The organism is Plasticicumulans acidivorans, assembly GCF_003182095.1.
Classification (GTDB): Bacteria; Pseudomonadota; Gammaproteobacteria; order Competibacterales; family Competibacteraceae; genus Plasticicumulans; species Plasticicumulans acidivorans.
The window spans coordinates 458380-516050 of sequence record NZ_QGTJ01000001.1; the positions used below are offsets into that span (position 1 = coordinate 458380).

The following is a 57671-nucleotide window of genomic DNA, read 5'->3' on the forward strand; positions in this document are numbered from 1 at the left end:
TCGCCGACCGCCTCGGCGCCGACCTGCCCGCCAACCCCGTCACCCAGGTCGGCGCCGGCAGCGGCACGCCGGGCACGGCGGTGGCCGCCGGCACCGATAGCAGCAGCGGCAGCAGTGTCGTCGGCAGCTTCGGCACGCTCACCCTCGGCGCCGACGGCAGCTACCGCTACGTCCTCGACACCAGCAATGCCAGTGTCAATGCCCTGCCCAATGGCCAGACGCTGGCCGACATCTTCAGCTACACGATCACCGATGCCGACGGCGACAGCAGCACGACGACGCTGACCATCACCGTCACCAGCGTCAACGACGCGCCGGTTGCGGTCGACGATCACGGCGTCACCGATGAAGACACGCCGCTGCAGGGCAACGTCATCGCCAACGACGGCGACATCGACTCGCCGCGCAGCGAGCTGTCGGTGCAGTCGTTCAGCGTCGACGGCGATGCCCGCGTCTACGGGCCGGGCGAGACGGCGACGATCCCCGGCATCGGCACGCTGCGCATCGACGCCGACGGCCAGTATCTGTTCACGCCGGCACACGACTATTCCGGCCCGGTACCGACCGTCACCTACACCCTCAGCGATGGCGGGCTGAGCGATACCGCGACGCTGAGCATCGACGTGCGCCCGGTCGCCGACACCCCGCGCCTCGACGTCACGGCCCCGCCGACCACGTCAGCGGCCGGCACGATACCGCTGACGATCGACACCGGCGTCACCGACACCGTCCCCAACGATCTCGGCAGCGAGCATGTGGACAGCGTCACCCTCAGCGGCCTGCCGAGCGGTTCCGTGCTCCGCAACGCCGCCGGTGAAACCTTCGTCGTCAACGGCGACACGCTGACGCTGACGCCAGCACAGCTGCCGGGGCTGAGCCTGACGCCGCCGCCGCTGTTCAGCGGCAGCGTGCAGCTGGAGGTCACTGCCACGGCCGTGGATGGCAGCAGCCGTGCCAGCAGCACACGCAGCATCGTGTTCATGGTGCCGGGTCGCGGGGTGGCGCTGAACGATACGCCGACCACGCCACCGGCCGCTGGCGATCACGACAGCCTGAGCCGCTGGCTGCAGCCGCAGAACGATCCGTTCCGCCTCACCGGCTCCACTGATTACGGCAGCGCCTCGCCGTATGCCTATCAGGGGATGACGCTGCCACAGCACACCCGTGACGCTGACGGCAACAACTACGAGCTGTATCTGAGCGGCGACGTGCGCGATCAGGTGATGATCGAACGCAGGCCCAGTTCCTTCGCGCTGTCGCGGGCGGCATTCCGCCATACCGATCCGGCCGAGCACCTGAGCTTCGAGGCCATTCGGCCCGATGGTCGTCCGCTGCCGGCCTGGCTGAATTTCGACCGCGAGAGCCTGCGCTTCTGGGGTGTGCCGCCGCGCGACTTCGATGGTCTGGACATCGTGGTCATCGCCCGCGACAGCTACGGCCATCACGTCACCGTGCAGTTCCACGTATACCCGGAGACGCAGAGCGTTCTGCAGTACTCCCCGCTGCGCCACCCGGCTGCTGCGGAGAAAACTCACGGCCCGAGAACCGCCGAACCTGCTGCGACCCCGGCGCCGCAAGCGCCGGCGGCCAGCGTGGTGGAACCGACAGCCCCCTGGCTGGCCGCACTGCTGAGCGAAGACCGCGACGCCGCCGTACCGCCCGCGGAGCCCGCCGCTGCAGCGGGCCACCACGGCGGCCTCAGCGAGCAACTGCAGCGCAGCGCGCCGAAACCGCTCGGCGAACACAGCCGCGAACTCGCCGCCCTGCTCAACACGTCCCTTTGATACCCACGCCCTGCGTCTGCCTCACATTTCCCGGTAAGGATCACCGATACCCATGAGCGTTCCACACCAGAGCCTGTTCCACCGCGTCTCCGTGCTTGGCCTCGTCTGCAGCCTGAGTGCCTGCGCGATCTCGCCGCAACCGCTGACCGAGGCCGAACATCGCACCCGCGTCGAAGTCGACCGCGCCGCCATCGTCAACGATCAGGTGGCCGTCACCGCCCCGCTGACCCTGCCGGAAGCGATCGCCCGGGCGCTGAAGTACAACTACGACCACCGCCTGGCGGTGATGGAGTCGGTGCTGCAGGACCGCCAGCTGACCGTGGCGAACTTCGCGATGCTGCCGCGGCTCGCGCTCAACGCCGGCTACACCGCGCGCGACAACGACCTGGCCTCGGTGAGCAAGGACGTCTACCCGATCGAGCGCGACCGCGAAACCAACTACCAGACCTCCAACGATCGCGCCCACCGCTTCATCGACCTGACCTTCACCTGGAACCTGCTCGATTTCGGCGTCGGCTACTACCAGGCCAAGCAGCAGGCCGACCGCGTGCTGGTCGCCCGCGAACGCCGGCGCAAAGTGGTCAACAACATCGTCAAGGAAGTCAGCACCGCTTACTGGCGCGCGGCGACCGCCGAACGCCTGCTGCCGCGCATCGAGCCAGCCCTGGCGCAGGCTGAAAAAGCCCTCGCCGCCAGCGGCAGCATCGAGCGCGACCGCCTGCAGCCGATGATTCCGGTGCTCGAATACCGTCGCAACCTGCTGCAGATGGTCGGCCAGCTGCGCCGGCTGCACGCCGACATGCAGGTCGCCAAAGCCCAGCTCGCCGGCCTGATCAACGCGCCGACCGATGCGCCACTGCCGATCGCACTGGCCGAACGCGGCGAGCTGCCGGCACCGACCGCGCTGCAGGAATCGCTGCCGACGCTGGAGACGGTCGGCCTGTTCTACCGCCCCGACCTGCGCGAGGAGGCTTATCAGGCGCGCATCGACCGCAACGGCGTGCGCAAGGAGATGATCCGCCTGCTGCCGGGCCTGTCGATCATCGGCTCGACCAACTACGACTCCAACTCCTACCTGCTCAACCGCGCCTGGGCCGAGGCCGGCATCCGCGCCACCTACAACCTGATCAACCTCGCCGCCGGTCCGAGCATCATCGATGCCGCCGAATCGCAGGCCGAGATCGGCGAATGGCGCCGCCGTGCGCTGACCATCGCCGCACTGGTGCAGATCAACGTCGCCTATCAGCAGTACGTCCACGCGCAGCAGGAATTCGCCGACGCCCGCGAACTCAACCTGGTCGAGGAACGCCTGCTGCGCGCCGTGCGCAACGCCACCGAAGCGCAGGCGCAGTCCGGCTTCGAGCACATCCGTCACCAGGTGGCAGCGCTGACCACCCAGCTCGAACGTGACCGTGCGCTGACCGATCTGCAGACGGCGCTGGCCAACGTCTTCGTCTCGATCGGCGTCGATCCCTACGACGGCCCGATCGAAGGCGTCGAGCTGAACGACATGAGCACTGCCATCGCCACCCGCCTGGCACTGTGGCAGAAGGGGCGGCTGCCGGAAGCGATGGTGCAGGCCGCCACCGCGCCGGCACCGACCACCGACGCACAGGTCAGCACCGGCACCCCGCACGACGGTGCGCAGGACAGCGTCGTAGCCGCACGATGAAATACGCATTGCCAATACTGTTGGCGCTGGCCGCACTGCGGCCGGCGCTGGCCGAGCCGCTGCCCGCCGTGCGTGCCCAGCTGGTGCCGGTGCACGCCACGCTGATCTCCAGCGAGATGGCCGGCCGCATCGCTGAACTGCCGCTGCGCGAAGGTGAGCGCTTCGAGGCTGGCGCGACGCTGTTGCGCTTCGCCTGCAGCGAGCAGGAAAGCCGGCTCGCGCGCGCCGAAGCAACGCTCACCAAAAAGCAGCGCACGCTGGAGGTCAACGCACGCCTGAACAAGATGCAGTCGATCAGCAAGCTCGAACTCGACATTTCCAAAGCCGAGGTCGATGAGGCCGCCGCCGATGTGCAGCTGGCGCAGACGCTGAACAAACGCTGCCTGATCAAGGCACCCTTCCCCGGCCGCGTCGTCGAACGGCACGCACAACGCTACCAGTCGGTCAGCGAGGGCGCCCCGCTGCTCGACATCCTCGACGACAGCCAGTTCGAAATCGAAGCGATCGTGCCTTCGCAGTGGCTGCAGTGGTTGCAGCCCGGCCACGTCTTCACCCTCGATGTCGACGAGACCGGCAAGCACTACGAAGCGCGGATTGCGCGCATCGGTGCCCGTGTCGACCCGGTCAGCCAGTCGGTGAAGATCTACGGTCAGCTGCAGACGCCGGCACCGGAGCTGCTCGCCGGCATGAGCGGCCAGCTGCAGATCACCCCCTGATGCCCCAGAGTGCCCGTCCGGCGGCCGAAGCCGCAGCCGCCGGCACGCCGCCGGCCGCGCTGCTGCGTCTGGCAGCCCTGGTGCGACTGGAGCAGCGCGCGCGGCAGACGCCGGCCGCCGAACTGGCGTTCATGATCGTCAACGAAACGCATGCGCTGCTGCCCTATCACCAGGCGCTGCTGTTCGACCGCGAGCGGCACATCGTCGCGGCTTCCGGTGTCGCCCGCCCCGACCCGCAGAGCCCCTACCTGCTCTGGCTCACGCAGGTGCTGCGCGCACTGCCGGCCAGCCCGGATGCCACACAGCCGCTCGATGCCAGCCAGCTGCCCGGCACACTCGCCGCCGACTGGTCACGCTGGCTGCCGGCACACGTGCTGTGGCTACCGCTGCGCCGCGCACCGGACGAAGACTACGGCGGCCTGCTGCTGAGCCGTGCCGAGCCCTGGGGCGAGGCCGACCGCCAGCTGCTGGCGCTGCTCGCCGAAAGCTACGCCGCCGCCCTGGCGCTGGCGGCGCGGGCCCCGCGCCGGCAACGGCGACTGCCGCGCCGACGGCTGCTGTACTGGCTTGGCGGTCTGCTCGCACTGGGCCTGATCGGTGCCTGGCCGACGCGTCAGTCGGTGCTGGCGCCGGCCGAGGTCGTGCCACGCACCCCGGCGCTGGTGCGTGCGCCGGTCGAGGGCGTGGTCGCCAGCTTCCAGATCGAGCCGAACCAGACCGTCAGCGCCGATCAGCCGCTGCTGCGCTTCGACGACACGCAGGTGCGCAGCAAGCTCGACGTCGCCAGCCGCGCCCGCGACGTCGCCCAGGCCGAATACCTGACCGCTGCGCAGCAGGCCTTCACCGACGCCAAGGCCAAGGCACGCCTGGCCGAGCTGCAGAGCCGCGTCGAGCAGCAGGCTGCCGAGCGCGATTATTACGCCGGCCTGCTGGAACGCTTGCAGGTGCGTGCGCCGCAGGCCGGTGTGGCGATCTTCGACGATGCCAACGACTGGCTCGGCCGTCCGCTCAGCATCGGCCAGAAGATCATGGTGATCGCCCGTCCGGACGACGTCGAACTCGACGTGCACCTGCCGGCCAATGATCCGCTCGCGCTCGGCAGCGGCGCCGAGGCGCTGTTCTTCCCGAACATCGCACCGGAGCGGCCGCTCGCCGCGCGGGTGCGGCTGGTCGGCTACAGCGCCAGTACCGGCCCCGATGGCATCGCCGCCTATCGCATCAAGGCCAGTTTCGACGCCGGCGCCACGCTGCGTCCGGGACTGCGCGGCACCGCCCGGCTCTACGGCGAGCCGACACCGCTGGCGCTGTGGCTGCTGCGCCGGCCGCTGGCCAACCTGGCACGCTGGCTGTCGCTATGACCCCCGCCGATACCGACGCGCTGCCGCTCCTGCGTGAGGATCTGGCCGTGTATCCGGGGCCGAGTGGCGCCGGTGGCGTGCCGAGCTGGACGCTGCATGATCCGCTCGGCAACCGCTTTCTGCGCATCGGCTGGCTGGAATTCGAATTCCTGCAGCGCTGGCGGCTTGGCAGCGCCGCCGCCGTGCTCGCCGCGATCAATGCCGAAACCACACTGCGGGCCAGCGCCGAGCAGCTCACCGGCTTCGTCCGTTTTCTCGGCGCACAGCAGTTGCTGCAGCTCGCCTCGCCGGCCGCCAGCCACGCGTTCCACGAGCGCCGCGAACGCGAGCGGCACACGCTGTGGCAGTGGCTGCTGCACCACTATCTGTTCATCCGCATCCCGCTGCTGCAGCCGCAGCGGCTGCTCGATGCCGCGCTGCCGTGGGTCGGCGGGCTGTACCGGCGCGGCTGGCTGTGGCTGCTGCTCGCGCTCGCCGGCGGCGGTGCGCTGCTGATCCTGCGTCACTGGGAGCGCTTCACCCACGAGTTCCCGTTCGACTTCACGCTGCAGGGCGCACTGGCCGCTGGTGCCTGCATCGGCCTGAGCAAACTGCTGCACGAGTTCGGTCATGCCTTCACCGCTGCGCGCTATGGCTGCCGGGTGCCGGCGATGGGGGTGGCGCTGATCGTGTTCTGGCCGGTGTTCTGGACCGATGTCACCGAGGCCTGGAAGCTGCGCGAGCGCCGCCCGCGGCTGGCGATCGGCAGCGCCGGCGTCGTCGTCGAGCTGGCGCTGGCGACGCTGGCGACCTGGGCCTGGGTGCTGCTGCCGGACGGTGCACTGCGCAACGGCGCGCACCTGCTGGCCGGCTCGGCCTGGCTGTTGACACTGGCGATCAACCTCAACCCGTTCATGCGCTTCGACGGCTATTACCTGCTTTCCGACCTGCTCGACGAACCCAATCTGCAGGCGCGCGCCTTCGCCCTCGGCCGCTGGCGCCTGCGCGAGTGGCTGTTCCAGCTCGGCGAACCGCGCCCGGAGCAGCTGCCGCCGGCGCGCGAGCGGCTGCTGACCACCTGGGCCTGGGGCACCTGGATCTACCGCCTGCTGCTGTTCACCGGCATCGCACTGGCGGTGTATCACCTGTTCTTCAAGCTGCTCGGACTGCTGCTGTTCGCCGTCGAGATCGGCTGGTTCATCGTGCGCCCGATCGTCAGCGAGCTGCGCGCCTGGCGCGAACACCCGCGGCTGCAGCACTGGCGCGCCTGGCGCGTGCCGCTGGCACTGCTGGCACTGCTGGGCGCCGTGCTGCTGCTGCCCTGGCAGACGCACATCAGCGCCCCGGCCGTGTGGCTGGCGCCGGCCGACAGCGTGCTCTACGTCGAACAGCCGGCGCGCCTGCAGCAGCGGCATGTGCAGGCGAACATGCAGGTCGACGCCGGCGACGTGCTGTTCAGCCTCGCCTCGCCCGACCTCGAACACACCATCGCCACGCTGAGCGCGCAGCGCGCCGTGCTGCTGCAGGCGCTCGGCCGCCGCGGCTTCGACGCCGAGCTCAACGAGCGGCGCAGCATCGACTGGCAGGAACTGCTGCGCATCAGCACTGAACTCGACGGCGCGCTGGCCAGCCGCGAGCGACTGACGATCCGCGCACCGTTTGCCGGACGCATCGTCGACCTCGACGAGAGCCTGCGCCCCGGCGACTGGCTCGGCCGTGGCGAGGCGCTGGCGACGCTGGTTGCCGCCGGCAGCGGTCGCATCATCACCTACGTCGAGGAAACCGACCTCGGCCGCATTCACCTCGACGCACCGGCCCGCTTCTACGTGGCGGGGCATGCCGGGGCCATCGCCGCGCAGGTGGTACGCATCGAGGCCGGCGCGGCAGCGCGCATCCCGGAGCTCGCCCTGGCTTCGATCCGTGGCGGTGACATCGCCAGCCGCGACGACGGCAACGGCGCAGCGCAGCCGGTCGAGGCACGCTACCGCGTCGAGCTGCAGCCCGACGCCGCCGCAACGCGGCCGACTCCGCCACCTGGTGGCGAAATCGCCATCGCCGCCGGCCGCGAAGCCCCCTGGCAGCGGCTGTGGCGACAGCTCGGCGGCGCCCTGATCCGCGAGTCCGGCTGGTAGCGACCGCCAGCCGTTTTGCACGGCCTTACCCTTACGGATGGCAAGGTCTTGTTCCGCTTGAATTTGAACCTCGGCGCAGGGATGCGGCACACTCCTGACCCTTCTCATCCCTTACATGTGACGAGGAGACAATGCGCCCGCCTCATGCCGCACCGCGATGCCGCCGCCCCCGCGGCAGCTCGCAGGCCCGCAACACGGGCTTCACGCGTGCTACCCACCTGCTCGCACTGCTGATTGCCACCACCACCGCGCTGCTGGTTTTCGCGCTGCCAGCGCTGCACGAACCACCGCCGGCGCAGAAGGAAATCGCACCTGCCTACGAAGCCATTTCCGGTGCCGCACCGCCGGCCACCGACGCAGCGGCAGCGGCCATCGACGCAGCCCTGAAATCCTCCGACCTCGACAACGGCGATGATCCGGCCGCCGCTATCGCGGCGATCGAAGCCGCCGCCCGCTGGCGCACCACCGAGGTGCGCCCGGCCGATACGCTGAGTGCGATCTTCGAGCGTCTGCAGATCGATCCGGGCACGCTGCAGGCGGTGCTCGACGCCGACCCGCAGCAGACCGACGCCCTGCAGCGCATCTTCCCCGGTCAGCGTCTGCGCCTGCGCCTCGATGCCGACGGCGCCCTGCAGGAACTGGTGTTCGAGGCGGACCCGAGCAGCGGCCTGCACTGGCAGCGAGCCGAGGATGACGACGGCTTCGAGGTCAGCCGCTATGAGCACCGCGTCGAGCCACGCATCGTCCACGCCTCCGGCGTCATCAGCGATTCGCTGTACCAGAGCGCGACCGCCGCCGGCCTGTCGGATGCACTGATCGTCGAACTGGCACGCATCTTCGGCTACGACATCGATTTCGCCCTCGACATCCGTCCCGGCGACACCTTCACCGTGCTCTACGAAGAGGAATACGTGCGCGGCGAAAAAATCGGCGACGGCGCGATCCTCGCCGCCGAATTCAGCAATCACGGCCGCACCTTCAGCGCGGTGCGCTACACCGGTCTCGACGGCCGGGCCGACTGGTATGACCGTGACGGCCGGCCGCTGCGCAAGGCCTTCCTGCGCTCGCCGGTGGATTTCCGCCGCATCAGCTCACACTTCCAGCGCGAGCGCTTTCACCCGGTGCTCGGCGTGCGCCGCCCGCATCGTGGTGTCGACTATGCAGCGGCGACCGGCACGCCGATCTGGGCCTCCGGCGACGGCCGCGTCGAGTTCGCCGGCTGGCGCAGCGGCTATGGCAACGTCGTCATCCTGCGCCACGGCCGCCACTACGAAACGCTTTACGGCCATATGTCGCGCATCGCCAAGCTGACGGCCGGCGCTCGCGTCAAGCAGGGGCAGATCATCGGTTACGTCGGCCAGACCGGCCTGGCGAGCGGGCCACACCTGCATTACGAGTTCCGCATCGATGGCCGCCACGTCGACCCGGTCAACGCCGAAATCCCGCGTGCCGAGCCGATCCCGCCGGAGCTGCGCCGCGATTTCGCCCGCGAAACCGGACCGCTGCTGGCACGCCTGGATGTCGTCAACAGCCGCTTCCTCGCCGAAGTACGTTCGAGCAGTGTCGAGGAGCGCACCGCGGCGACGCCGTAAGGCAGGCGGTTCAGCCCGGCAGCTCGTGGACGACGCAGGCTCGTTCGCCGAGCGTCGTCGCCAGCGGTTCGCAGTACTCGATGCAGCAGCTCGGATCGGCCTGCAGTTCCAGCCACGGCGGCAGCAACAGCAGCCAGCGCCCGGTCGGCGCCTCGCACAGTGCGCGCGCCGCGCGCAGCAATGCGCCCAGCCAGTCGCTGTCGCTGGTCTCGATGGTGGTCGGCCGCAGCCGCTCGAACGGTGCGGTGCCGCCGACCGGCTGCGGCGCGGTGATGATGCCGTCGAGCAGCTGGTAGAGCCAGATCAGCTGCTGGTTTTCGTCGTGGGGCACGAAGGCGAACACGTACTGCTCGATGCCATCGGCGGAGATGCCGCCGGCGATCTCGAAGTCAGCCTCGACCGGCCGCAGCGAAATGACACCGAGCTTGTTGGCCGCCAGCGTCAGCGACTCGGCCGACTGCAGCGACAGGCCGAGCATGCCGTTGACCCACACCAGCATCTGCGCCGTCAGCGGATGGATGAACCCCGGACTCATGCGGTTGAGCATGTAGTCGGCGACTTCCAGCGGCCTGAAACCCTTGATCAGCAAAAAATGATGACTCATCGCACAACCTCGAAACGTCCCCCCGATCAGACCGCCGTCGCGATATGGGCTGCACACGCGACGTACAGTTGACCGCAGCCCCGAAGCGGCTGCGGTCGCTATAAGCATGGTTCAGCCGCGGCTCACCTGCCGCGTTGCAGAGCGAAATAGCTGACCGGGATCACCACCAGCGTCAGCAGCGTCGAGACGAACACGCCAAAGATCAGCGAGATCGCCAGACCGCCGAAGATCGGGTCATCGAGGATGAACAGCGCACCGAGCATCGCCGCCAGCCCGGTGAGCGCGATCGGCCGCGCCCGTACCGCGGCGGCGGCGATCACCGCCTCGGCCAGCGGCCGTCCGGCGGCGGTCTCCAGCCGCACGAAATCGACCAGCAGGATCGAGTTGCGCACGATGATGCCGGCGAGCGCGATCATGCCGATCATCGAGGTGGCGGTGAACGGCTGGCCGAGCAGCGCATGCCCCGGCAGGATGCCGACCAGCGTCAGCGGGATCGGCGCCATGATCACCAGCGGCAACGTGTAGGAGCCGAACTGGGCCACGATCAGCAGCCAGATCAGCAGCAAGCCGACGGCGTAGGCCAGGCCCATGTCGCGGAAGGTCTCCCAGGTGATCTGCCACTCGCCGTCCCACTTCAGGCTCCAGTCGACCGCCAAATCGGGCTGGGCGAAGCCGTGCTGCACCAGCGTGCGCCCGGCCAGCGGCGGCTGCAGGCGCGCGGCGATGGCCGCCATGCCGTAGAGCGGGCTGTCGAGGTGCCCGGCCATGTCGCCGAGCACGTAGATCACCGGCAGACCGTCCTTGCGGTAGCGCGGCTGCTCCTGCAGGCCGTGCTCGATGCTCACCAGCTCACCGAGCGGCACCAGCGTGCCGTCGCGCGCGCGCAGGCGCAGATCGAGCAGTGCCGTGCTGTCGGCCTTGGCGGCGGGCGGCAGCTCCAGGCGGATCGGCAGCGGCGAGCGCAGCGCCTCGCCGTGCAGATAGCCGGCATCCTCGCCGCTGAGCAGCGTCGCCACCGCCTGCGCCACCTGCGCCTGGCTGACGCCGAGCTGCGCAGCGCGGTTGCGGTCGACATGCAGGATCAACCGCTGCGAGGGCCGGTCGAGGGTGACGTCGACATCGACGATGTCCGCCGTGCTGGCGAACAGGTCGCGCAGCGCCCAGGCGATCGCCTCCTGGCCGGCGCGGTCGAGGCCGTAGATCTCGGCGACGATCGGCGCCTGCACCGGCGGCCCCGGTGGCACCTCGACCAGCTTGAGCACCGCGCCGCTGGCCTGCGCGATCGCCGCCAGCCGCGGCCGCAGCGCGCGGGCGATGTCGTGGCTCTTGCGCTCGCGCTGGTGGCGATCGAGCAGATTGACCTGGACCTCACCGAGCGTCGGTCCGCTGCGCAGGTAGTACTGGCGCACCAGACCGTTGAAACCGATCGGTGCGCTGGTGCCGGCGTAGATCTGGTAGTCGGTGACTTCCGGCGTGCGCGCCACCTCGCGGCCGAGTGCCTCAAGCACCGCCAGCGTGCGCTCCAGCGGCGTGCCGGCCGGCATGTCGACGACCAGCTCGAACTCCGACTTGTTGTCGAAGGGCAGCATCTTCAGCACCACGCGCTCGAAATAGACCAGGCTGGCGGCAGCACCGATCGCCAGCAGCACGCCGGCGAGCAGCCACCAGCGCCGGCGGCGGCCGCGCGCGGCATCGGTGAACGGGCCGATCAGCCGCGCGAACAGCGCGTGCAGGCGCTCGTCACCATGACTTTCGGCATGCGTGCTGCGCAGCAGGTGGCGTGACAGCCACGGCGTCAGGATGAAGGCCACGGCCAGCGAGATCAGCATGCCGAGGCTGGCGTTGATCGGGATCGGCGCCATGTACGGCCCCATCAGGCCGGTGACGAAAGCCATCGGCAGCAGCGCGGCGATCACCGTCAGCGTGGCAAGGATGGTCGGCCCGCCGACCTCGTCGACCGCCGCCGGGATCGCCCCGCCGTGCGCCAGGTGACGGTGCACGTTTTCGACGACGACGATGGCGTCGTCGACGAGGATGCCGATCGAAAAAATCAGTGCGAACAGCGACACCCGGTTCAGCGTGAAGCCCCAGGCCCAGGAGGCGAACAGCGTGATCGCCAGCGTCACGATCACCGCACTGCCGACCACCGTCGCCGCGCGCGCGCCGAGCGCGATCCACACCAGCGCGATCACCAGCGAGGTGGCAAAGATCAGCTTGTGGATCAGCGTCTGCGCCTTGTCATCGGCGGTGGTGCCGTAATCGCGGCTGACCGTCAGCTCGACCCCCTCGGGGATCAGCACGCCGCGCAGCGCGGCGACGCGATCGAGCAGTGCCGCGGCGATGCTCACGGCGTTGCTGCCGGGCTTTTTGGTGATCGCCAGCGTCACCGCCGGATGCGTCGGCTGGCCGGCCGCACCGCTGGCCTGCCCCTGACCGAAGCGCACGTAATCGGCCGGCTCGGCCTGTGTGCGCTCGATGTCGGCAACGTCGCTCAGATACACCGGTGCGCCGGCGTGCAGACCGACCACCAGCCCGCCGAGCTCCTCGGCGCGACCGAGAAAACTGCCGGCCTGCACAGCGACGACACCGCCGTCACCGACCAGGCGGCCGGCGTCGGTCGAGGCATTGGCGCTGGCCAGGGCGTTGCGCAGGTCATCGAGCGCCAGGCCGTAACCGGCCAGCCGCGCCGGATCGAGGCGCACGGCGACGACCTCCTGCGGCGCGCCGACGGTGTAGAGATCGCGGGTGCCGGGCACGCGCTTGAGCTCGGCTTCGAGGGTGTGCGCCACCTGCGCCAGTTCGGCGGCGCCGTAGCGCGCCTCGCGGCTCCACAGCGTCAGCGTCAGGATCGGCACGTCGTCGATGCCTTTGGGCTTGATGATCGGCGTGCCGGTGCCGAGCGTGGCCGGCAGCCAGTCACTGTGCGAATAGACCTGATCGTAGAGGCGCACCAGCGCCGCGGTGCGCGCTTCGCCGACGCGAAACTCGACGCTGACGATGGCCTGCCCCGGCCGCGACTGCGAATAGACGTGCTTGATGCCGGCGATCGCGCCGAGCACCTGCTCGGCCGGCCCGGCGACCAGGCGTTCGACCTCCTCGGCGGTGGCGCCGGGGAACGGGATGAACACATCGGCGAAGGTGACGTCGATCTGCGGTTCTTCCTCACGCGGCGTCACCAGCACCGCGAACACGCCGAGCAGCAGGCCGAGCAGCGCCAGCAGCGGCGTGATCTGCGCATCGAGGAAGGTCGCCGCCAGCCGCCCGGCAAGGCCGAGCGGACGGGTGGCGTCACGCGCCTGCGGCGTCTGCGGACTCATTGCGCCTGCCCCCCGCTGATGCGCTGCTGCGCCGCCGCCACCGGATCGAGCGCGACGCGCTCGCCGGCTTCGAGCCCGGCGAGGATTTCGACGACGTCGTCATGACGCAGGCCAGCGCGCACCTGGCGCAGCTGCGGCGTGCCGTCGGCGGCGAGCACGTAGACCGCACTCAGCTCACCGCGCTGCGCCAGCGCTGTCGCCGGCACCACCAGACGCTGCAGCTGGCCGACGCGAAACGCGGTCTTTACCAGCATGCCGGGATAGAGGCCGTCGATGTCGGCGGCCAGCTCGATGCGCACGCGAAACGCATGCGTGCTGGCGTCGGCGTAGGGAAAGATCGTCAGCGCGGTCGCCGGCAGCGTCTGTCCGTCACGGCCGAGCACGCGGGCGCTGGCCTCGCGGCGCACGGCGGCGATCAGCCGCTGCGGCACCTCGGCGACGGCGCGCAGCTGGCGCGGATCGAAGCCGGTCAGCAGCGGCGTGCCCGGCTGCACCGCCTCGCCGAGCTGGACGTGACGCTGCAGCACGACGCCGCCATACGGCGCGTTGATCGTGGTGTAGCCGAGCTGCTCGCGGGCCTGTGCCAGACCGGCCTGAGCAGCGACCAGGCGCGCTTTGGCGGCGTCATAGCCGGCCTGCGCGGCGTCGAGCTCGGCCTTGGCGACGGCGTGGCTGGCATAGGTACGCTGCATGCGGTCGAGCTCGCGGCCGGCCTCGTCGAAGCGCGCCTGCGCCTCAGCGACGCTGGCCTGCGCCGCACCCAGCCCGGCCTGCTGCTCGGTGGCACGCAGGCGCAGGATCGGCGCACCGGCCGCGACGGTATCGCCGACATCGACCAGGATCGCCTCGACCCGACCGCTGGTCTCTGCCGACACCGTGCTCTGGTGTACCGCCTCGATGACGCTTTCCAGCACCGCCTCAGCCGGCAGCTGGCGCTGTTCGGCCGTGGCCGCGGCGAGTGCCGGCCCGGCAGCGGCGGCGCGCGTCAGCCCCAGCAGCAACAGCGAAATCGACAGCATCATCCTCATCACAGATCCTCCGCAGCGCCGCATCGAACGCCGACACTTCGTATCTTCGAAAGTATGAATATATATCAATGCCCCGGCGATGGGCAGAGGCCGTCCACGCCGGCGCGCCCTTGCGCGCTGGCCCCCCGCCCTGCGCTTGCCGATAATCCAACGTTTCGTCCGCCGCCGCAGCCCACCTCGTGCCCGTCAACCCGCCCGTTTTCGCCTGCCTGCTGCTCGCCGTCGCCTATGCCGTCGCCGGCGGACTCGGCATCCTGCTGGCCGACTCCGGCAGCACCGAGATCGAAATCTGGCCGGCCGCCGGTCTGGCCCTCGGCGTGCTGCTCACGCACGGGCGACGGCTGTGGCCGGGCATCTGGCTCGGCAGCCTCATCGTCAACCTGACGATCCATTTCTGGGTCTTGCCGAATCCGGGGCCGGCGCTGCCGGGGATCATCTTCACCAGCCTGATCGCCATCGGCCCGGCACTGCAGGCGCTGCTGGCGGCGCACTGGCTGCAGCCGCTGCTCGCCAGTCGCCCGCAGCTCGGTCACACCGGCGACGCCGCCCGCGCGATGCTGATCGGCGGCCCGCTGTGCTGCCTGATCGCCGCCAGCTGGGGCACGCTGCTGCTGGTCACGCTCGGGCCGGTATCGCTGCAGCACGCCGGCCGAGTATTGCTGCGCTGGTGGACCGGCGATCTGCTCGGCGTGCTGATCATCACGCCGATCACCCTGGCCTGGCTCGGTGACAGTGGCTGGCAGCGCCGGCGCCTGCAGATCACGCTGCCACTGCTCGGCTGCCTGGTGCTGAGCGGCATCGCGCTGAATCAGGCCCGGCGCTGGGAGGACCAGCGCTTCGAACAGACCTTTCTGCGCCACGCAACGACGGCGGCCGTCGCCGTGCGGCAGGCGCTGAGCAATCGCCTGGATGTCCTGCAGGTGCTGCGCGACCTCGATCAGGCGGTGCCGCTGCACCAGCGCGAGCCGTTCAGCCGCGCCGCCCGCGGTCTCATCGCCCGCCATTCGGGAATCGCAGCGTTGCTGTGGCTGCCGCAGATCGATGCCGACACGCTGGCGCAGCCAGACACCGCGGCGAGCCGCCTGCCGATCCTCTACATCGAGCCACAGGCCGGCCACGAAGCCCTCACCGCCATCGACCTCGCCGCGCAACCGGCGCTGCGCACGGCCCTGGAGCGCGCCGTCGGCGGCGCGCTGGCGATCAGCCCGCCTCCGGCGCCGATCCGCTCACCGGCGACGGTGACGGTCTGGCTGGCAGTCAGCGATATCGACCGCCAGCACGGCATGCTGGCCGCGGTATTGCGCCTCGACCAGATCATCGACACCACCCTGGACCAGCCGATGCGCCGCGGCCTGGTGCTGCAGCTGCGCGACATCAGCGCCGGGACTCCGGCACAGCCGCTGGCCGGTGAGGCGATCATGGCGAACGCCAGCGTATGGCGGATGTCGTTTGCCTTCGGCGACCGCATCTGGGAACTCGCCGTCGCACCCAACGCGCAGATGGCGGAGCTGCGCCTGCACCAGACCGGCACCCTGCTGGTGCTGCTGGCCTGCGCCTTCGTCAGCGGTGTGTTCGCGGTGTTCGTGCTGGTCGCCTCCGGCCGCACGACGCTGGTCGAGGCGATGGTAACGGCACGCACCGCCTGGCTCGCGCGCGAGATCGACGAGCGCAAGCGCGCCGAAAGCCGCCTGCGCCAGGCGGCGATCGTCTACGAGAACACCCGCGAGGGCATCCTCGTGCTCAACCAGCAGGGCCGCATCGAGGCGGTCAACCCGGCGTTCACGCAGATCAGCGGCTATGGCAGCGAGCTGCTCGACCAGCGCCCGCATCAGCTGCTGGCCTGCGGCGTGCGGCGCACGCTGTTTCATGAGATCCGCACGCAGCTGCGCGCCGACGGCCACTGGCAGGGTGAAACCTGGAACCGCCACGCCGACGGTTCGCTGTACCCGGCATGGCTGACCTTCAGTGCGGTGCGGACCGAGGACGGCCGCTTCAGCCATTACGTCGCGGTGTTCTCCGACATCAGCTCGATCAAGCAATCGCAGGCCGAACTCGAACGTCTGGCGCATCACGATCCGCTGACCGGACTGCCCAACCGCCTGCTGCTGATCGCCCGCATCGAGCACGCGATCGCCCGCGCCAAACGCGAACACAAGCGGCTGGCGCTGCTGTTCCTCGATCTCGACCGCTTCAAGAACGTCAACGACAGCCTCGGCCACAACCTCGGCGACCGCCTGCTGGTCGCTGCCGCCGAACGCCTCAGCGCCAGCCGCCGCGACGCCGACACGCTGGCGCGCCTCGGCGGTGACGAGTTCGTCATGCTGGCCGAAAACCTCGCCGTCGCCGAACACGCTTCCAGCCTCGCCGAGCGCCTGGTCAGCGCCTGCGCCCGGCCGTTTCGCCTCGGCGAGCACGAGCTCTATCTCGGTACGAGCATCGGCATCGCGGTGTTCCCGGAAGACGGCGAGGATGCCGAAACCCTGCTGCGCAATGCCGACGCCGCGATGTACGCCGCCAAGGCGCAGGGGCGCGGCACCTTTCACTTCTACACGCGTGAACAGACCGACAGCGCGCAGCAGCGCGTGCGCATCGAGGCGGAGCTGCGTCGGGCGCTGAGCGGCGGCGAGCTGCGCCTGCACTACCAGCCGATCGTGCGCCTCGCCGACGGCGCCGTCGAAAGCTACGAGGCGCTGGTGCGCTGGCAGCACCCGAGCCGCGGCCTGCTGCTGCCCGCCGAGTTCCTGGCGATCGCCGAGGAAAGCGGGCTGATCCTCGAACTCGGCCACTGGGTGCTCGACACCGCCTGCCGCCAGGCCCGCGCCTGGCTCGATGCCGGCACGCCGCGCCGGGTCGCCGTCAACATCACCGTGCCGCAGGTGCTGCGGCAGGACCTGCCGGGGCTGGTCAGCGCCGCACTGGCGCACTACCAGCTCCCCGGCCATCTGCTCGAACTCGAACTGACCGAGTCACTGCTGCTGCAGGACCCCGAGCGCGGCGCCCAGGCGCTCAAGGCGCTCAAGGCACTCGGCATCAGCCTCGCCGTCGACGACTTCGGCACCGGCTACTCCAGCCTCGGCTACCTCAAGCGCCTGCCGATCGACCGGCTGAAAATCGATCGACTGTTCGTGCGCGATCTGCCCGGCGACAGTGACGACTGTGCGATCGTCTGCGCGATCATCGATCTCGCCCACCACCTGCACCTCGGCGTGCTCGCCGAAGGCGTGGAAACTGCCGAACAGGCGCAATTTCTGATCGAACACGGCTGCGAACTGGCGCAAGGCTGGCTGTACGGCCGCGCCCGCAGCGCGAGCGCGGCAGGCGACTGAGGCGCTCGATTCCGCTAGCTTTGTCAGGTACCCGTCAGACCGGCCCATCGTGAGCTTCCGCGATACCCTGCGCGACACTCTGCTGCTCGCCCTCATCTACTGCCTTGCTGCCCTGCCGCTGATCGGCTTCGCGCGCGCGCCGAGCGGCGCCGTTCCGCTGTGGCCGTCGGCCGGCATCGCCGTGGCCGCCCTGCTGCTGCGCGGCCGCCAGCTGTGGCCCGGCGTGTGGCTCGGCGCCTTCGCCAGCACGCTCTATCTGCGCGCGCAGCTGTTCGACGCCGGACTCGACCCGCGCAGCGTGCTGCTCGCCGCACTGCTGGCCGTCGGCCCGGCGGCACAGGCCTGGCTCGGCGCACGGCTCGGCGCGACCTCGCTGATACACCCGTTCGCGCTGGTGCAGGGACGCACCGTGGTGCAGTTCCTGCTGCGCACGGCGCCCCTGCCGGCGCTGCTCGACAGCCTGTGGAGCTCGCTGATACTCGCCGGTTTCGGGATCGCGGCTCCGGCACAGCTCGTCACCTGCGCCTGGGTGCGCTGGGGTGGCGACACGCTCGGCGTCCTGCTGCTGCTGCCGGTGCTGCTCGCCTGGCAGGCGCGCCCGGCGGCCGACTGGGTGCCGCGCCGGCGCCTGCTGACACTGCCGCTGCTGGCCTCGCTGCTGCTCAGCACGCTGGCGCTGGGCATCGTCGATACGCTGGAAAAACGCCGTGACGAGCAGGAATTCGAACGCCGTGCGCAGGGCATCGCCCACGCGCTGGCGATCAGCCTGCGCCTGCACCTGGAGACCGTGCGCGCCCTCGCCGACCACATCGATGCCAACCAGCATCTGCTGCGCGAGGACTTCCGCCACTTCGCCGAAGGTCAGCTGTTCCGCCATCCCGGCCTGCGCGCACTGGAATGGGCGCCCCGTGTCGAGAGCAGCGAGCGCCTGACCTTCGAGCGTGACGCCAGCCTTGAGCTGCAGCGGCCCTACGCCATCCGCCAGTACGATGCCGAACGGCACATCGTGCGCGCCGACATCCGCCCCGACTACTACCCGCTGCTCTATGTGCAGCCGCATGCGGCCAACCTCGCCGCCCTCGGCTTTGATCTGGCAGTACATCCGGAGTCCGGCCCCAGCGTGGAACGCGCGCTGGCCAAGGGCGTGCTGGTGGCCACACCACCGCTGCAGTTGGTGCAGGAAACCCACGGCGAACTGTCGGTGGTGCTCTATCTGCCGGTGCCGACACGCACCCTCGGCACCCATTCCTGGCGCGGACTGGCGGTCGCCATCATGCGCATTCCCGACCTGATGCAGGCCACCTTCCAGAAATTCGACATCAGCAGCTTCAGCCTGCGCCTGCGCGACATCAGCGACGCCCGTTCACTGCCGCTCTACAGCGCCGACTGGGCACCGAGTCGCGGCAGCCCGCACTGGAGCGGACGCCTGCCGATCGCCGACCGCTACTGGCAGATCGATCTGCTGCGCAAGCCCGGCAGTGGCGGCAACGGCAGTTTCGGCCTGAATGCGGTACTCGCCGGCGCCCTGCTGTTCAACAGCGTGCTGGCAGCGCTGCTGCTGCTGGTCAGCGGCCAGACCACGGTCATCGAGGAAACGGTGCGCCTGCGCACGCGCCGGCTGCACAGCGAAATCGAGGAGCGCCAGCGCGCCGAGCGCGGCCTGCGTCAGGCGGCGGTGGTCTACGAGCACACCCGCGAAGGCATTCTGGTGCTCGATGCGCGCGGCCGCATCCGCACCGCCAATCCGGCCTTCACGCGCATCACCGGCTACAGCCTGGTGGAACTGCGCGGCCGCCACGTACGCATCCTGCTCGATCGCAGCCACCGCCGTTCGCTGCTCGACGCCCTGCGCGCGGCGCTCGGTGACAGCGGTCACTGGCAGGGCGAAATCAGCTGCCGGCAGCGCAGCGGCGCGAGTTTTCCGGCCTGGCTCAACATCAACCCGATCGCCGACCACGACACCGGCGTGCAGGGCTATGTCGCGGTGTTCTCCGACATCAGTTCGCTGAAACGCTCGCAGGACGCGCTCGAACACCTCGCCCACCACGATCCGCTGACCGGGCTGCCCAACCGCCTGCTGCTGCAGGCACGCCTGGAGCACGCCATCGAACGCTGCCGCCGCGAGCACTCGCGCCTGGCGCTGATGTATCTCGACCTCGATCGCTTCAAGCACGTCAACGACAGCCTCGGCCACGATGCCGGCGACCGCCTGCTGATCGCCGCCGCCAGCCGCCTCGGCGCCCAGTTGCGCGACGGTGACACGCTGGCGCGGCTCGGCGGCGATGAATTCGTGCTGGTGCTGGAGGGCATCGACGACGCCAGCACCGTCGACAGCATTGCCAACCGCTTCATCGAGGTGTGCACGGCGGCCTTCCAGATCGGCGACCACGAGATCTACCTCGGTGCCAGCCTCGGCATCGCCGTCTATCCGGCCGACGGCGCCGATGCCGCCACGCTGCTGCGCAATGCCGACGCCGCGATGTATCAGGCCAAGGCGCAGGGCCGCGGCACGCACCGCTTCTACACCGCGGCGCTGACACAGCAGGCCGAACAGCGCGTGCGCATCGAAGGCGAGCTGCGTCGCGCGCTGCTGGCCGGCGAGCTGCGCCTGTACTACCAGCCGCAGATCTGTCTCGGCGATGGCCGGCGCTGCGCCGTCGAGGCGCTGGTGCGCTGGCAGCACCCGAGCCACGGCCTGCTGCTGCCCGCCGACTTCCTGCCGCTGGCCGAGGAGACCGGCCTGATCCTGCCGCTCGGCGAATGGGTGCTCGACGAGGCCTGCCGCCAGGCCCGCGTCTGGCTCGACGCCGGCACCGAGCTGCGTCGCGTCGCCGTCAATGTTTCAGTGCCGCAGGTGATGCGCCAGGACCTGCCGGCGCTGGTCGCCAGTGCGCTGGCCCGCCATGAACTGCCGGCCGAATACCTGGAACTCGAACTGACCGAGTCGCTGCTGCTCTACGATCCGGAGCGCGGGGCGCAGATCCTCGATGCGTTGAAGGCGCTCGGTGTATCGCTGGCGATCGACGACTTTGGCACCGGCTATTCCAGCCTCGCCTACCTCAAGCGCCTGCCGATCGACCGTCTGAAAATCGACCGGCTGTTCGTGCGCGACGTCCCCGACGATGCCGACGACTGTGCGATCGTCTGCGCCACGCTCGACATGGCAACCCATCTCGGCCTCGAAGTCGTCGCCGAGGGCATCGAGACCGAAGCCCAGGCGGAATTCCTGCGCCGCCATCACTGCGCGATGGGCCAGGGCTGGCTGTTCGGCAAGGCCATGCCGGCCGAGCAGCTATCGGCCGACACGTGCTGAGAGACGCCGTCCACCGCGCTATCCTCAGCGTCTTTGCGCGAGGCGGAGGCAGCCATGCCGGCACCCCCTGACGATGCCGAGGCCACGGCACGGACCTGGTACATCCTCGGCGCCGGTGCCATCGGCGGCCTGTTCGCCGCGCGCCTGGCACTCGCCGGCCAGCCGCTGCAGGTACTGACCCGCGACGCTGCCGCCGCCGCGGCGCTCGATGCCCAGGGGCTGACACTCGAAGACGCCACCGGCACGCATCATCTCCACGTCGCCGCCGCAGCCGTCACGGCGCCGGGGCCGCTGATCCGCCGCCTGCTGATCTGCACCAAAGCGCCGCAGACGCTGGCTGCGCTGGCCCCGCTGCGCGCCCGCCTGAACGCCGACAGCCGCATCGTGCTGCTGCAGAACGGCATGGGCGGCGCCGAACGCATCCACGCCGCCCATCCGCAACCGCGACTGCTGCTGGCGACGACCACGCTCGGCGCCTACCGCCGCGGGCCGTGGCAGGTGGTGCACGCCGGCCTCGGCGAGACCGCGCTCGGCGACGGTCCGCTGCCGCTGCCGGCGGCCGAGCGTGAGGAGCTACTCGCCAGCCTCGCCCGCAGCGGCCTGCCGCTGTGCTGGGATGACGACATCCGCACGCGGCTGTGGCGCAAGCTGGCGATCAACTGCGCGATCAACCCGGCGACCGCACTGCTCGACTGCGCCAACGGCGCCCTCGCCGACGACGACGATGCCCGGACGCTGGTCGCCACGGTCTGCGCCGAAGCCGCCGCGGTGATGCGCGCCGAAGGACTCCGCGCCGACGCCGGCGAACTCGCCAGCGCAGCGCACGCCGCCGCCCGCGCCACCGCCGCCAACCGTTCCTCGATGCGGGCCGACGTCGCCGCCGGCCGCGAGACCGAGATCGACTACATCAACGGCTACCTGCTGCAGCGCGCCGCCGCCCACGGCCTCAGCGTGCCGGGCAATGCGCTGCTCACCGCCCTGATCCGCCTGAAGACCGCCCGCCCTGGAGAATCCGCTTGAGTGCTGCTCCGACCGCGCCCCGCCAGGCGCTGCTGCTGGTACCGGGCCTGCTCAACGACGCCCGCCTCTGGCAGCACCAGCTCACCGCGCTCGCCGACGTCGCCGATATGCAGGTCGCCGACCACACCCGCTACGACAACCTCTATGAAATCGCTGCCGGCATCCTCGCTGCCGCACCGCCGCGCTTTGCGCTGGCCGGGCTGTCGATGGGCGGCTACGTCGCCTTCGAGATGCTGCGCCAGGCCCCGCAGCGCATCACCCGCCTGGCGCTGATCAACACCGCGGCACGCGATGACAGCCCGGAGCGGCGCCAGCGCCGGCTCGACTTCATGACGCTGGCCACCCGCGGGCGTTTTCTCGGCGTCAGCCGCGCGCTGCTGCCGCAGCTGATCGACCACTCGCGCCTCGACGATGAAGCCCTGGCGACGACGATCACCGCGATGGGGCGCGACGCCGGTGTCGAGGTGTTCCTGCGCCAGCAGCGCGCGATCATCGACCGCCCGGACAGTCGCCCGCTGCTGAGCGCGATCCGCTGCCCGCTGCTGCTGATCGGCGGCCTGCAGGATCAGCTGACGCCGCCGCAGTGCCAGCGCGAGATCGCCGAGGCGGTTCCCGGCGCACGCCTGCTGCTGCTCGAACGCTGCGGTCACCTGGCGCCGCTGGAACAGCCGGAAGCGGTCAACGCCGCGCTGCGGCTGTGGCTGCAGCAACCGGCGCGGTGAGGCCCGCCGTTCAGGGCGACAGACGCAGTTCGCCGACCGCGCCGCGGCGGTAGTCGGCCTCGCGCATGCTCATCGGCAGGTATTGCTGGGTGGCCCACAGTGCCCACTGATCGGCGTAATACGGCGACAGGCGCTGGCCGCTCTGGCCGCCGGCGATGACGAAGCGCGAGGCGTCCGGCGCGGCGAGGTCGACGATCATGCGCAGGCTGGCGGCATGCGTCGCCGCGAACGGTTCGGCCTCGCGGCCGATGAAGTGGCGGGCAACGTCGACGGTGTAGGTATCGCCGCCGACCGGCGTGCGCAGCTCGAACAGCGGTTTCAGCCAGGCCACATGGGAAAACGGCCGGTGCTCGGCCACCGCCGGATGCGCCGCCCCCCAGCGCCAGTCGCGCTCGTCGCTGCCGTAGCGCCGGCGCAGATCGGCGAGCGCGGCCGGCAGCGCGGCGCTGACCTGCTCGGCGCAGGACTCGATGCGCGGCGTGCCGATGTCATCGCACCAGCGCGCCTGGCCGTCGCGATCATCGAGCACGTTGGCGAGGAAGGTCGGCCGCAGCTCGAAGGTCGCCGCGAACATCTCACCCAGCTCATCGGCATAGATCAGCCGCGACAGCTCGCGCAGCCAGGCGACGAACACCAGCGGCTCGGCACGATCGGCAGCGGTGACGGCATCCCACTGCCGCAGCCGCTGCAGCCAGGCACGCGTATCGGCATCGCCGGCGCTCGCCAGCGCCAGCAGCCGCGGCAGGAATTCGGCGGCCATGCCCGAGCGCTGGTCGCCCTGCAGCTGCATGAAGTCCTCGACATCGTGCCGGGCCCGCGCCGACAACCATGCGGCGATACGCTCGCCGCGGTACGGCGGCGCCCATTCGGCGGTCAGGTAGTACGGGTAGTCGGCGGCGACGATGCGGTCGTTGGCGCTGCTGATGCGCCCGGCAGGCGGATCGAGCCGGCGCGGCAGCGCCTCGAAGGGGATGTAGCCATCCCAGTCGTAACGGGCGTCCCAGCCGGGGGCCGGAGCCAGGCCGAGCAGATCGTTCTCCGGTTTGCGCAGCGGCACCCGCCCCGGGGCGATGAAGCCGATATGGCCGTCGACATCGGCATAGACGAAGTTCTGCTGCGGCCCGCGGAAATCGCGCAGCGCGTCGACGAAGCTGTCCCAGTCGCGGGCCGCGAGCATGCGCAGGCCGGCGCGGAAGGTCGGATCATCGTCATCGAGCGCGGTCCAGCGCAGCGCCAGTGCATAGCCGGGCGGCAGCGTGCCCTGCACGCGCGCATCCGGCAGCAGCGGCCCGTGGCGCGTTTCGCGCACCCGCAGCGGCACCGCCTCGGCACCGCGCACCTCGATCAGCTCCTCGCGTTCGCTGAAGGTGCGCGCGCCGTCCGGGGCGAGGTAGCGCGTCGGATCAGCCGGGTCAATGCGCTCGATGTAGAGATCCTGGGTATCGGGCTTGGTATTGGTCATGCCCCAGGCGATGCGCTGGTTGCGACCGATCACCACCAGCGGCACGCCGGGCAGCGTCGCACCGATCACGTTCAGCCCCGGTGCCTGCAGATGCACCAGATACCAGATGCCGGGCGCACTCAGTGCCAGGTGCGGATCGTTGGCGAGCAAAGGCTTGCCGCTCGTCGTGTGGCGACCGTCGACCACCCAGTTGTTGGAGCCGAGGCCGAACGCCGCCTCCGGCACCGCCGGGCCGAGCGCCGACAGGCGCGGTTCGAGGCGGTGATACAGCGCAACGTAATCGGTGACCGGCAACGGCCCTGCGTAGGGGGTCGGCGGCAGGAATTCCTGGATCTGTGCGCTTGTCAGCCGGCTCGACAGGCGCAGGCGCAGCAGCTCATCACTCCAGTTCGCCGACAGATCGAGCGCCATCACCTTCAGCCAGGCCAGCGCGTCGACCGGCGTCCACGGCTGCGGCTGCACGCCGAGCAGCTGGAATTCGAGCGGCAGCGGCCCGTCGTGCGCCTGCAGCCAGGCATTGACGCCGGCGGCGTAGGCGTCGAGCACCGCACGCGAATCGGCATCCAGCCGTTCGAGATTGCGCGCGGCGACGCGCTGCAGGCCGAGGCTGCGCAGGAAGCGGTCGGTATCGAGCGTGGCGCCGCCGGCGATCTCGCTCAGCCGCCCGCCGGCGATGCGCCGGTTCATCTCCATCTGCCAGAGCCGGTCCTGCGCATGCACCACGCCGAGCGCGAACCAGGCGTCGTGCGCCGACTGGGCGCGGATGTGCGGCACGGCATGGGCATCGCGCACGATCGACACCGGCGCCTGCAGCCCCGGCAGCTGCAGCTCGCCGGCGAGCGGCGGCAGAGCGGCGCGCAACCACCACCAGGCCCCCAGCAAGACGGCCGCCAGCACGCCGGCCAGCCACTTCCAGATTGTGCTTCGCACCCGCATCGCTCGGCTCTCCCCGCCGCTTAACCCCGCGCAGCCTAGCCGCCGGCTAAGATTTCATGCGAGCGCAAAAAAACGCCGGTGCATCTCGCTGCAGAGATGCACCGGCGTGGACAGAGGTGCCGGGGAGTCGGTTCAGTCGGCGACGATGAACTTGATCGGCACGCCGTTGGCGTAGTTGTCGGACACCGGGCAGCGGCGGTCGACCTCGTGCAGATAGGCTTCCTTCTGCTCCCTGGTCATGTCGGCATCGATGTCGACGGTGACGGTGAGGTTGACGAAGCCGGCACGGCCTTCAGTGCTCTTGCCGAGCAGCACGGCCGGGTCCATCTCGCCTTCGACACGGATGTCCATGCCGCGCACCGGCAGCTTCTGCTGGTTGGCGACGATACGGCCGATCGTGCCGATGCAGCCGGCCAGCGCACTGAACATGTATTCGAGCGGCGACGGCCCCATGCCAGCGCCACCCGAGTTCTTCGGCTGGTCGATATAGACCGTGTGGTGCTCGGTCTGGACCTCGATGGTGAATGCCGGACCGAGCTTTGCCTGTACGCTGACAGTTTTCATGAAACCTCCCTGAACGCGGGACTCATAGAAGCAATGGGCATGTAGCCTACTAAACATTCATATATTCGCAAATTCGAATGTATAACGCTCGCTTCAGCCTGGCTCATGTGATGGCTGCACAGGTTTACACGCGGACCTTTTCGCCCTGCTCTTCCAGGCGCTTGACCGAGATCGGCAGCGCCGTCTTCAGCTCCTGCGCGAACAGCGATACGCGCAGCTCTTCGAGCATCCAGCGGAAGCGTTCGAGTTCAGCATCGTCGCCACCACGGCGGGCCAGCTGCGCCTGGCGCTGCCGATACCAGCGCCACAAGCGCTGCGCCTCGGCCATGCGGGCGCGATCCTGTTCGACACGACCGTCGAGGCGCTGCAGACGCAGCTCGATCGCCTTCATGTAGATCGGCAGACGCTGCAGCCATTCGGCCGGCGTGACGCTGATGAAGCCGGGATAGACCAGCGCATCGAGCTGCTCGTTGACGTCCTTGGCGACCTCCATCCAGCTCAGCGGCAACTTGCCACGCAGGCGGCGGCGCACTTCATGGCAGCTCGCCAGTGCCTGGCCGACCTGGGCGCAGACTTCATTGGCGATGCTCATCAACTGCCCGCGCCCGCGTTCGAGCATCACCTCGAAAGCGGCGCGCTCACGCGGCAGGCCCTCACTGAGAAAGACGCGATCGAGCACGGCGGTCAGCAGATCGTCGCGCAACTGTTCCTGCGTGCCGATGCCGACGTAGTGCAGCGCCATCTGCGTCAGCCCCGGCAGGTTGCGGCGCAGGTACTTGACCTGTTCACGCAGGCGCAGACTGATCAGCCGGTGCAATCCGGCGCGGTGCGCGCTTGCCGCCCGCGCCGGCGTATCGAGCACGCGCACCGCCAGGCGCTCGTCCTCGACCACCAGCGCCGGGTAGCCCTTGAGCTCGATGCCGTTGCGCATGAAGGCCAGCACCGCTGGCAGCGGGCCGAAATCCCAGTCGTGCACGTCGGCCCGCTCGATACGGGCAACGGCATCGTCGACCGCCCGCGGCGCGGGCGCCTGCGGCGGTGCCGCGGCGGCAAGGCCGAGTGTCGTCACCGGTTTGCGGGCTTTATCAGCAGCGGCGCGGAAGGCACTCGCCAGCGTGCCGAAGGCCTGGCGCGAGGCATCGCCGAGCTGGCGGCGCAGCGCGCCGAGGTCACGACCGCCGGCCAGCACCGTTCCGTCCGGATCGACGACGCGGAAGTTCATCGCCAGATGCGCCGGCACGGCGGCGGCATCGAAAGCGCTTTCAGGGAATTCGCTGGCCGTCAGGCGCTGCAGCGCGCGGGCGAGCGCCGGGATCAGCGGCTCATCACCCGGCTCCAGCCCGTCGCGCAGGCGCTCGACGGTATCCGGCACCGGTACTACACGCCGGCGCAGATCCTTTGGCAGCGACTTCAACAGTGCGGCGAGCCGTTCCGGCAGCAGCCCCGGCACCAGCCACTCGCAGCGCGCCTCCGGCAGCTGGTTGAGCGCGGCGAGCGGCACCGTCAGCGTGACACCGTCGTCCTCGGCACCCGGCTCGAAGCGGTAACTCAACGGGAAGGCGATGCCGCCGAGCAGCAGGTGATCGGGGAAGCGGGCGGCGGTGACGTCGTCGGCCGCATGTGCCATCAGCTGCTCGCGACTCATGAACAGCCGCTGCGGCTGCTCGCGCTCGACCTGCTTCAACCACTTGAGGAAGGCCACGCCGGAATGCACCTGCGGCGGGATGCGCTCGTCGTAGAAGCGGAAGATCGCCTCCTCGTCGACCAGCACGTCGCGCCGCCGCGCCTTGGTCTCCAGCGCCTCGATCTCGGTGACCAGTTCGGCGTTGTGCTGGAAAAACGCGGCCGCACAACTGTATTCGCGCTGCACCAGGGCGTGGCGGATGAACAGCTCGCGGGCAACCGGCGGGTCGATCGGCCCGTAGTTGACGCGCCGTCCGCTGACCACCGGCAGGCCGTAGAGCGTGACGCGCTCGGTCGCGGCGACCCGCGCGGCGCGCTTTTCCCACACTGGCTCGGCGTAGCTGCGTTTGATCAGGTGTGCGGCGAGCTCCTCCAGCCATTCCGGTTCGATACGCGCGCAGGTGCGCGCATAGACCTGCGAGGTCTCGACGATCTCCGCCGCCGCCAGCCAGCGCGGCGGCTTCTTCGCCAGACCGGAACCGGGCCAGACCCGGAACTTGCGTCCGCGCGCACCAAGAAACTCGTGGCCCTCCTGCTGATGCAGGCCGATGTTGCCAAGCAGGCCGGTCAACAACGCGCGATGCAGTTCGGCGAAGTTCGCCGGCCAGGCGGATTCCTCGCGCTTCTGGCCCGGTTCCGGCGGTGGCGGCGCGATCTCGCGCGCACTCGCGGCCGCCTCCCCTTCGCCAGCCAGACTGGCGACGACTTCACTGAGCTGCGCGTGCAGCTCATGCCATTCGCGCATGCGTACATAAGAAAGGAAGCTCGTCTTCGCCAGCTCGCGCAGCTTGGACTTTGTCAGCTTCTTCGCCTGCGCATGCCACCAGTCCCACAGCCGCAGATAGCCGAGGAAGTCGGAACGCTCGTCACGGAAGCGCCGGTGTTTTTCGTCGGCGGCCTGCTGCGCCTCCAGCGGCCGCTCGCGCGGGTCCTGCAGCGCCAGTGCGCTGGCGACGATCAGCACGTCGGCAAGGCAGCCGAAGCGGCGCGCAGCGAGGATCATGCGCCCGAGCCGCGGGTCGATCGGCAGGCGCGCCAGCTCGCGGCCGAGGGCCGTCAGCTGATGGCGCTCGTCAACGGCTTCGAGTTCCTGCAGCAGCTTGTAGCCGTCGTGGATCAGCCGCGAGTCCGGCGCTTCGACGAACGGGAATGCCGCCGGATCGCCGAGCTTGAGCGCGGCCATCTGCAGGATCACCGCCGCGAGATTGGTGCGCAGGATCTCGGGGTCGGTGAAACGCGGCCGCGCGGCAAAATCTTCCTGTGAATACAGCCGGATACAGACACCGGCCTGGACCCGTCCGCAGCGCCCGGCGCGCTGGTTGGCACTGGCCTGGGAGACGCGCTCGACCGGCAGCCGCTGGATCTTCGAGCGATAGCTGTAGCGGCTGATACGTGCCGTGCCCGGATCGACGACGTAGCGGATGCCGGGCACCGTCAGCGAGGTTTCAGCAACGTTGGTGGCCAGCACGATGCGCGGCCGTCCATGCGACTGGAACACGCGGTTCTGCTCGGCCGCCGACAGTCGCGCGAACAGCGGCAGGACTTCGACACCCGGCGGATGGTGCTTGCGCAGCGCCTCGGCGGTCTCGCGGATCTCGCGCTCGCCGGAGAGAAACACCAGCACGTCGCCCGGGCCTTCGGTCCACAGCTCATCAATGGCGTCGAGGATCGCCTGCTGCAGGTCACGGTCGCGGGCGTCTTCGTCTTCGCCGATCAGCGGCCGATAGCGCATTTCGACCGGATAGGTCCGTCCGGAGACTTCGATGATCGGTGCATCGTTGAAATGGCGGGCAAAACGTTCGGGGTCGATGGTCGCCGAGGTGATGATCAGCTTCAGGTCGGGACGCCGCGGCAGCAGCTTCTTCAGATAACCGAGCAGGAAGTCGATGTTGAGGCTGCGCTCGTGAGCCTCGTCGAGGATGATGACTTCGTAGGCGTCGAGCTGCGGATCGTGCTGTGTCTCGGCGAGCAGAATACCGTCGGTCATCAGCTTGACCGCGGTGTCCGGGCCGCTGCGATCGTTGAAGCGCACCTTGTAGCCGACCAGCCCGGCAGCCTGCGGCCCGAGCTCCTCGGCGATGCGGGCAGCAACCGAGCGGGCGGCGATGCGCCGCGGCTGGGTGTGGCCAATCAGCCCGGCGGCACCAAAACCGAGCTGCAGACAGATCTTCGGCAGCTGCGTGGTCTTGCCGGAACCGGTCTCGCCGCAGACGACCACCACCTGGTGCTCACGAATCGCCGCGGCGATCTCGGCACGGCGGATGTTGACCGGTAGTGCCTCGTCAAAACCCGGCTGCGGCAGCCGCGCGCGCCGCTGGCGCAAATGCTCGTGCGCCACCTCCATTGCGGCCATCAGTTCGGCCAAACCACGGTCGTAAGGCTTGCCGTCACGACGCCGGCGCTCAAGAGCGAGCAGCCTGCTGCGCAAACGTGGGCGATCTGCACTGGGACAGTGCAACAATAATTCTGACAGAGCGCTGAGAGTGTCGGACACAGATCTTCAGGGGGCCAAAAAAAGGCGTTAAGACTAGCAAAATCCCGAGCAAACACCATGTTAGCGCCATCATCGGCAAACATGAGCCCATCGGGCCAAATACGCTTGCAGGGCCTGAGGGATTGGCGTAGTGTCGACCGCGGTTTCGGATATGACCTTTTTTCAGTTAAAAAGGCAGGTTCGAACCGTGCTACTGCGAGCTGTGTCCGCTCGTGTCGCTCAGGTCATAGTGATTTGACTGACTCTGGCACCGGTGCGCGTCTCAAATGTTTTTCCGAGGTTGGTTATTCATGAAGATTGGTACGGTTAAGTGGTTCGATGAAGCCAAGGGCTTCGGTTTCGTCGCTCCGGAAGACGGCTCCAGCGATGTGTTCGTGCATTACTCGTCGATCGACTCCAAGGGTTTCAAGACCCTAGCCGAAGGCCAGAAGGTCGAGTTCGAGTCGAAGGTGGGTCCGAAGGGTCCGCAGGCGACTCTGTGCAAGCCGCTCTGATCGGGAGTCGATGATGCGCACCGGTACCGTGAAGTGGTTTGACGAGGCCAAGGGCTTCGGTTTCATCCAGCCGGATGACGGCTCGAGTGATGTGTTCGTGCACTTCTCCGCGATCGAAGGCAAGGGCTTCCGTACGCTTGCCGAAGGTCAGAAGGTCGAGTTTGACTCGAAGCAGGGCCCGAAGGGTCCGCAGGCAACTGTCTGCAAGCCCATCTGATTCGCTGCCAATAACGAATTTTACGGACCCCGCCTCGGCGGGGTTTGTTTTTTTGAGTGGACAGAGGCTTGCGCGACGCAACATCGATGTCTGACGCTTCGCTATAATCCACGCCCGCTTTTTCCTCAATTCCGGATCCGAACGTGATCGAGAAGCTCCGCAACATCGCCATCATCGCCCATGTCGACCATGGCAAGACCACACTGGTCGACAAGCTCCTACAGCAATCCGGCACGCTCGGCGAACGTGCGCAGCCAACCGAGCGCCTGATGGACTCGAATGATCTCGAGAAGGAACGGGGCATCACGATCCTCGCCAAAAACACGGCGATCCGCTGGAACGACTACCGCATCAATATCGTCGACACCCCCGGCCATGCCGACTTCGGTGGTGAGGTCGAGCGCGTGCTGTCGATGGTCGACTCGGTGCTGCTGCTGGTCGACGCCGTCGACGGCCCGATGCCACAAACACGCTTCGTCACACAAAAAGCGTTTGCAATGGGCTTCCGTCCGATCGTCGTCATCAACAAGATCGACCGTCCCGGTGCCCGCCCGGGCTGGGTGCTCGACCAGACCTTCGATCTGTTCGACCGCCTCGGTGCCACCGATGAGCAGCTCGATTTTCCAGTCATCTACGCCTCTGCCCTGAACGGTTATGCCAGCACCGACCCGGACTGCCGCGAAGGTGACATGACGCCGCTGTTCGAGGCGATCGTCGAGCACGTCTCCCCGCCGGACGTCGACCTCGAAGGCCCGTTCCAGATGCAGGTGTCCTCGCTCGACTACAACAGCTATGTCGGCGTCATCGGCATCGGCCGCATCAAACGCGGCACGATCAAGACCAATACGTCCGTAGCCGTCGTCGATGCCAACGGTGAACGCCGTACCGGCCGCATCCTGCAGATCCTCGGCTTCCATGGTCTCGAACGCATCGAGTTTCCGGAAGCTTCCGCCGGTGACATCATCGCTTTCACCGGCATGGAAAAACTCAACATCTCCGATACGCTGTGCGACCCGACTGCCATCGAGGCATTGCCACCACTGACCGTCGACGAGCCCACCGTGAGCATGACCTTTCAGGTCAACAACTCACCGTTCGCCGGCAAGGAAGGCAAGTTTGTCACCTCGCGGCAGATCCGTGAGCGCCTGCAGCGTGAACTGATCCACAACGTCGCACTGCGTGTCGAAGACACGGATGATCCGGACAAGTTCAAGGTCTCGGGTCGCGGCGAGCTGCACCTGAGCATCCTGATCGAAAACATGCGCCGCGAAGGCTATGAACTCGGCGTTTCCCGCCCCGAGGTCATCATCCACGAAGTCGACGGTGAAAAGCAGGAGCCCTACGAATCGCTGACCGTCGACGTCGAGGAGCAGCATCAGGGCAAGATGATGGAGAAACTCGGTGAACGCGGCGGCGAGCTGCGCGACATGGTGCCGGACGGCAAGGGCCGGGTGCGCCTCGACTACCTCATCCCGGCACGCGGACTGATCGGTTTCCAGACCGAATTCATGACTTCGACCAGCGGCACCGGCCTGATGTACCACGTCTTCGATCATTACGGCGTGTACAAGCGCGGCGAGTTCGGCGCGCGGGTCAACGGCGTGCTGATCGCCAATGCCGCCGGCAAGGCGCTGGCCTACGCCCTGTTCAATCTCCAGGATCGTGGCCGCCTATTCATCGGCCACGGCGAGGAGGTGTACGAAGGCATGATCATCGGCATCCACTCACGCGATAACGACCTGGTCGTCAACCCGCTCAAGGCCAAGCAGCTCACCAATATTCGCGCAGCGGGCTCGGACGAGAACATCATCCTGACGCCGCCGATCCGCATGACCCTGGAGCAGGCTCTGGAGTTCATCGACGACGACGAGCTGGTCGAAGTCACGCCGAAGAGTATCCGCATCCGCAAGAAACTGCTCGACGAGAACGCGCGCAAGCGCGCGTCCCGCAAGAGCGAAGACTGAACGTTGCGGGGAGCTCGTCGATTCAGGCGAGCCCCCATTGATGCAGCAGGCGTTCGCGGTTCAGTTCGAGCCACTGCAGGGCGATGATCGGTGCCGCCGAGTTCAAGCGGCTGCCGATCATCTGCAGCGCCTCAAGGCGTGGAATCACATGAACGCGGATGTCCTCGTGCTCCTCGGCAAGTCCATGAATACCGCCGACGTTCGCCGCATCGACGCGCCCCAGGTACAGCGCGGTACTTTCCGAGGTACCGCCCGGGCTGCAGAGGTATTCGACGATGAATTCGAGCGCGAGGATTTCGCAGCCCGCCTCCTCCATCGCCTCGCGCTGCGCGACCTCTTCGCGGCTTTCGCCCGGCTCGATCATGCCGGCGACGATCTCCAGCAGCCACGGCACGAACGGGCGATGCATCGCGCCTACCCGGAACTGCTCCGCCAGCACCAGCACATCGCGCTGCGGGTCCCAGAGCAGCACGGCTACGGCATCGCCGCGATCGAGACACAGCCGCCTGAATTCCGGCGTCCAGCCGCCAGCGAACAGTTCATGCTGCAGGCGATATTCCGACAGTTTGAAAAACCCCTGATAAATCAGGGTCTTGTCGATGATTCGGAAACGATATTCCATGCACGGCACTCCCATAGCCGAAAAGTCGATAACAACAACCATCGCACTGGTCCTGATTGCGATCGCACTGGCAGCCTGCGGCCCGCGCAAAACGACTGTCAGTGTCGGCAAGACCCGCTTTGTGGTTGAACTCGCCGAATCCGAAAGTGCGCGTCAACGCGGCCTGATGTACCGCCTGATGCTGCCACGCGATCAGGGCATGCTGTTCGTGCTGCCGCGACCGCAAGTCGCAACGTTCTGGATGAAGAACACGTACCTGCCGCTCGACATCCTGTATTTCGACGCCAATCGACGCCTGCGGACCATCCATCGCAACGTGCCGCCGTGCCGTCGCCGCCCCTGCCCCACCTACGCCAGCACGGGTCCGGTACTCTACGTGCTGGAAATCAACGCCGGCGAAGCCGCCCGGCACGCTATTCAGCCGGAGCAGCCATTGCATATCGACGGTGGCGTCGGCATTACCGACTGAACCACTGAACCCTTCAGGGTTCCTGCACCTTCGCTTCGTTCCAGAGCCGATCCATTTCCTCCAGCGAAGCATCCCGCGGTGTACGTCCGCCCGCCGCGAGGCACTCCTCGATATAGCGGAAGCGACGTTCGAACTTGGCATTGGTGCCACGCACGGCCTGTTCCGGATCGATATCGAGGTGACGAGCGAGATTGGCTGTTGCGAACAGGACATCACCCAGCTCGTCCTGCAGACGCTCAAGTGCAGCGCCACATTCGATTTCCGCACGCAGTTCGCGAATTTCTTCCTCGATCTTGTCGAGCACGGCGCCTGCACGATCCCAATCGAAACCGACACGTGCCGCTTTGCGTGTCAGCTTCACGGCCCGCGTCAAACCCGGCATGCCAAGCGGGACATCGGCCAGCAGCCCTCCGGACGGCTGTCCCTGCGAGTGGCGCTCGTCACGCTTGATGCGCTCCCAGTCAGCAGCCTGTTCAGCTAGGTCTGCATATTGGGTGTCGCCAAACACATGAGGATGACGGCGTACCAGCTTGTCGATGAGACCCTGCACGACATCGTTGAAACTGAACACTCCCTCCTCACTGGCCAGCTGCGAGTAGAACACCACCTGCAGCAGCAAATCGCCCAGCTCGGCCCGCAACTCGCCCAGATCCCCCCGCTCGACGGCATCCGCAACCTCGTAGGCTTCTTCAAGGGTGTGCGGAACGATGCTGCGATAGGTCTGTGCCAAGTCCCACGGACACCCGTGCTGCGGGTCACGCAAATTTGCCATGAGTTGTAACAACGCGCCGACGTCATTCATGGATAATTACTACGAAAGGATTATTGACCGGATGCCCACACAAGGGCTCAAGAGGAAATCATCGATATGTTCAAGTTCAGCCCGGACACTAAGCAACTCTGCGTTCTCGTCTTTGCCGCACTACTTGCGGTAGTGTCACTTTTCGTGCCGCTTGATGACCATGGATCACAGCAGATGGCTGCACACACTTACATGACGCAGCAGCAGTTCTAAGCGGCAGCATTCTGCCTCCACAACGAGGCTGTTGACATAACCAAACGCCGTCGACGCGACACTTACGGGTCAGAGCGCCGCCCCGGGCGCCCGTCGCGCGCGTGAGGATGATTCTTCGACTGCTGGCTGTCAGCCGTCCGCTCACGTCGTGTCACACGCCGACCACCCGCATCCGGAGGCAGGCCAGTATGCTGGGTCAGCACTGTCTGCGGACGATGCTTGCGTCCGGCACGTGCCCCTTCTCCTCCCGCAAGCCCCGTCCCCGACGGCTGCCAGCTCGGCACCAGATGATGCTTGCCATTGCCGATCAGATCGGCCCGTCCCATGCGCTTGAGCGCCTCCCGCAACAGCGGCCAGTTCTCCGCGTCGTGATAGCGCAGAAACGCCTTATGCAGACGGCGCTGCTTCAATCCCTTCGGTGACTCGACCAACTCACCGCGATCGCGGTGGATGCCTTTGAGTGGATTGCGGCCGCTGTGATACATCGCGCTGGCCAGAGCCATTGGGCTTGGCAGGAACGCCTGCACCTGATCGGCGCGAAAGCCGTTACGCTTGAGCCAGAGCGCGAGGTTCATCATGTCTTCGTCGCTGGTGCCGGGATGCGCCGCGATGAAGTAAGGGATCAGATACTGTTCCTTGCCTGCCGCTTTCGAGAAACGCTCGAACAGTTCCTTGAAACGATCGTAGGTACCGATGCCCGGCTTCATCATTTTCGACAGCGGGCCCGACTCAGTGTGTTCCGGCGCAATTTTCAGGTAGCCACCGACATGATGGCTCACCAGCTCACGGACGTACTCCGGATCGCGGACCGCCAGGTCATAGCGCAGGCCTGAGGCAATCAGGACCTTCTTGATACCGGGCAAGCTCCGGGCTTTGCGATACAACTGCACCAGCGGCGCATGGTTCGTGCCGAGATTCGAGCAGATGTCCGGCCACACGCAGGACAGCTTACGGCAGCTGCGCTCGATATCCTTCGACTTGCACGCCAGGCGGTACATGTTCGCCGTCGGCCCGCCCAGGTCGGAGATCACACCGGTAAAACCTGGCGTTTTGTCTCGAATCTCCTCGATCTCGTGGAGAATCGAGTTCTCCGAGCGTGACTGGATGATGCGGCCTTCATGTTCGGTGATCGAGCAGAACGTACAACCGCCGAAGCAGCCGCGCATGATGTTGACCGAAAAGCGGATCATCTCGTAGGCCGGAATCCTGGCATCGCCGTACGCGGGATGTGGCACGCGGGCATAAGGCAGGCCGAACACCGAGTCCATCTCTGCCGTGCTGAGCGGCAGCGGCGGCGGATTGAGCCAGACATCGCGATCACCGTGACGCTGGACCAGCGCCCGTGCATTGCCGGGATTGGTCTCAAGATGCAGCGTGCGCGATGCATGGGCATACAACACCGGATCATCACGCACCTGCTCGAACGCCGGCAGGCGAACCACCGTGCGTTCGCGCGGATGGCGAACGAGCCGACGAGGGAAATGCACCAGCCGCGTCTCCCCTGCTGGCTTGGCATCCGCCGACGCGCAGCTCGCCGCCGGTGGAGGAATGTCCTCGTAAGGATTGAGCATCGGTTCGACCGGCCCCGGCTCGTCGACCGTGCTCGAATCCACTTCGAACCAGCCCTCGGGCAAACCGTCGCGAGTCATGAACGCCGTGCCGCGAATATCGTGCATCGCCTTCGGCGACTCGCCGGCGGCGCAGCGGTGAGCTATTTCGGCGATGGCCCGCTCGGCATTGCCGTAGACCAGCAGATCCGCCTTGGAATCAACCAGAACCGAACGACGCACCTTGTCTGACCAGTAGTCGTAGTGGGCGATGCGCCGCAACGACGCTTCGATGCCGCCCAGCACGACCGGAACATCGCTGTAGGCCTCACGGCAACGCTGCGAATAGACGATCACGGCACGATCCGGCCGCTTGCCGCCCTCGTCGTTTGGCGTATAGGCGTCATTCGAACGCATGCGCCGATCCGAGGTATAGCGATTGACCATCGAGTCCATATTGCCGGCCGCCACCCCGAAGAAAAGCTTGGGGCGCCCGAGGCGGCGAAATGCTTCAGGTGAGGTCCAGTCCGGCTGAGCAATGATGCCGACGCGAAACCCCTGGGCTTCGAGTACGCGGCCGATGACCGCCATGCCGAAGCTGGGATGATCGACATAGGCGTCCCCGGTCACGACGATGATGTCGCAGGCGTCCCAGCCGAGTTGATCCATTTCCGCACGCGACATTGGCAGAAACGGCGCAACCCCAAAACGATGGGCCCAATATTTCCGATAGGAGAACAACGGGCGCGGAACATCAGCGACAACAGCAGGCATGGTGCGTTAATAACCGAGTGTAAAATTCAACAATTATACGCACCGCCCGCTCGGCTGTCCGCGCAGATTCGGCAATCAGCCGGGGATTCTCCGGACACAACCCGCCATCAGTGTTTCTGCACGGCCTGCATCTGCAGCGGCGGCATGATGCGGACCCGGAAAAAAGCCGGCTCTTCCTCGCCATCGGCAATGGTCACCGTGCCGGCCCGTGCCAGGCTTTCGCCAGGACCGAGTTCCGGCATTGCGTCTTCACCGTCGTGACTTTCACCCAATTCCGACGAGCCGATCTGCACACCGTGCCGATCGTAAAGCGCCAGCCGCACCCGTGGCACGATGACTGACAGGCTGTCGTTACGCAGGGTCAGGCGATATTCATATTTGACCTGGCTGCCGCGTCGAGTCTGCGTAAAGACAATGTTACCAAGGTAAGCATCGTCGAGCGTGACGACATCATCCATGACCAGTTCGCGCAACCCGGGGACACGCTGTCCAAGCAGTGCATTGACGTCGGCACGCAGGCGCTCAACCTCTGGTCTCAGCTTGGCGAGAGCAAGCTCACTGTCATCCAGGCTGCGCTGCAGGCGTTCATTTTCCGTATCCAGCAGATAAATCCGCCCGCCCAGATAAGTTGCCATCCCGATCATGAGCATTATCAGAAAGACGAGCAGCCCGAACAGTGTCTTGCTGCGTCGACTCCAGCGTCGGGAGCGTCTGGAGCGCGAACGCAACATTTCCACGCCACCCGAATGAGAGGAATCATGGCTCATGGTGTTATCTAGCATCATCTGGCCCGCTGCTGGTTTGATTTACACAAAAGCCACGCTCGCAGGCTTGTGCATCGTCAACAGTTATATTGATTCGAACACTGGAATATCGGAAAACCAAAAATAGTTGAAATATTCGGACCCCAGCACCATGCAGGACAAGCCGTCGACACAAAGAATGACCACGATGGACGCAATTCTCGATGCCGCCCTGCAACTCCTTGAACAGGGTGGTGAACGGAGTGCTGGCACCAACCACATCGCAGCTGCGGCAGGCATCAGCCCCGGCAATCTCTACTATCACTTCCCTAACCGTGAGGCGATCCTTCGCCGACTGTTCGAGCGCTTCGCCGACGCCATGCGGACCCGGGACGCCACTATAGCGATCCGCACGCCGCTGTCAGCCCTTGTCGAGGCCTGCGGCATGCGGCTCGGTTTGATGTGGCGCTACCGTGGTCTACTGCGAGCCATGCCGATGCTGATCGCACACGACGAACTCCAGCGCAGCACCTGGCAGGAATGGCGCGAGCGGGAACGCCGGCTCGATGGCAACTGGCTGCGGGCGATGCAGCAGGAACGTCTGCTGCCCGACGACACCAACGTCGACGCACTGGCCGTGAACCTGCAACAGCTGCGCCTCGCTGCGATCCTCTGCGAGCCGGACGATAGTTTCGCGGTTGCCCGTGAAAGTGTGCTGGCACCACTGCGGGCGCTATTGCCCGCCAGTGCGCGGCCCACGCTGGCGCTGAGCGGTTTCCCCGGCGTCAGCTCCATGGGGCCACTTGCACCTTGACGCCCCAGACTTAGTTCCAGCCCCAGTCGTCATCTTCGAGGCTGTCGCATTCCTCGAACAGCAGCGAGAGCCGCTCCGGGCAGATTTCCTGGACCTTCAGCGCCGCTTCACGCGGGATCAGCACGAAGTCGAAGCCACGCGCATCCATCCGTGCCACGCCGAGCTTGCCCATCGCGATCAGCCGGCGCTGGGCGTCAGTGACGCGCACGCTGCGCACGAAACGCCCTTCCTGGAAGTTGTAGCGGTCCTCGGCCTGAGGATCGTTCTGCCGGTTCGCCTCGATGATCTGCTTGGCCCGCGCCAGGTCGGCCTGACGCTTGCGCTCAGCCTCCTTGCGGGCGTTGAGCTCGCGATCGCGCTGGCGCTTGGCCTCCTGCTCCGCCTGGCGCTGACGCTGCTCCTCGCTCGGCCCGGCCTGTTTGCCTTTGGCACTCTGCTTGGTGCTCTGGTGCTGCTGCTTGCGTTTTTCGGTTTCGGCTTTTTTTACGGCATCGGCCGTGACCAGGCCGGCTTTGAGGAATTGATCACGCAGGGACATCAGGCATGCACTCCGTCAAAGCTTGCGCTCAAGCAACCAGCGGTCGATGCGTTGCGCGACCAGCTCCCAGTGCGTTTCAAACATCATCGCGTGAGCCATGCCCTCGAAGATTTCGCTCTCGGCGCCGTAGAGCTGAGCGGTGAGCTGCACGTCACTGACCGGCACCAGCGCATCGTTGCGGGCCCCGAGCACCAGCATCGGTGTACGCGCCACCAGCGGCACCGCCGGCAGATCGGCCCAGTTGAGATCGACCAGCACGCGCTGCGACTCGGGTTGAGCGCGCTCCAGCAGCCGCGCCACGATCTCGTCCGGCACATCGTTGGAGAACAGCGCCTTGCGCGCCGTCTCCATCGAGCCGTATTTCGGCCCGGCAGCCGTGATCACACTCATCTCCGACCACAGCAGCGGATCGCGCATCAGCATCTGCAGGTTCGACGACATCAGGCCGGTCGGCGGCACCGAGGCCATCAGCACGGCGCCATGACCGACGCCGCGCTCCAGGTATTTCTGCACGACCATGCCGCCCATCGAGTGTCCGATCAGCACGACGCGCTCGCCGAGACCGACGGCGACTTCGCTGAGGTCCGTGACATAGTCGGCCAGCCGCGTCCAGGTCAGCTGCTCGCGTCCGGCGCTGCCGCCGTGGCCGCGCAGGCTCAGCGCGTAGGACGGATAACCGCGGCTGGCGAACCAGTCTAGAAAATGCTCCTGCCAGCACCAGGCGGCGGTGAAAGCGCCATGCACGAACAGCAGCGGCGGGCGCTCGCTCTGAGCGGCGGGCAGGCGGCTGATGACTTCCAGTTCAAGGGGGGCGCTGACGCTAGGCACGGTTCAAAGTCCTCGTGGGGGCGGATCAGTAAAGGATGCGGGTACGCAGGGTGCCGTCGATGGCGCGCAGCTCCCGCAGAGCCAGCCGACTGGCATTCTCGTCGTTATCGACGTCGATGACCACGTAACCGATGGAGCCCTGGGTTTGCAGATACTGCCCGGCGACGTTGATCTGCGCACGCGCCAGCACCTCGTTGATCGCGCTGAGCACGCCCGGACGGTTGCGGTGAATGTGCAGCAGACGGCGCTTGCCGGGATGCGCCGGCAGGCTGACCTCAGGGAAATTGACCGCCGACAGCGTCGAGCCGTTGTCGCTGTAATACACCAGCTTGCTCGCCACTTCGACACCGATATTGGCCTGCGCCTCCTGCGTACTGCCACCGACGTGCGGTGTCAGCAGCACGTTGTCGAAGGCGCGCAGCGGCGAGACGAACTCCTCGTCATTGCCCTTGGGTTCGAGCGGAAAAACATCGATTGCCGCGCCCGCCAGATGCCGAGTCGCCAGCGCGCTCGCCAGCGCATCGATGTCGACGACGCGACCGCGCGAGGCGTTGATCAGGTGCGCCCCCGGCCGCATCGCCGCCAGCTCGGTGGCACCGATCAGGCCGCGCGTCTGTGGCGTATCCGGCACATGCAGAGTCAACACGTCGACCTCGGGCAGCAGCTCGGCGAGCGAGCGCACCGGCTGAGCGCCGCCGAGCGCGAGCTTCGGTTCGATGTCGTGATACAGCACCTGCATGCCGAAGCCTTCGGCGAGCAGACCGACCTGCGTGCCGATATGGCCGTAGCCGACGATGCCGAGGCGCTTGCCGCGCACCTCGAAACTGCCGGCGGCGGACTTGATCCAGCCGCCGCGATGGCAGGCGGCATTCTTCTGCGGAATACCGCGCATCAGCATGACGATCTCGGCGCAGACCAGTTCGGCGACGCTGCGGGTATTGGAAAACGGGGCGTTGAACACCGGCGCACCGAGTTCGCGCGCGGCTTCCAGATCGACCTGGTTGGTACCGATGCAGAAGCAGCCGATGGTCAGCAGATGCCGCGCCTCGGCCAGCGCTGCCGCGTTGAGCTGCGTGCGCGAGCGGATGCCGACGATGAAGGCCTCGCGGAGGTGCTCGACGAGCTCGGCCCCCTGCAGCGCACGCTCATGCACATCGAGATTGGTGTAGCCCTGCTCGCGGAAATACTCGACGGCGGACGGGTGCACGCCTTCGAGCAGCAGGACGCGGATTTCACGTTTGTCGAGTGAAACTCTGGACATGATGTTGCTGCCACTCCTACTCAAGCCGACAGACTTTGATCGGCGACACTATCGGCGAACACGCGCCGGCGCGATGCTGTATCCACTGCTTCCTCACCCGCAGGGACGACACCGCTGCGTGCCGGTTTCCTGCTTCGCCCACAGGCTGAAACGATGACGACCGAGCAAACATTCCTTGTCCGACTGGCCGAACGGCTGCCGGCAGCGCGCCTGCGCACCGATGCCGACACGCTGCTCGAACACGGCCGCGACTGGACGCGGCTGCACACCCCGGCGCCATCCGCCGTCGCCTTTCCCGAATCCATCGACGAGGTACAGGCGATCGTACGGCTCGCCAACGAAACCGGCGGGCATATTGTGCCCTCTGGCGGGCGTACCGGCTTGTCCGCAGGTGCGGTCGCGACGGCCGGCGAGGTGGTGGTGTCCTTCGACCGCATGAACCACATCCTCGGCTTTGACGCCGTCGACCGCAGCGTCACCGTCGAGCCCGGCGTCGTCACGCAGACGCTGCAGGAATACGCGCGCAGCGTCGGCCTGTTCTACCCAGTCGACTTCGCCGCCCGCGGCTCGGCGCAGATCGGCGGCAACATCGCCACCAATGCCGGCGGCATCAAGGTCATCCGTTACGGCATGACCCGCGAGCGCGTCAGCGGGCTGAAGGTCGTCACCGGTCGCGGCGACCTGCTCGACATCAACCGCGGCCTGGTGAAGAACGCCACCGGCTACGACCTGCGCCACCTGTTCATCGGCAGCGAAGGCACGCTCGGCCTGATCGTCGAAGCGACGCTGACGCTGGTCGAACCACCGCGCGAACCGGCCGTGATGCTGCTCGGCCTCAGCGGGATCGACGTGCTGATGTCGGTATTCGCCCGCCTGCGCGAGCGCGTGCAGCTCAGTGCCTTCGAATGCTTCTCCGATCGCGCCCTCGCCCACGTGCTGGCGCGCGGCCTGAGTGCGCCGTTCGACACGCCGGCGCCCTGGTACGTGCTCGCCGAGTTCGATGCCGACAGCGAGGAAGCCGTCGCCGCCGCCATGGAAGCCTTCGAAGCCGGTGTCGAAGCCGAGGAAGTCCTCGACGGCGTGCTCTCGCAGAGCGAAACGCAGCGTCTGGCGCTGTGGCGCCTGCGCGAGGACATCACCGAGTCGATCGCCCACCGCCTGCCGTACAAGAACGACATCGCCGTGCGCGTCGCCCAGGTGCCGGAATTCCTCACCGAGATGCAGGCGCTGTTCGCCGCCGAATACCCGCAGTTCGAAGTGATCTGGTTCGGCCACATCGGCGACGGCAATCTGCACATCAGCGTGTTGCAGCCGGCCGACATGGCGCGCGAGGTCTTCATCGCCGAATGCGAGCGCGTCAGCGAGCACCTGTTCGCCACGCTGGCACGCTACGGCGGCAGCGTCTCCGCCGAACACGGCCTCGGTCTGGTCAAGAAACCCTATCTGCACTACAGCCGCCCGGCCGAGGAAATCGCCTACCTGCGCGCGATCCGCCAGGTGTTCGATCCCAGCGGCGTGCTCAATCCGGGCAAGCTGTTCGACTGAGCCGCGGCTACAGGAACTGGCCGAACCAGCCCTCGTGCCTGCGAAAGCGCGCGCGGAACTGGGCATCGAAGTGCTCCGGCACCGACTGGCGCACCGATTCGCGCGCACACAGCGCCTGGCCCCAGGCCGCGAGCTTCGGCATGCCGTCGAGCATGCCGAGCGCGTGGGCATCTTCCATCAGCTGCAGGCGCATGAACCACGGCGCGATCGCCGCGTCGACCAGTGAAAAATGCTCGCCGGCATACAGCGGCCCGGCACCGAGCGCTGCTTCCAGATGCACCAGCTCGCGCCGCGAGGCACGCCGTTGCTCATCGAAGGCCGCCTCGGTGGCGACCGTCAGCATCATGTACTGGCGGCCGATCTGACCGGAGGCGAATTCGATCCAGGCGCGCGCCCGCGCCCGCTGCAGCGCAGCCTCGGGCAGCATGCGCGGCGGATGGGTTTCATCGAGGAACTCGTTGATCACCGCCGATTCGAACAGCACCGTGCCATCGACCTGCAGCAACGGCACCTTGCCGAGCGGTGACATCTCCAGGAACCATTCGGGCGGTGCATCGAGGTCGATGTAGCTGACAGTGAAAGGCACGCCTTTTTCACGCAGCGCGATCACCGCGCGCTGCACGAAAGGGCACAGGGGAAAGCTGACGAGCTCAAGGGTCATGAAGGCATGCTCCTCAACGGGGGCCGGAACCGCGTGGACCAGTATGGATGATGGCGGTTCCGCGCTGGTTTGCTTCGCTTTGTGGGCGTCGCTATCCTTGCCGCCGCCCCGGGCGGAGTGCGCCGCCGGCGGCACTGCCGCGCCTGCCGCACCCCGAGTCCATCGCCGCTTGCGCTGACCGCGCCAGCCGCGCTCATCCCCGCCGACACGTACCGCCCGCCCGTCCCCATCCATGAGCCAGCCCGAAAACTTTCCGCGCGATTGCGTCGGCGCACGCCGGCTGGCGCGCGGCCTGCTGTTGTGTGCGCTGCTGGCCGTGCTGCTGGTATTCCGCCACTACGGCATCACCAATGACGAGCACGTACAGAACGAGTACGGCGAACTGCTGCTGCGCTACTACAGCAGCGGCTTCGTCGATCGCTCGGCGCTGCACTACCTCGATCTCTACCGCTACGGCGGCGCTTTCGACCTGATCGCCGTACTGCTCGAACGCGTGCTGTCATTCGGCGCCTTTGAAACCCGCCATCTGCTCGGCGGCCTGGTCGGCGTCGTCGGCCTGTGGGGCATGTTCAAGCTCGGCCAGCGCGTCGGCGGCGATCGCGTCGGCCTGCTGGCCATGCTGTTGCTGCTGCTGACGCCGGCATTCATCGGCCACAGCTTCAACAACCCGAAGGATGCACCGTTCGCCACGGCGATGATCTGGTCGGTCTACGCCATCGTGCGCGTGCTCGACGAACTGCCGCGCCCGAGCTGGCGCAGCTGTCTGCTGCTCGGTGTGTGTTTCGGCATGGCACTGAGCGTGCGCGTCGGTGCCGTGCTGCTCGGCCCCTATCTGCTGTTTGCGCTGCTGCTGTGGTGGCTCGGCCAGTGGCGCGCCGGCCGCGGACTGGCGGCGCTGCGCGACAGCCTGCCGACGCTGCTGCCGCGCCTGTTCGCGGCCTTCGTGCTCGCCTACCTGCTGATGGCCGTGTTCTGGCCGTTCGCCTATCAGGAGCCGCTGAACCCGCTCAAAGCTCTGCGCGAGTTTTCCGATTATCCGATCGATCTGGAAACGCTCTACGCCGGCCACTGGTATCCGGCCACCAGGCTGCCGCGCGGCTACATCGCCACCTACGTCGCCCTGCAGCTGCCGGAGATGATCCTGCTCGGCCTGCTGCTCGGTCTGACACTGCTCTGGCGCTGGCTGCGAAACGGGGCGCCACTGCGCGATACGCAGACCATCGGCAGCGCGCTGCTGGTGCTCGCCGGCCTGTTCCCGATCGTCTACTTCATGATCCGCCTGCCGACCGCCTACAACGGCATGCGCCATTTCCTGTTTACCGTGCCACCGCTGGCCGCACTGGCCGCGCTCGCCTTCGTGCGCTGCGGCGCATGGCTCGCCGCCGCCGGCCGCCGGCGCCTGCTGCGCCTCGGCCAGGGCCTGCTCGGGCTGCTGATCCTGATCCAGGCCGGTGTCGTCGCCTACCTGCATCCGCACGAGTACGTCTACTACAACCTGCTGATCGGCGGAGTGAAAGGCGCCGAGGACCGCTGGGATCTCGACTACTGGGGCAATTCGATGCCAGAGGCGATCCACGGCCTCGAAGCCTACCTGCGCGACGAAAACGACGGCCGCGCCCCCGACCATCACTACCGCATCGCCATCTGTGGCGATGAGGACAGCGCGCGCTATTACCTGCCCGACTACCTCGTCTACGAAGAGCAATGGCAGCAGGCCGACTTCCTGCTGGCGCTGACGCACGATGGCTGTGACGAGGAACTGCACCTGCCGAACATCGTCGTCGTACAGCGCTTCGGTACCCCGCTCGCGGTGGTCAAGGACCTGCGCGGCTACGACATCGAACCCGCCCCCGAGACTGGCCAGTTGCAGGCCAATCCCAAATCCGCCGTTCCAGGCCGCTGACCCCCCATGACCCGTTCCCGACTGCTGTCCCTGCTCGTCAGCCTGCTGCTCGCCGCCGGCCTGTGGTTCCTGCTCGCCCGCCCGGTCGACATCGGTGTCGACTGGCACGGCGACTACGCCAGCGCCTCGTTCGCGCCGTTTCGCGAGGGGCAGAGCCCGCTGCGCCACCTCTACCCGACACACGAGCAGATCGAAGCCGATCTGCTGCGGCTGAAGGGGCTGTTCCGCGGCATCCGCACCTACACCGCGCTCGAAGGCATGGCGGAGATTCCGGAGCTGGCGGCCAAGCACGGGCTCAAGCTCACGCACAGTGCCTGGCTCGGTCGTGACGCCAAGATCAACGAGGCCGAAGTCGATGCCCTGATCCAGGCGGCCAATACCTACCCGCAGGCGGTGGAGCGCGTCATCGTCGGCAACGAGGTACTGCTGCGCCGCGACCTCAGCCGCGACGAACTGATCGCTTACATCGACCGCGTGCGCGCGACGGTCAAGCAGCCGGTGTCTTACGCCGACGTCTGGGCCTTCTGGCTGAAGAACCCGCAGCTCGCCGAACACGTCGACTTCATCACCATCCACATCCTGCCCTACTGGGAGGACGAACCAGTCGCCGCCGAGGATGCCGAGGCGCGCTTCGCCGAGGTCATCGGCAAGATCCGCGCCGCCTTTCCCGGCAAGCCGATCCTGATCGGCGAGGCCGGCTGGCCGAGCGAGGGCCGCTCCCGCGGCCCGGCCGTCGCCGACCTGCCGAGCGCGGCGTATTTCGTGCGTGAACTGCCGCGTCTGGCCGCTAAATATCAGGTCGACTACAACGTCGTCGAAGCCTACGACCAGCCGTGGAAGGCGCAACTCGAAGGCACCATGGGCGCCCGCTGGGGCCTGTACGATATCGACCGCCAGCTCAAGTTCGAACGCACCGGCCCGGTCGAGCCGTTCCCGCAGGCGCTGCCGCGGGCCGTGACGGCGCTGGTGCTCGGCACTCTGCTCGGGCTGCTGCTGGTGCCGTCCACGGCGCTGCCGCTGCTGGCCTTCAGCATTGCCCTGGCCTGCCAGGCGCTGGCAGCCGGCAGCGTCGAAACGCTCTGGCACATCGCCCGCGTGGCAATCTCGCCGACCTCGCTGACCTGGTTCCTGCAGCGCGGCCTGTTCCTCGCCGCCGATGCCGGCTGGCTCGACAAGCCCACGGTCGGCGAACTCTATCGCGCGCTCGCCGACTCCGCCCCCGGCGCCGCCGAACTGTGGGCCGGCCTGCGTCTGGTCTTCGCCAGCGTGTTCCTGCTGCTGAGCGTCGGCCTGGCGCGTGCGCGCTGCGCCGGACGCCGCGCCGATGCCCTCGCCCGCCTGGTGCGCGCCAGCTATCTGAGCTACTGCGTCGGCGCAATCGCCGTCAGCCTGATGCTGGCACTCAACGGTCGCTACATGGACATCCCGACGCCGGAGTTCTGGATCACGCTGCTGGCCATGCCGCTGCTGGCGCTCAGCAACCGCGCCGGCAAAGTCGGCCACGGCCTGGCCTTCGCCACATTGACGCACAGCGGCCGCCTGCCACGCTGGCTGCCACACCTGCTGCTGCTGTGCGCCGCTGCGGTGATCATCGGCGAGGGCTGGGCGGTCGCCGGTGAGGACTTCATGGCGATGCACCCGAGCTGGGGCGAGCGGCTGCCGCTGATCCTCAAGGCGATGGTGTGGAACCGCGAGATCCTCGGCTGGGCCGCGATGCTCGTCGCGCTGTCGATCCCGCTGTGGCGACAAAACCGCGCACCCGCGGTTCGCTGACATGGCCACCACCACGGAGCTGTGGCGCTTCGGCGTCGTCGGCGTCATCGGCCTGCTGATCGACATCGGCGTGCTCTATCTCGCCCTGGCCGCCGGTTGCGGCTTTTATCTCGGCCGCGCGCTGTCTTTCGTCGCCGCAGCCAGCGGTACCTGGCTATGCAACCGTCTGTGGACTTTTCGCGAACAGCGCAGCGGCCGCACGCTGTGGGCTGAATGGCTGCATTACATGAGCCTGATGCTGGTCGGCGGAGCATTGAATTACGCGCTCTACGCAGCCCTGATCGCGCTGTCGGCCAGCGTGCGCGCCTGGCCGGTGCTGGCGGTGTGCGCCGGTTCGCTCGCCGGCATGATCGCGAATTTTCTCAGTGCCAAATGGCTGGTCTTCCGTCATCGGCACTGATGAGCGCAACCCGTGCATTTCAAAGAACTGTGGCGAGCCCTTGCGCAGCACTGACCCGCATCGCAGGCTGTGAGTCTGATCACACCGTCTCGCGGTCGGTCGCGGACATGGATGGCGCAGTCGCACCGCACGGGCGGGTGAATGTCCCATCATCGGTAGGTCCGTGATGTCTGCACTACAGCGCCCCCCTCTGCGCCATCTGGCATGGCTGATTGCACTGGTGAGCCTGTTGACGGTCGGCTTCTACTGGCAGGGTCTGCTGCAGCAGCTGCATGAATATGAGCGCGGTCGCGTCGAGCGCATCACCGAGCGCGCCGAACTGCGTGCCCTCGCCGCCTACGAGAACCTGCACGCCACGCTGCTGCAGCTCGACCGCGTCCTCGAAAATGCCCGCGCGGCCTGGCGCGGGGACCGCCCTCACCTTGACACCATCGCCAACGCCGCGCTCGCCGCACTGCCCGAAGGGCTGGCACTGCAGCTGTTCGTCATCGGCAGCGACGGTCACCTGGCCTGGTCCAGTCTCGGCGCGGCCCCCGCCAACTGGCTCGGCGACCGTGATTATTTCCGGGCGCTGGCCGTGCGCCCTGACGATCGGCTGGTATTCAGCGAGCCGGTCGTCGGTCGCCTGTCGCGTCGGCGCAGCCTGCTGCTGGCGCGCCCGCTGCTGGAAGACGGGCGCTTTGCCGGCGTCATCGCCATCGCCATCGCCCCCGATCGCTGGGCCCGCGACATCGCCAAGTTTTCCGATACCGACGCCGACATGGTCGCGCTGATCCGCAGCGACGGCATAATCCTGCTGCGCGTACCGGGGACCGAAAGCAGCTACGGTCTGCGCGTGCCGGCCGATCGCCCGTACCTGCACGCACCACAGCCGCCCAATCAGATCCTGCGCACGATCTCGCACGTCGACGGCATCGAGCGCGCCTATGCCTGGCAAATGATGCCGGAGGGGCCGGTGGTGGTCGCCGGCATCGGCGTTGCCGCCGCCAGTGCGGAAATCCAGGCCCTGCAGCGCGACCTGCTGCTGCGCAGCGGTGCCTGGACGCTGCTGCTGATGCTGACGATCGGCGGCGTGCTGCACTTCATGCACCGGGCCGAACGCAGCTCACGCCTGCTGGCCGACGCCGAGGACCGCCAGCGCACCATCCTGGCGACGATGGCCGAGGGCGTGATGATCCTCTCGCCCGAGCGCCGCATCATGTTCGCCAACGCCTCCGCACGCAGCACCCTGCACCTGCCGGAGCAGCTCGACGGCCTGCGCCACCCCGACGACACCATCCGTCATGCGCTGATCCGCCCCGATGGCCAGCCGCTCGCCTTCGAACACTATCCGACGTTGCGCTGCAGCACGCACGGTGAAGACGCCGACAACGTGCTCCTCGGCCTCAGTGACGAACAGACCGGCCTGCGCTGGATCACCGTCAGCGTGCGGGCGATGCGCCGCGACAGCGCGCCGCCGTACTGGATCGTGACCTCGTTTCGCGACATCACCGAGCTGCGCGAGGCCGAAGCACAGGCACGCATGAGCCAGTCGGTATTCGACGCCGCCGTCGAGGGCATTCTGGTCACCGATGCCGAACACCACATCATCGCCGTCAACCCGGCGTTCATAAACCTGACCGGCTACGCACGCGAGGCGCTGCTCGGCCGCACACCGCAGTTCCTCTGCGAGCAGCTGCCGCAGTCGATCAGCTTCGACGGCCTCTCCACCTACCTCATTCACCACGACTTCTGGGAAGGCGAAATACTGACGCAGCGCCGCGAGGACGGTTTCTGCCTGCTGCGCGTGCGCATCAGCGTGCTGCGTGACGACGAGGGCCGGGCCTGGCGGCACGTCGTGCTGTTCCATGACATCACCGAGCGCAAGCACCGCGAGGATCAGGCCTGGCGTCAGGCCAACTACGACGCGCTCACCGGCCTGCCCAACCGCACGCTGCTGCTCGACCGCCTCGGCCGCGCGCTGCGCCATGCCCAGCGCAGCGGCCAGCAGCTGGTCGCCCTGTTCATCGACCTCGACCGCTTCAAGCCGGTCAACGACGAACTCGGCCATGCCGCCGGCGATACCCTGCTGCAGCAGGTCGCGCGCCGCCTCGAAGCCGCGGTGCGCCTTGAGGACACCGTCGCCCGCCTCAGTGGCGACGAGTTCGTCGTCATCATGCTGGTCCATGCCGATACCCAGGCCGCCGAACGGGTCGCCGACAAGATCGTGGCGACGCTGACGCAGCCGTTCCGCATCGACGGTCAGTCCGTGGAAATCTCCTGCAGCGTCGGCATCGCCATCCAGCAGGCCGACGACGACGATGCCGAAGTCCTGCTCGAACGCGCCGATGCAGCGATGTACCGCGCCAAGCGCGCCGGGCGCAGCACCTACCGCTACTGAAGCTGTGCGGCGCGGGCGGCGCTGACGGCATCGGCCAGCGCCAGATGCTGGCGCAGCTCGGGGAAGCGCTCGGCGAAGCCGGCGCGCTCCAGCAGATCACGCACCGGGCCGCGCACGTCGGCGAGCCACAGCCGCACCCCGCGCGCGGCGAACTCGGCGGCGACGGCGCCCAGCATATCGGCCGCCGACAGGTCGATCTCGCCGGCCACCGCCAGATCCAGCACCACGGCGCGCACCGGCCGGCCATCCAGCGCGCTGCGCAACTGCAGGCGCAGCGACTCGGCGTTGTAGTACAGCGGCGGCCGATCCGGACGCAGCACCAGCACCTCGGCCGGCCGCTGCGCTTCCGGGTGGCGGTAGTGATCGACATAGCGACCGCTGTCGGCCAGCCAGCCCTGCTCCAGCAGATGCGGATGCGCGGTACGCCGCAGCTGGCCGAGCAGCGAAACCAGCGCCGCCACCAGCACACCGCGCAGCACGCCGAGCAGCAGCACCGCGAACAGCGCCACCAGCGCCATGCCGAACTCGTTGCGGCTGACCCGGCGCAGCCGGCGCAATGCGCTCAGGTCGATCATGCCGGACACCGCCACCAGCACCACCGCGGCCAGCATCGGCGCCGCCAGCCAGCGCAGCAGCGGTGCGGCCCCGAACAATGCCGCGGCGAGCACCGCAGCGGCGACCAGCAAGGCCAGCGGCGTGCGGGCACCGGCACGATCGTTGACGGCCGATTGCGACATGCCGCCGCCGGCCGGATAGCCGCCGAACAGGCCGACCAGCAGATTGCCGGCGCCGAGTGCGAGCAGTTCACGGTCCGGGTGCAGCGTGCGCCCGTCCCGACCGGCGAACACCCGCGCCACCGCCAGCCCTTCGACGCTGAGCACCAGCAGGCAGGCCATCGCCCCCGGCAGCAGCTCGCGCCAGGCATCGAGATCGAGATCCGGCGGGCCGAATGCCGGCCGGGCGCTGCCGACTGTGCCGACCACTGCCACACCGTGCGCCGGCAGATCCAGCACGGCCACCAGCGCACCGGCGGCGATCAGCACCGGCAGCATCAGCGGCCGACCCGGCAGGCAGCGACCGAGCAGCCACAGCAGCGCCAGCGTGCCGAGACCGAGCGCCGCCGCCGGCGGATGCCAGTGACCGAGCTGCGCCGCACACTGCCCCAGGCGCGAGGCAAAATCGCCGCTGCCGGCCGGCAGGCCGAGCAATGCCGGCAGCTGGGTGGCGCCGATATACAGCGCGGCACCGGCCTTGAAGCCGGTCTGCACCGGCTCCGAGATGAAGTTGACCAGCTGCCCGCCACGCACCAGCCAGGCGATGACGGCCAGCCCGCCGGCCAGCAGCGCGATCGCCTGTGCCGCCTGCGCCGGCGCGGCGACGTGGGTCGAGGCCAGCGTGCCGGCGATCAGCACCGAGGCCGAGGCCGTCGGCCCGACGGCGATGCGCGGGCTGGGGCCGAGCAGCGCATAGCCGATGCCGCCGAACAGGCAGGCGTAGAGCCCGGTCTGCGGGCTCAGCCCGGCGAGGCTGGCGTAGGCGATCGCCTCCGGGATCAGGTAGGCGGCGAGCGTCAGTCCGGCGAGCAGATCGGCGCCGAGCCAGACGCCGCGGTAGCCGCGCAGCCAGACGCAGAGCCGCAGCGCCTGCAGTCGCTCGCGCCACGGCTCCTGCGGCAGCGCCATGCCCTGTTCACCGTTGCTCATCTGCGCAGCTCCGTGCAGCGAAAACCTGAAAGCGTCGACGCTGCGCGGCGGTCTGTCAAAAACAACCGGCGGGGCCGCGGCCGCTCAGATCCAGCCGAGCCAGCGCCACCAGAAGTAGTCGAGCGGCAGCAGCAGCAGCAGCGTGATCGCCGCGCTGCTCAGCGTCACCCGCACGGCGGCACCGAGGCGTTCACCGCCGAGCTGCATGCCGACCACCAGCGGCGCCGACTGATACGGCAGCAGCAGCGTCGAAAACGCCAGCACCTGACTCATCAGCATTGCCTCGACCGACCAGCCGGTCAGCTCGGCGAGGCGTCCGGCGAGCGGCGTCAGCACCGCCGGCACACCGGGCAGCGTGGTCACCAGCGCCACCGCCAGACCGAGCGCCGTCAGCCCGGCGAAATTGGCGGCCGGCTGATTCGGGGCGAACGCGATGACGTGCTCGACACCGTCGGCGATCAGCCTGCCGAGTCCGCTGTGGGCCACGACGGCGCCGAGCCCGAGGATACCGGCGATGAAAAACAGCGCGCCGTAATTGAGCTGGCTGACCACCCCTTTCGGCACCAGTCCGGACCCCGGCCACAGACAGATCAGGGCGGCGCCCAACCCGACCCAGGCCGGTGAAATGTGGTGGATAAAATCGCTCATCCACAGCGCCAGTGACGCCAGCAGCAGGCCGAGCAGACGCCGCTCTGCGGCACTCAGCGGCATTCCCCGCGCCGGGCTGTCGAGCTGCTGCGGGCAGTGATCAGGAAACAGGCGCACGATCAGCACGATCAGCACGCCGGCCTTGAGCAGGCCGAGCAAGGGGAAATGCAGCCACAGGTAGCTGCCGTAGCTCAGCACGTAGTGATACTGGGTTTCTGCCGCACCGCTCAGTACCAGATTGGGCACATTGGCCGGCAGGATGGCGAAAGTCGGCAGATGGCAGCCGAACGCCGCGGCGAGCACCATGCCGGTGCGGCCGCGCCGCCCCGGCTCGAAACCGAAGCGATCCGCCACGGCGAGCACGATCGGCACCAGCAGCACCGCGCGACTGAGCGAGGACGGCACCAGAAAGCCGAGCAGCACGCCCGCCACGACCACACCACCGATCAAGCGACCGTAATGACCGGCGCAATGCCGCGCCAGCAACGCCGCCAGCGCACCACCGAGACGCTGGTCGAGTCCGGTATGACGCAGCGCCGCACCGAACACCAGGCCGCTGAACACCAGCCAGAACGCCGTCGAGCTGAAGCCGGCAAAGATCACCGTCGGCGGCGCCAGCGCAAACAGCGCCGCGACCAGGAAAAACAGCAGCGCCGTCAGGTATTCGGGCAGCAGCCCGGTCGCCCACAGCGCGACCGCACCGATCACCAGTGGCAGCGCGTGGGCGGTGGCTGGCGTCAGCCCGGCCGGCGGCCACACGGCGACAGCGAGCGCCACCAGCGTCAGCACGACGACGGGCAGCACCCTCAGCAACAGGGAAACAGGCATCGCGACAGTCTCCGAACGGCGGCGGGGCGGCGACCATGCCACAGCCGGGCGCAGCGGACATCGCCCTGTAACGCACAGCGGCCATGCAGCCGCAGCCGGCGGCTTCGCCGCTTGCTGTCGCGGCCGGCGCCGCGGTCACGCAGCGCCGGGGCCGGCGCTAGAGCCGGCGACCGTCGAAGTGATGCACGTCGACGCTGTCGAGATCGAAGTCGTCGACGCAGCGCACGTTGACCGCGACCATCTCCCGCCCGCTCGGATCGGTGGCGAAGCCGAGCGGCGCGCAGCCGCACACCGGGCAGAACACATGGGCGATGGTCTGCGCGCCGAAACGGTACTCGCTCATGTCGGCGGCCGGTGTCAGCAGCTCGAAGTGCGCGCGATCGGTGAAATACAGCAGCGAGCCACGGCGCCGGCACAGCGAACAGTTGCAGTCGACCAGCCGCTCGATGGCACCGTCGAAAGCGAAGGCAATGCGGCCGCAATGGCAGGACCCGGTGTAATGCATGACTGACGACTCCAGTGCGTGAACAGGGTGACGCCGGCTCACGGCACCCGTGCGATCAGCACGCCGGCCGGACCGAGCGCGATCGGATCATGGGCCACGGCGCCGCTGCTGTAGAGCGGTTCGAGCAGCTGCGGCGCACTCAGCGCGCAACCCGGCCGGCACGGCGTCATGCCGAAATTGAGACCGACGAACAGCGTCTGCTCGCCGGCACGACGCAGGAACAGCAGGCAGTTGGAACCGGGGCAGGAGTCGAGCGGCTGCCAGTCGCCGGCGTACAGCGCCGGCAGTTCGCGGCGCAGCGCGAGCAGACGCCGGTAGGCGTTGAGCAGCGAATGCGTGCCGCTGTCCTCGACTTCGACGTTGACGCCGACGGCGGCATCGTTGACCGCCACCGGCAGCCAGGGCTCGACGCCGCGCGGGCAGAAACCGGCATTGGCGCCGACGCCCCACTGCATCGGCGTGCGACAGCGGTCACGGTTGCTGCGGGCGGCCAGCCGCGTGGCCTCGGCGGGCTCGACGCCGAGCTCATCGATCAGGCCGCGGCGCAGCCACAGCGCCAGACGGTCGCGCCAGCGCTCCGGATCGGCGGGTGCGGCATCGCGCATGCCGATCTCCTCGCCGTAATAGAGCAAGGGCACGCCGGGCAGCGTCACCAGCAGCGCCGCGCACAGCTTGGCGTACAGCCCGGCATGGCCGTCGGCCGCCTCGCCCGAGCAGAAATGCGTCCACAGCCGCGAGCTGTCGATGTGGTTGAGCAGATTGCACTGCACCCCGCCCGGCGGCAGTGCCGCCAGCCGACGCTGCATCACCTCGCGCACATGCGTGGCGCGCAGCGGGCCGTCGACGTTCATCAGCGGGAAGTTCATCACCAGATGCAGCTCATCGCGACCGTCGCCGAGGTAGGCGATGTCTTCGTCCTCGCCGAGCAGGATGCGCTCACCGGGATAGCTGTCGACCAGCGTCCGCAGCTCGCGCAGCAGTCCGTGCACCTCGGGCTGACACAGCTGGTGACGGAAGATCCGGCTCCACCACTCGCCCACCTGAGCCTTCTGCGCCTCGCTGACGGCCTGCGCGTCGGCCGCGCGCAGATGCAGCAGGTCGACCGGCAGACCGTGCGCACGCTGCTCCGGGTCTTCGAACAGCGCGCTGATCGCATCCAGACGAAAGCCGTCGACGCCGAGATCGAGCCAGAAATGCGCCACCGCCCACAGCGCGGCCTTCACCGCCGGATGGCGCCAGTTCAGGTCCGGCTGCTCGCGCAGGAAAAAGTGGTAGTAGTACTGGCCGCGCGCCGGATGGTAGGTCCAGGCCGAACCGTCGAAGCAGGACTGCCAGTCGTTCGGCGGCTCGTCGGCCCAGACGTACCAGTCGGCTCTGGGGTTGTCGCGGCTCGACGCCGACTCGATGAACCAGGGGTGCTGGTCCGAGGTGTGGTTGAGCACCAGGTCGAGCAGCACATGCAGGCCGCGGGCATGCGCGGCATCGAGCAGCCGGCGGTAATCATCGAGCGTGCCGCATTCCGCCGCGATCGCCATGTAGTCGGCAACGTCGTAGCCGTTGTCGGCACAGGGCGACGGAAAATGCGGCGTCAGCCACAACGTGTCGACGCCGAGTGCGGCGAGGTAGTCGAGTTTGTCGATCAGCCCCGGCAGATCGCCGATGCCGTCACCGTTACCGTCCGCGAAGGTCCGCGTGTTCAGCGCGTAGATCGTCGCCCGCCGCCACCACTGCTCGCCTGCCATCGCCTCGCCTCCCGCCGGCTAGATTGGTGTTTCATCAATCTAGCCGGCAGCGGCGGCAGGCACATGTCAAACCGCGAGCGGCTGCGTACCGCGTAAACGTTCGTCGACATCGAGCACGAAATCCTGCCAGGCGCTGGCCAGTTCGAGTTCGATGGTGCGGCGATAACCGCTGTCCGGGCCGTGCTCGTGCGGGAAGTTGCTGAGCGCGCAGGAACTGCGGTTGTGGCTGAGCGCGGCACCGAGCAGCGCGCTGTTGCAGCCGGAGAACGGCGTCAGCAGTGCCCGCCGCAGATTCACCCGCTCGCCGGCCGGCACCGCGGCAAGCGCCAGCGTGCCCAGACGCATCAGCGCATCGGTGTAGAAACTGTCGACGGTGCCGAGCAGCGCATGCAGCGTCGCCTGCGCATTCTGCCCGCTGGCGAGGACGGCATTGAGGCGGCCGCGGTAGTCCTCGGCGAGCTGGCCGCGGCGCTGCTCGACCCAGTCGATGAAGCTGTCGAAGGGATCGACGCTGGCGAGCATGGCGTCACCGCCGCTGGCCGCCACTTCGGCAGCGTTCAGGCAGCGGCGGGCGATGCGCGCCGCGGCTTCCAGCGCGCCTTCGAGATAGCCGCCATGCTGGGCCGCCGTCTCCGCGCCGCCGAAATGCAGGCGGCCGCCCCAGTAGGCCGCGCGCAGTGCCGGCGTATCGTAGTCCGGGTGTTCGTTGAGCGGCTGCTCACTATCGAGCGTGCTGCAGGTGAACGACTCCTGCGCCCAGTCCTGATAGTGCTGCACGCCGTCTTCCAGCTCGCTGCCGAACAGCCGTGCGAACTGATTGTCGATCAGCAGCGGCAGCCCCTGGCCGAAGCGTTCGCGCAGGCCCGGCCCGAGCGCGAGGAACCCCCCGAGCGCGGCCTTCCCGCCGCTGGCGTCGCAGGCATCCCAGACCTCGGCCAGCACCGCCTGAGCGTGCTGCGCGAAGGCGTTGCCGGAATGGCCGGCCTCACGCCAGTAGGCACGCTCGCAGCCGAGCAGCACCTTGGCCTGCGCCGCCATCCAGGTCGGCGTCGCCACCAGCGCGGTCAGCAGCTCAGCCGGCAGTGCCGGCGTGAAGCGCACGTGCTCGGCGAGCAGCCGCGGCGGCAGCGCCAGCGCGACACGGCGCGCCTGCACCGTGACGAAACCGCGGGTCTCGATGTCCTCGAAGCGCAATTCGACGTGATTGCCGCAGTCATGCACCGCGCGCAGGACATGGCCGCAGTGCAGAGCCTCACCCGGCAGCTCGTGGGCCAGCGCATCGACCAGCGCGCCCATGCCGCCGACCAGGCGGCGGGCACCGCCGTGCAGCTCGTTGGTGGCCCGCGTCACCGGCTCGTGGTCCGGGTCTTCGAGCACGCGGACCGTGCCCGGATCGTGCTGGGCGAGGGTTTCCAGGCCGAGCTCGCTGATCAGCGTGCGCATGCGCGGCTGCGTCTGCGGCCAGTACCAGCTCGGCCCGAGATCGCCGCTCAGGCCATCGACGCCTGCAGCCACCGACAGCGCCCGCCCGCCGAGCCGCTCGCGCGCTTCGAACAACGCGAAGCTCTGTCCCGCCCGGTGCAGCGCCCGCGCCAGCACCAGCCCGCTAACCCCACCACCGATGATCGCCGTTTCGAGCATGTCCCTTCTCCAAAGTCAGGAGCCGTGGTCGCTGCTCTGCGATATTCATTCCATCGGAGATGTATTTTTTAATTCAAAAAATTCAAATCATTACGAATAAAAACACAACACGCGAAACGACTGTGCTTGTCGCCTAGGACACAGACCGTAGCAGTTGCGACAGCCGCCGCTCAGGCGGCGGCGCCGTGCCAGAGTTCGGCGATGGCGGCCCGCGCCGCCTGGATCGGCGCCTCGGCGCAGCGCGCACGCATGCAGATGAAGCCCAGCTCGGCGTCGACGGCCACCGCATCGGCGATCGCCAGTCCTTCGGCCTGCGCCGCGCGCAGCGCGATGCTGTCGCGCACCAGCGTCAGCGCCACGCCGGAGCGCACCAGATCGAGCATCGACGGTTCGAGGTCGACGCGGGCGACCACACGCGGCGCCACTCCGGCGGCGGCGAAGATCCGCGCCAGCAGGCGGTGATGCACCGACTCCGGCGGGGTGGCGATCCACGGCAGCGCTGCCAGTTCGCGCCAGCCCTTGCCGCGCACCTGACCGCTCCAGCCGGGCGGCGCCACCACCAGGTAGCGGAACGCCGTCAGCGGCAGCACTTCGCAGCGCTCGCGCAATTCGTCGAGACCGGGCAGGCCGAGCGTGTAGGCGACGTCGAGGCGGCCGGCTTCGAGCTCGCGCAGCACGCTGCCGGACATGCCGTGGCTGAGCTCGAAGGCGAGCTGCGGATGCCGTTCGGCGAGCAGACCGAGGAAGGCGCCGAGGCGCAGGAATTCGGGATCGACGATGGTACCGAGGCGCAGCCGGCCACTGACACGGCCATGCAGCGCGCTCGCCGCCGCGCCGAACTCGGCCAGCGCCGCCAGCGCGCGCTCGGCGGCCGGCAGCAGCCGGCGGCCGTCCTCGGTCAGGCGCATGCCGCGCGGGGTGCGCTCGAACAAGCTCAGCCCCAGCGCGCCCTGC

Annotated in this window: 41 protein-coding genes (1 of these 41 running past the window's edge); 21 read left to right on the plus strand and 20 right to left on the minus strand. The window is 67.9% G+C overall.

Annotated elements, in window-relative coordinates; all coding sequences use genetic code 11:
• The 6 genes from C7443_RS20015 to C7443_RS01880 form a co-directional block, all read left to right on the plus strand.
• Positions 1 to 1784: Ig-like domain-containing protein (locus C7443_RS20015; protein ID WP_170123448.1), on the plus strand; the 1784-nt coding region annotated here is incomplete at its 5' end.
• A 52-nt stretch (positions 1785 to 1836) separates the two neighbouring features.
• Positions 1837 to 3456, plus strand: a complete 1620-nt coding sequence (locus C7443_RS01860) for a TolC family protein (protein WP_110016871.1) — start codon at positions 1837 to 1839, stop codon at positions 3454 to 3456.
• A gap of 8 nt (positions 3457 to 3464) precedes the next feature.
• Positions 3465 to 4172: an efflux RND transporter periplasmic adaptor subunit gene (locus C7443_RS01865; RefSeq protein WP_170123449.1), complete on the plus strand. Its 708-nt coding sequence runs from the start codon at positions 3465 to 3467 to the stop codon at positions 4170 to 4172.
• Entirely contained in the window at positions 4172 to 5530 is a 1359-nt protein-coding gene (locus C7443_RS01870; protein ID WP_110016873.1) for an efflux RND transporter periplasmic adaptor subunit, read from the plus strand. Before C7443_RS01865 ends, C7443_RS01870 begins: the two co-directional genes overlap by 1 nt.
• Positions 5527 to 7641, plus strand: a complete 2115-nt coding sequence (locus tag C7443_RS01875; RefSeq protein WP_110016874.1) for an HlyD family efflux transporter periplasmic adaptor subunit — start codon at positions 5527 to 5529, stop codon at positions 7639 to 7641. Before C7443_RS01870 ends, C7443_RS01875 begins: the two co-directional genes overlap by 4 nt.
• A 131-nt stretch (positions 7642 to 7772) precedes the next feature.
• A complete protein-coding gene (locus C7443_RS01880) occupies positions 7773 to 9233 on the plus strand; it encodes a peptidoglycan DD-metalloendopeptidase family protein (protein WP_110016875.1) in 1461 nt (486 codons plus the stop codon).
• Between the two features lie 10 nt (positions 9234 to 9243).
• Here the strand turns inward: C7443_RS01880 and C7443_RS01885 are convergent, their stop codons facing one another.
• From C7443_RS01885 to C7443_RS01895, 3 genes are all read right to left on the minus strand, one after another.
• On the minus strand, positions 9244 to 9837 hold the full coding sequence (locus C7443_RS01885; protein ID WP_110016876.1) for a hypothetical protein: 594 nt from the start codon (positions 9835 to 9837) through the stop codon (positions 9244 to 9246).
• A 122-nt stretch (positions 9838 to 9959) separates the two neighbouring features.
• Positions 9960 to 13154 carry an efflux RND transporter permease subunit gene (locus C7443_RS01890; protein ID WP_110016877.1) on the minus strand — a complete coding sequence of 1065 codons (3195 nt, stop codon included), beginning with the start codon at positions 13152 to 13154 and terminating at the stop codon, positions 9960 to 9962.
• On the minus strand, positions 13151 to 14182 hold the full coding sequence (locus C7443_RS01895) for an efflux RND transporter periplasmic adaptor subunit (RefSeq protein WP_170123450.1): 1032 nt from the start codon (positions 14180 to 14182) through the stop codon (positions 13151 to 13153). The genes C7443_RS01890 and C7443_RS01895 overlap by 4 nt, the downstream gene beginning before the upstream one ends.
• A gap of 179 nt (positions 14183 to 14361) precedes the next feature.
• Between C7443_RS01895 and C7443_RS20515 the strand changes: the two genes are divergently transcribed.
• Genes C7443_RS20515 through C7443_RS01915 form a run of 4 tightly spaced genes read left to right on the plus strand, consistent with a single transcriptional unit; the run spans position 14362 to position 22563 of the window.
• Complete coding sequence (locus C7443_RS20515; RefSeq protein WP_110016879.1) at positions 14362 to 17508, plus strand: EAL domain-containing protein; 3147 nt, start codon at positions 14362 to 14364, stop codon at positions 17506 to 17508.
• Between the two features lie 49 nt (positions 17509 to 17557).
• Positions 17558 to 20821, plus strand: a complete 3264-nt coding sequence (locus tag C7443_RS01905) for an EAL domain-containing protein (RefSeq protein WP_110016880.1) — start codon at positions 17558 to 17560, stop codon at positions 20819 to 20821.
• 54 nt (positions 20822 to 20875) lie between these two features.
• Positions 20876 to 21841, plus strand: a complete 966-nt coding sequence (locus tag C7443_RS01910) for a ketopantoate reductase family protein (protein ID WP_110016881.1) — start codon at positions 20876 to 20878, stop codon at positions 21839 to 21841.
• A complete protein-coding gene (locus C7443_RS01915) occupies positions 21838 to 22563 on the plus strand; it encodes an alpha/beta fold hydrolase (RefSeq protein ID WP_246004497.1) in 726 nt (241 codons plus the stop codon). Before C7443_RS01910 ends, C7443_RS01915 begins: the two co-directional genes overlap by 4 nt.
• 10 nt (positions 22564 to 22573) lie before the next feature.
• On the opposite strand, the gene C7443_RS01920 is transcribed toward C7443_RS01915, so the two are convergent.
• The 3 genes from C7443_RS01920 to hrpA form a co-directional block, all read right to left on the minus strand.
• Positions 22574 to 24961, minus strand: coding sequence for a penicillin acylase family protein (locus C7443_RS01920; RefSeq protein ID WP_110016882.1), 2388 nt, complete (start codon positions 24959 to 24961; stop codon positions 22574 to 22576).
• A 132-nt stretch (positions 24962 to 25093) separates the two neighbouring features.
• Positions 25094 to 25525 (minus strand): OsmC family protein, encoded by a 432-nt coding sequence (locus tag C7443_RS01925; RefSeq protein ID WP_110016883.1) that lies wholly within the window; start codon positions 25523 to 25525, stop codon positions 25094 to 25096.
• Between the two features lie 124 nt (positions 25526 to 25649).
• A complete protein-coding gene (gene hrpA / locus C7443_RS01930) occupies positions 25650 to 29702 on the minus strand; it encodes an ATP-dependent RNA helicase HrpA (protein WP_281279369.1) in 4053 nt (1350 codons plus the stop codon).
• A 290-nt stretch (positions 29703 to 29992) separates the two neighbouring features.
• On the opposite strand from hrpA, the gene C7443_RS01935 reads away from it, so the two are divergent.
• From C7443_RS01935 to typA, 3 genes are all read left to right on the plus strand, one after another.
• Positions 29993 to 30196, plus strand: a complete 204-nt coding sequence (locus tag C7443_RS01935; RefSeq protein WP_110016885.1) for a cold-shock protein — start codon at positions 29993 to 29995, stop codon at positions 30194 to 30196.
• 13 nt (positions 30197 to 30209) lie between these two features.
• Positions 30210 to 30413, plus strand: coding sequence for a cold-shock protein (locus C7443_RS01940; protein ID WP_110016886.1), 204 nt, complete (start codon positions 30210 to 30212; stop codon positions 30411 to 30413).
• Positions 30414 to 30556: 143 nt separating this feature from the next.
• Complete coding sequence (gene typA / locus C7443_RS01945; RefSeq protein WP_110016887.1) at positions 30557 to 32377, plus strand: translational GTPase TypA; 1821 nt, start codon at positions 30557 to 30559, stop codon at positions 32375 to 32377.
• Between the two features lie 22 nt (positions 32378 to 32399).
• Here typA and C7443_RS01950 read toward each other — a convergent pair whose 3' ends face one another.
• The gene (locus tag C7443_RS01950; protein ID WP_110016888.1) at positions 32400 to 32999 is read right to left on the minus strand and encodes an NUDIX domain-containing protein; all 600 of its coding nucleotides are present in this window, start codon (positions 32997 to 32999) and stop codon (positions 32400 to 32402) included.
• Here C7443_RS01950 and C7443_RS01955 point away from each other — a divergent pair.
• The gene (locus tag C7443_RS01955; RefSeq protein ID WP_170123451.1) at positions 32998 to 33468 is read left to right on the plus strand and encodes a DUF192 domain-containing protein; all 471 of its coding nucleotides are present in this window, start codon (positions 32998 to 33000) and stop codon (positions 33466 to 33468) included. The two genes, C7443_RS01950 and C7443_RS01955, sit on opposite strands and share 2 nt — an antisense overlap.
• A gap of 13 nt (positions 33469 to 33481) precedes the next feature.
• Here C7443_RS01955 and mazG read toward each other — a convergent pair whose 3' ends face one another.
• Positions 33482 to 34270: a nucleoside triphosphate pyrophosphohydrolase gene (gene mazG, locus C7443_RS01960; protein WP_110016889.1), complete on the minus strand. Its 789-nt coding sequence runs from the start codon at positions 34268 to 34270 to the stop codon at positions 33482 to 33484.
• 66 nt (positions 34271 to 34336) lie between these two features.
• On the opposite strand from mazG, the gene C7443_RS20020 reads away from it, so the two are divergent.
• The gene (locus C7443_RS20020; RefSeq protein WP_170123452.1) at positions 34337 to 34483 is read left to right on the plus strand and encodes a hypothetical protein; all 147 of its coding nucleotides are present in this window, start codon (positions 34337 to 34339) and stop codon (positions 34481 to 34483) included.
• 62 nt (positions 34484 to 34545) lie between these two features.
• Here C7443_RS20020 and C7443_RS01965 read toward each other — a convergent pair whose 3' ends face one another.
• Together C7443_RS01965 and C7443_RS01970 are read right to left on the minus strand one after the other, a co-directional pair.
• Positions 34546 to 36804 carry a YgiQ family radical SAM protein gene (locus tag C7443_RS01965; protein ID WP_110016890.1) on the minus strand — a complete coding sequence of 753 codons (2259 nt, stop codon included), beginning with the start codon at positions 36802 to 36804 and terminating at the stop codon, positions 34546 to 34548.
• A 107-nt stretch (positions 36805 to 36911) separates the two neighbouring features.
• Positions 36912 to 37571: a hypothetical protein gene (locus tag C7443_RS01970; RefSeq protein WP_146213207.1), complete on the minus strand. Its 660-nt coding sequence runs from the start codon at positions 37569 to 37571 to the stop codon at positions 36912 to 36914.
• A 148-nt stretch (positions 37572 to 37719) separates the two neighbouring features.
• Here C7443_RS01970 and C7443_RS01975 point away from each other — a divergent pair, with 148 nt between their 5' ends.
• Complete coding sequence (locus C7443_RS01975) at positions 37720 to 38361, plus strand: TetR/AcrR family transcriptional regulator (protein ID WP_110016892.1); 642 nt, start codon at positions 37720 to 37722, stop codon at positions 38359 to 38361.
• Between the two features lie 10 nt (positions 38362 to 38371).
• On the opposite strand, the gene C7443_RS01980 is transcribed toward C7443_RS01975, so the two are convergent.
• Genes C7443_RS01980 through serA form a run of 3 tightly spaced genes read right to left on the minus strand, consistent with a single transcriptional unit; the run spans position 38372 to position 40988 of the window.
• Positions 38372 to 38899: a DUF2058 family protein gene (locus C7443_RS01980; protein ID WP_110016893.1), complete on the minus strand. Its 528-nt coding sequence runs from the start codon at positions 38897 to 38899 to the stop codon at positions 38372 to 38374.
• A gap of 15 nt (positions 38900 to 38914) precedes the next feature.
• A complete protein-coding gene (locus C7443_RS01985; protein WP_110016894.1) occupies positions 38915 to 39727 on the minus strand; it encodes an alpha/beta hydrolase in 813 nt (270 codons plus the stop codon).
• A gap of 25 nt (positions 39728 to 39752) precedes the next feature.
• The gene (serA, locus tag C7443_RS01990; protein WP_110016895.1) at positions 39753 to 40988 is read right to left on the minus strand and encodes a phosphoglycerate dehydrogenase; all 1236 of its coding nucleotides are present in this window, start codon (positions 40986 to 40988) and stop codon (positions 39753 to 39755) included.
• 153 nt (positions 40989 to 41141) lie between these two features.
• Here serA and C7443_RS01995 point away from each other — a divergent pair, with 153 nt between their 5' ends.
• A complete protein-coding gene (locus tag C7443_RS01995; protein ID WP_110016896.1) occupies positions 41142 to 42533 on the plus strand; it encodes an FAD-binding oxidoreductase in 1392 nt (463 codons plus the stop codon).
• Positions 42534 to 42540: 7 nt separating this feature from the next.
• On the opposite strand, the gene C7443_RS02000 is transcribed toward C7443_RS01995, so the two are convergent.
• Entirely contained in the window at positions 42541 to 43194 is a 654-nt protein-coding gene (locus C7443_RS02000; RefSeq protein WP_110016897.1) for a glutathione S-transferase family protein, read from the minus strand.
• A 232-nt stretch (positions 43195 to 43426) separates the two neighbouring features.
• On the opposite strand from C7443_RS02000, the gene C7443_RS02005 reads away from it, so the two are divergent.
• The 4 genes from C7443_RS02005 (at position 43427) to C7443_RS02020 (ending at position 49650) form a co-directional block, all read left to right on the plus strand.
• Positions 43427 to 45097 carry a glycosyltransferase family 39 protein gene (locus C7443_RS02005; RefSeq protein ID WP_110016898.1) on the plus strand — a complete coding sequence of 557 codons (1671 nt, stop codon included), beginning with the start codon at positions 43427 to 43429 and terminating at the stop codon, positions 45095 to 45097.
• A gap of 6 nt (positions 45098 to 45103) precedes the next feature.
• Positions 45104 to 46870 (plus strand): glycoside hydrolase family 17 protein, encoded by a 1767-nt coding sequence (locus tag C7443_RS20025; RefSeq protein ID WP_170123453.1) that lies wholly within the window; start codon positions 45104 to 45106, stop codon positions 46868 to 46870.
• A 1-nt stretch (position 46871) separates the two neighbouring features.
• Positions 46872 to 47270 (plus strand): GtrA family protein, encoded by a 399-nt coding sequence (locus tag C7443_RS02015; RefSeq protein ID WP_110016899.1) that lies wholly within the window; start codon positions 46872 to 46874, stop codon positions 47268 to 47270.
• Positions 47271 to 47436: 166 nt separating this feature from the next.
• Complete coding sequence (locus tag C7443_RS02020; RefSeq protein WP_110016900.1) at positions 47437 to 49650, plus strand: diguanylate cyclase domain-containing protein; 2214 nt, start codon at positions 47437 to 47439, stop codon at positions 49648 to 49650.
• Here C7443_RS02020 and C7443_RS02025 read toward each other — a convergent pair.
• From C7443_RS02025 to C7443_RS02050, 6 genes are all read right to left on the minus strand, one after another.
• Positions 49644 to 51353: a SulP family inorganic anion transporter gene (locus tag C7443_RS02025; protein ID WP_110016901.1), complete on the minus strand. Its 1710-nt coding sequence runs from the start codon at positions 51351 to 51353 to the stop codon at positions 49644 to 49646. The two genes, C7443_RS02020 and C7443_RS02025, sit on opposite strands and share 7 nt — an antisense overlap.
• Before the next feature lie 84 nt (positions 51354 to 51437).
• Entirely contained in the window at positions 51438 to 52829 is a 1392-nt protein-coding gene (locus C7443_RS02030) for an SLC13 family permease (RefSeq protein ID WP_110016902.1), read from the minus strand.
• A gap of 157 nt (positions 52830 to 52986) precedes the next feature.
• A complete protein-coding gene (locus tag C7443_RS02035) occupies positions 52987 to 53334 on the minus strand; it encodes a GFA family protein (protein ID WP_110016903.1) in 348 nt (115 codons plus the stop codon).
• A 38-nt stretch (positions 53335 to 53372) separates the two neighbouring features.
• Positions 53373 to 55076, minus strand: coding sequence for an alpha-amylase family glycosyl hydrolase (locus C7443_RS02040; protein WP_110016904.1), 1704 nt, complete (start codon positions 55074 to 55076; stop codon positions 53373 to 53375).
• Positions 55077 to 55142: 66 nt separating this feature from the next.
• Positions 55143 to 56717, minus strand: coding sequence for a flavin monoamine oxidase family protein (locus C7443_RS02045; RefSeq protein WP_110016905.1), 1575 nt, complete (start codon positions 56715 to 56717; stop codon positions 55143 to 55145).
• A gap of 170 nt (positions 56718 to 56887) precedes the next feature.
• Positions 56888 to 57671 carry the 3' portion of a LysR family transcriptional regulator gene (locus tag C7443_RS02050; protein WP_110016906.1) on the minus strand. The gene runs 116 nt beyond the window's last position, so only the last 784 of its 900 coding nucleotides appear in the window; the start codon falls outside the window, past its right edge; the stop codon is at positions 56888 to 56890.

Bases quoted from the DNA above. Each gene is read 5' to 3' on its own strand.
- C7443_RS01860 (WP_110016871.1), top strand. From the start codon at position 1,837: ATGAGCGTTCCACACCAGAGCCTGTTCCACCGCGTCTCCGTGCTTGGC.
- C7443_RS01870 (WP_110016873.1), top strand. From the start codon at position 4,172: ATGCCCCAGAGTGCCCGTCCGGCGGCCGAAGCCGCAGCCGCCGGCACG.
- C7443_RS01875 (WP_110016874.1), top strand. From the start codon at position 5,527: ATGACCCCCGCCGATACCGACGCGCTGCCGCTCCTGCGTGAGGATCTG.
- C7443_RS01880 (WP_110016875.1), top strand. From the start codon at position 7,773: ATGCGCCCGCCTCATGCCGCACCGCGATGCCGCCGCCCCCGCGGCAGC.
- C7443_RS01885 (WP_110016876.1), bottom strand. From the start codon at position 9,837: ATGAGTCATCATTTTTTGCTGATCAAGGGTTTCAGGCCGCTGGAAGTC.
- C7443_RS01890 (WP_110016877.1), bottom strand. From the start codon at position 13,154: ATGAGTCCGCAGACGCCGCAGGCGCGTGACGCCACCCGTCCGCTCGGC.
- C7443_RS01895 (WP_170123450.1), bottom strand. From the start codon at position 14,182: ATGAGGATGATGCTGTCGATTTCGCTGTTGCTGCTGGGGCTGACGCGC.
- C7443_RS01910 (WP_110016881.1), top strand. From the start codon at position 20,876: ATGCCGGCACCCCCTGACGATGCCGAGGCCACGGCACGGACCTGGTAC.
- C7443_RS01920 (WP_110016882.1), bottom strand. From the start codon at position 24,961: ATGCGGGTGCGAAGCACAATCTGGAAGTGGCTGGCCGGCGTGCTGGCG.
- C7443_RS01925 (WP_110016883.1), bottom strand. From the start codon at position 25,525: ATGAAAACTGTCAGCGTACAGGCAAAGCTCGGTCCGGCATTCACCATC.
- C7443_RS01935 (WP_110016885.1), top strand. From the start codon at position 29,993: ATGAAGATTGGTACGGTTAAGTGGTTCGATGAAGCCAAGGGCTTCGGT.
- C7443_RS01940 (WP_110016886.1), top strand. From the start codon at position 30,210: ATGCGCACCGGTACCGTGAAGTGGTTTGACGAGGCCAAGGGCTTCGGT.
- C7443_RS01955 (WP_170123451.1), top strand. From the start codon at position 32,998: ATGCACGGCACTCCCATAGCCGAAAAGTCGATAACAACAACCATCGCA.
- C7443_RS01950 (WP_110016888.1), bottom strand. From the start codon at position 32,999: ATGGAATATCGTTTCCGAATCATCGACAAGACCCTGATTTATCAGGGG.
- mazG (WP_110016889.1), bottom strand. From the start codon at position 34,270: ATGAATGACGTCGGCGCGTTGTTACAACTCATGGCAAATTTGCGTGAC.
- C7443_RS20020 (WP_170123452.1), top strand. From the start codon at position 34,337: ATGTTCAAGTTCAGCCCGGACACTAAGCAACTCTGCGTTCTCGTCTTT.
- C7443_RS01965 (WP_110016890.1), bottom strand. From the start codon at position 36,804: ATGCCTGCTGTTGTCGCTGATGTTCCGCGCCCGTTGTTCTCCTATCGG.
- C7443_RS01970 (WP_146213207.1), bottom strand. From the start codon at position 37,571: ATGAGCCATGATTCCTCTCATTCGGGTGGCGTGGAAATGTTGCGTTCG.
- C7443_RS01975 (WP_110016892.1), top strand. From the start codon at position 37,720: ATGCAGGACAAGCCGTCGACACAAAGAATGACCACGATGGACGCAATT.
- C7443_RS01980 (WP_110016893.1), bottom strand. From the start codon at position 38,899: ATGTCCCTGCGTGATCAATTCCTCAAAGCCGGCCTGGTCACGGCCGAT.
- serA (WP_110016895.1), bottom strand. From the start codon at position 40,988: ATGTCCAGAGTTTCACTCGACAAACGTGAAATCCGCGTCCTGCTGCTC.
- C7443_RS01995 (WP_110016896.1), top strand. From the start codon at position 41,142: ATGACGACCGAGCAAACATTCCTTGTCCGACTGGCCGAACGGCTGCCG.
- C7443_RS02000 (WP_110016897.1), bottom strand. From the start codon at position 43,194: ATGACCCTTGAGCTCGTCAGCTTTCCCCTGTGCCCTTTCGTGCAGCGC.
- C7443_RS02005 (WP_110016898.1), top strand. From the start codon at position 43,427: ATGAGCCAGCCCGAAAACTTTCCGCGCGATTGCGTCGGCGCACGCCGG.
- C7443_RS20025 (WP_170123453.1), top strand. From the start codon at position 45,104: ATGACCCGTTCCCGACTGCTGTCCCTGCTCGTCAGCCTGCTGCTCGCC.
- C7443_RS02015 (WP_110016899.1), top strand. From the start codon at position 46,872: ATGGCCACCACCACGGAGCTGTGGCGCTTCGGCGTCGTCGGCGTCATC.
- C7443_RS02020 (WP_110016900.1), top strand. From the start codon at position 47,437: ATGTCTGCACTACAGCGCCCCCCTCTGCGCCATCTGGCATGGCTGATT.
- C7443_RS02025 (WP_110016901.1), bottom strand. From the start codon at position 51,353: ATGAGCAACGGTGAACAGGGCATGGCGCTGCCGCAGGAGCCGTGGCGC.
- C7443_RS02030 (WP_110016902.1), bottom strand. From the start codon at position 52,829: ATGCCTGTTTCCCTGTTGCTGAGGGTGCTGCCCGTCGTCGTGCTGACG.
- C7443_RS02035 (WP_110016903.1), bottom strand. From the start codon at position 53,334: ATGCATTACACCGGGTCCTGCCATTGCGGCCGCATTGCCTTCGCTTTC.
- C7443_RS02040 (WP_110016904.1), bottom strand. From the start codon at position 55,076: ATGGCAGGCGAGCAGTGGTGGCGGCGGGCGACGATCTACGCGCTGAAC.
- C7443_RS02045 (WP_110016905.1), bottom strand. From the start codon at position 56,717: ATGCTCGAAACGGCGATCATCGGTGGTGGGGTTAGCGGGCTGGTGCTG.